Source organism: Caballeronia zhejiangensis (assembly GCF_000698575.1).
Taxonomy (GTDB): Bacteria; Pseudomonadota; Gammaproteobacteria; order Burkholderiales; family Burkholderiaceae; genus Caballeronia; species Caballeronia zhejiangensis.
In genome coordinates, this window is sequence record NZ_JFHD01000044.1 from 1 (window position 1) to 50,685 (window position 50,685).

Genomic DNA, 50,685 nt, shown 5'->3' on the forward strand with positions numbered 1-50,685 from the left:
TTCGCGACGGCTCGACGCCGCCTTGCGCGCGCTGGCGCAACGTCCTCGCGCGTGGCTCGCCGCGCTCGCGTGGCAACTCGCGGGGCAGGCCGCGGGCGCCATCGAGAACTTCTTCGCGCTCTGGGTGATGGGCGTGCCCGTGACGTTCTCCGATGCCGTCGCCATCGAAGCCGTCGCGCAAATTGCGCGGCATGTGGCCTTTTTCGTGCCGCTCGGCGTCGGCGTGCAGGATGCCGCCATCGTGCTGACGAGCCAGCTCGCCGGCATCGGCACGGAGGCGGCGCTGTCGCTCGCGCTCGTCAAGCGCATGCGCGAAGTGCTGTCGGGCGGCCTGGCGCTTGCATCGTGGCTCGTCGCCGAGCGCGTGCGCCGCGCGGGAGGACCGCGCGAACTTGTCGACGTAACGCCGAGTCGCTCCAAGAATACTGCAACACTTGAAACCGAAACGTATCCTAATGAAAGGTGAATCCAGAGTTCTGGACATACGCTGTTCTTCTGGATCGTCGAGATTGCCGCGACGACGCTCGGCGAAACGGGCGGCGATCGGGGTCCATGTCGCTGAATCTGGGGTATCTGATCGGCTCGGCGACCTTCGCGCTGTTGTTCCGTAGACCGTAATAATCTGTCACTTTTGCGCAATAAACCTGTCAACTCGCCGTAGAACGCAGGCCCGTGCCCGCTGAGCCTTGCAAGGCAACGGCTTCCCGGAGCGAATCAATTGTGTCACCGGCGAAGGCAAGTTCGGCAGGGCTGGGCGGCGAGCTGCAGAGCAACGTCTGAGTCCGGCCAGTATCTGCCGTTCCGCGAGGACGAAGCTCTGCCGCTCGAATGGCTGAGATAAGTTCAAACGAGCCATTCGAGTCACGTGTTGAAGTTTGGATGGGTGAGGGGCAGAGGTCACACCCAATTCAATGCAGAGGCACCCTGGTAAGCCATGTAGAAGCCGACGATCAGTATCAGAGCGCTCGAGAAATGCGGCGCCTTCCTCGCGAAATCGCCGAACCCGCTCCACTTCTTCGATACCTGTTTCACGCTCAGCGCCGCAATCGTTCCAGACGCGACCATCGTGAGCGCCAGCCCGATGCTAAAACACACGACGAGACCTGCTCCGAGCACGAATTGTTTCAACTGAAGACAAAGCAAGAGGACAGTGATCGACGCCGGACATGGTACGAGTCCGCCGGTCAGGCCGAACATGATGATCTGTCCCGTGGTGACATCCTTGTTCGCAAAGCGCCGCTTGATGTCATTCGCGTGCGCGAATTCATGCGTGTTGCCGGCGATGTGAGCTTGTTTCTGCCGATTGAGCATGCCTGTTTGGCTGAATCCTCATCGGGGCATGTCCGAACCGCGCTCTTCGCACGCTACAGCTTCATGGGCGCCGTCTCGGGCGCACTCGGCGCGCTGCTCGCGGGCACGCCAGACTGGATCAATTCGCGTTTCGGCATCCCCGCACTCACTGCCATGCGAGGGATGTTCGTGATCTACGCGTTGGCCGGCGTGGCGATTGCTTTGTTGTATCTACAGATGTCGGCTCAACGATCCGTTTCCACGGCACAGCACGCTCCGTTGGGCCCATCACGTAGCGTGGTGACGCGCCTTGCGTTGCTCTTTAGCGTCGACGCCTTCGCCGGAGGGCTGGTCGTGAATGCGCTTCTTACTCTGTGGCTGATTACGCGCTTCGATCTGTCCATTACCACAGCTGGACAGTTCTTCTTCTGCACGGGCTTACTCAGCGCAGCCTCGCAACTCGCAGCAGCGCCACTAGCGCGCAGGATCGGCTTGCTCAACACAATGGTCTTCACGCACATGCCGTCAAGCCTATGCCTGATCGCAGCAGCGTTTGCCTCGTCCTTGCCGGTTGCGTTGCTCATGTTGCTGATGCGAAGCGCGTTGTCGCAACTCGATGTGCCCACTCGCAGCGCATACGTGATGGCGGTCGTCACGCCCGCTGAGCGCGCCGCAGCTGCGAGCTTCACAGCCGTGCCGCGCAGTCTGGCCGCGGCAGTGGCCCCAACCCTCGCGGGCGGCCTGATCGGATTCGGCTGGTTGGGCGCGCCTTTGGTCGCGTGCGGCGTGCTCAAGATCGCGTACGACCTGGCGTTGCTCGGTGCGTTTCGTCGCGTGCCGCCCCGTGGAGAAAGCGCATGAGCATGTCGATGAACGTCCACAGATGGGCACGGTTGGTTCGAGTGATCACGATTCTTGCCGTTGTGTCGGTATCGCTTTATGCGCCAGTCGCGCCGATTGCGATTGCGGCGTCGAGCAATTCCGTGCCGACTAAGCTGCCGCTCCGTCATATTGCGGACGTGCCGCTGTCCGGTCGTGCGACTCGCTTCGACTATGAAAGCGCGGACCCCGCGCGCCATCTACTGTTCATCGCCCATCTTGGTGACGGGGAAGTGGTCGTCTTCGACACCGATGCCAACCGTGTCGTCGCGACGATTCCCGATGTTGCACAGGTGCATGGCGTGCTCGTCGTCCCGGAGCTGGGTCGAGTGTTCGCATCGGCGACCGGGACCAATGAGATCGTGGCCATCGATGAGAAGACACTGAAAGTCGTGGCGCGAATGCCGGGCGGCAGCTATCCGGACGGGATGGCTTACGCCCCCGAGGTTCACAAGCTCTACGTCTCTGATGAGACAGGAAAGACCGAGACGGTCATCGACACAACAACGACCCGACGCGTCGCCACCATTGCGCTGGGTGGTGAGGTCGGTAACACGCAATACGATTCCGTCTCGCACCACGTCTTCGTGAACGTCCAGACGCGGCAGCAACTCATTGAAATCGATCCCACAAAGGATGCCATCGTCGCGCGCATTGACTTGCCAGGTGCCAAGGGCAATCACGGCCTGTTGATCGTGCCAAACCTTCGCCTCGGATTCATTGCGTGCGAAGGTAACGACCGGATGCTGGTGCTGGATCTGCAGACGAAGCGCGTTTCGCAATCCTTCGACGTTGGTGCTGATCCGGACGTTCTCGCATTCGATTCATCGAGTCACACGGTGTACGTTGCGGGCGAACAAGGCATGACCTCGATATTCGAGGCGGATGCGAAAGGCGTTCGGCATCTGGCTGATGGACAGGTAGGGCCGAACGCTCACGTGGTTTACGTCGACGCCAAAACGCATTACTCGTACTTCCCGCTAAAGAGTGTCGAAGGACGACCGATGCTGCGGATCTTGGCGCCGCAGTAACAAAGGTTCAATTTAACCAACCGGAGAATCGACATGAAAGCCCTAGTCGGATTGGTTACGCTGGCTGCCGCCGTCTCGGCGAGCGCGGCATCACCTCGAGTGAACAACGGCCGAATCGTCGATGAACACGGCATGACGCTCTATTCGTTTAGCGGGCAAGGTGCGCCGGATGCCAATGCCTGCGAGGGCGACTGCGCGAGAAACTTCCCGCCCGCACTGGCGAGCCCGGGTGACTCGCCAAATGGAAAACTTGGGCTGGTCGATACTGCCACCGGCGAGCGCCAGTGGACGTATGACGGCAAACCGCTCTATCGCGGGTTGATGGACAAGAAGCCCGGCGATCGCGCCGGCGACGGTCTCAACACCGTCTGGCATAGTGTGCAGCCGCGTTAATTGGGCTCGTTAGACTGAGACCTTGATTCACATTGACGCCGAAAAGTTTGTCCGAGCGAACAGCCAGCAGATTTTTTCTGAGAAGTCAGGCGGAGGCCGGCGGATGACTGCGCCACTCCAATCAGGCGTCTTTCGACTCGAACGACTGCTCCGACGGCGTTTGACCACCACGTAAGCCGCGTTCGAGGTGCCGCGAACGGTTCATTGATGCGGTTCAGCTGTACAAGGAAATCCAGCCGACTCACCATCCGCCATTTCCACAGTCGTTCCGGCCGAATTTCGGCTTCGCATTGCTAAGTTTACTCCCAGGAGCCGACGTCGGAATCGTTGCCTTCGCCACCTGCTTTGGTGTCCGCTCCATAGCTGAACACGTCGATTTCGCCGTGCACGCCCGGATTCAGATACTGATACTGGCCGCCCCACGGATCGTTTGGCAGGTGCGCCAGATAGCCGCCGTCCCTCCAGTTGTTCGGCACCGGATCGGTTGATGGCTTTTTGATCAGCGAGCGCAACCCCTGCTCCTGCGTCGGATACCGGCCGTTATCCAGGCGATACAGCTTGAGCGCCTGCATGATGGTACCGATCTCTTGGTGCGCGGCGACGCGGCGCGCCTCGTCCGGACGGCTCATGACCTTCGGCACGATCAGTGCGGCGAGAATGCCAAGAATCGCGATCACGACCATGATTTCGACCAGCGTGAAGCCGCCATGACTGCGCACTTTGAACAGCTGCTTCTTGTTTTGCAGCGTTGCTTCCACATCTGCTTGGCCAAGTTTCTATTTAAATTAAGAGGATGTGTAGGGAGCGATATCTGTATTGGCGCGTCCGCTTACTTACCACCGAGAACCTTTAGCTGCTCGAGTGGGCATTCGGGAACCGCCCAGTCTAGCAATTCTCTGTCGCGGATGGCAGGAACGCGGTCGAGCGGGGTTGGCGCGCAACAGGGGTGCCCCGTGCGGAAACAGACCGGGCAGAATGTTGACGGAGAGAACGGGCCCTCCAGGGAGAAGGGGCCGACGCGATGTTCGCCGGAACATACAGGCGCGCTCGTGTGATCGAAGTGCAGCCGAGACCTGGGCGCATTCCTCGGCAACGTGAACGAATGGATGGCCATCTCTTATTCCGCGGTTTGCCGGCCGCGTATAGGCAATCGGATCACGTCAACATGACCAGGCAGGTCCCCTGCGAGTTCACTTTCCGTGTAACTGAAATACAGCACCGTTAGCCTGCTCGGATCGAGAATCCGGAATACGTGAACGACCCTGAAGATTGGATCCACGGACTCGTCGAACACCTGCGCCTGTTTGGGGACCTGGCTTGGCATCGTCAGCTTGCCTACTTGATGACATGAAGCCTGCACGTCAGGCGTACGCGTCGGCGGAGAGTTTCCACCCAGGGCATTTGCGTCGTGTGATCTTGAAACGTAGCAGGCGACGCCCTTCAAAAGGGGATCGTTATAAGCGGAGATGTCGATTTGACCACCGTAGCGCTGTGAATGCGTCGAGATTCTCGCCAATTGCTCGCCATGAGCGAGCGAGGACAGGAAAATGGCAAGTGCGGTTGCCACATTCGAAACAAGGACAAGGCTGCGTGCCATGACACATCTCCTGAAATTGTTCTGGTGGCGAAGACGAAGTCCCGTGGACGGTCGTACTTGGTGTTTCAGCCAGCCTATGACCGCGCGCATGTCGAGCTCTGATGCACGTCAACGTATGGCCGACTAAACGGCATCGAGTTGCAATCAATTGGAGCCCCATCGAGCGACTTACGCCGACACTCAGTTTCGCGTCGCATGATCTCGCAGCCGCTCGTTGCATCTTTGAGTATTCTTGATCTTGTCCGCCACCGAAGAATGCTCGGTTTGAACAGAGTGTTAGGTGCGATCCATCTCGGTGGTTCGAGAGGTAGCGCTATGAACAATCGACGCCTTGTATCGATGTGCTCAATCTTTCGTGGTCCGGCCGTGCTCTGCGACAGGCGGACCGCTGACAGGGCGTCGCCACCTTAGCTTGCGTTGCTCAATCAGCATCTTCCAGTCAAACTTCATAAGCAAGTACACGAGAGTGAGCAGGGTCAACTGGGTAATGATGAAGTAGCCACTCAGATATCCGCCTTCGAACTCGGACTCTGGATCGACGAACGCGGAAGCGAACCGTCCAAGATGAGCCCAGACTGAATAGCTGATCGCACGGCCGACAAAGAAACCGACGCCGATGACTCGGAGTGGCAACCCCGACAGGCCATACGCGATGAACAGGTAGTTGAAAGGAAGCGGACCCAGGGCATATAAGAAGAAGGCGCCAACTGTCAGCTTTCTGCGCTTCTTCAGCCACACTTCAACCGCATCAATGTTTTCCCGGTCGGATTCGCGCATCAGCCGTCCTCGCACCAGGGAGCGCGAAGACCTGGGCAGCACCAGCCGTCCAATGGTTGCTGCGCTCGCGGCAACGATGGCAAATACGAATGGATTGCCCTTGGAATAATTGAACCCGACCCAGGACATGGCTATCCATGTGGGCGGCGCGAACGCAGGCACGAGCTTGAGCAGCAGTACGACAACGAACAGCGTTGCCAGCGTCGACATGGCACCCCCGCCGATTGACGTTCTTTCGAGCTTGCTCGTGCGACGGGACGCCAGGGTTGACACGGATCAATCAGGTCGCAGCAAGGATCCCATCCGGTGGAGAGGGATAGTTGATGCTGATCAAGCAAATTTAAGGGATGCGTCCATACACTTTGACTCTGCTCGCGGTTCAAATTGACCCGCAGAGACTCGTCCCGCGTCGGATCTCGACTCATTTCTATCAACCCGTCATGTCACGCCTGTTAGACTCAGCCGATTTTGCACTGCTGCTGATCTCGGCGGTAAGCCTTATTGCAGGCTTACCCTTCGTCATGTCCGGCAACGGCGCAGTCGCGCACGCCCTCTGGACAGCTGGAACCTTGCCCGTCCTGCTCGCGCTATTGGTATCCGTTGTGAAGGCGCTGCGGCGGCAAGAAGCGGGCGTCGATGTGCTGGCCCTGCTTGCGATCGGGTTCGCTCTGTGTCTCAGCGAATTTCTGACGGCCGCGGTGATTGCTTTGATGGTCGCGAGTGGACGGGCGCTCGAACAATATGCAGAGCAGCGGGCGCGTCGGGAAATGACCGCGCTCTTGAGTCGCGCTCCGCGTCAGGCCAATCGATTCGAAGCCGGTGAGTGGCGCCGCGTTGAATTGGACACCGTGCGTCCAGGCGATCCTCTGCTCGTTCGAAATGGCGAGTTCGTTCCCGTCGACGGCTCGCTCGCAGGCCACGCGCAACTCGACGAATCCACGCTCACCGGCGAGTCCGTCATCCGACAGCGATCGCCGGGGGAATCGGTGAGTAGTGGTGTCGTCAACGTGGGAGCCGCGTTCGAGATGATCGCTGCTGCGAGCGCCGGAGACAGCACGTTTGCCGGGATCGTCCGCATGGTGGAGTCCGCTCAGCATGAACGGAGTCCAGCAACGCGTCTTGCCGACCGTTTTGCGCTGCTTTTCGTGCTCGCTGCACTGGTGCTTGCGGGACGAAGCTGGCTCGCAACCGGCGACGTGGTTCGGGCTCTCGCAGTACTTGTCGTCGCCACGCCTTGCCCGCTGATTCTTGCGGTCCCTGTGGCCGTCGTCTCCGGCATGTCGCGCTGCGCCAGACGTGGGGTGCTGGTCAAAGGCGGTGGGGCACTGGAAAGGCTGGCGCGGGCCAGCGTACTTTTCTTCGACAAAACAGGAACGCTGACAGGCGGATACGCACGCCTCGTTTCAATAGAAACTGCCCCAGGCGCTTCACCCGAGACTGTGTTGCGCTTCGCTGCGTCTCTCGGTCAGGCCTCTGCCCACGTCATCTCGGAATCAGTGACAACGGCCGCGCGCGAGCGCGATCTGGTCCTTGCAGCACCTCGCCAGGTCGTTGAGCAGCCCGGTGCCGGCGTGCAGGGCGAAGTAGAAGGCCATACCGTCGCCATCGGTTCGTTTGCTTTTGTGTCGTCGCTGGCAACGCCAGCCCCGTGGAGCGCAGCGTTCCTTCAGCGCGTGGCGTATGAGGGCGCTTCCGCCGTATTTGTCGGCGTGGACGGCGCCATGATGGGCGCCCTCCAGATGGCCGATCAGATCCGCCTGGAGACACCCCGCGCCCTGCGGCTGTTGCGACGGGAAGGCATCGGACGCTTCGTCATGCTCACGGGGGACCGTCGCGACGTGGCCGAGACCGTCGGCGCCATGCTCGGCGTGACCGAAGTGATGCCAGAGCAGACACCGTCAGACAAGCTTGAGGCGATTCGGGCAGCGCGTCGGGGAGGGACGGTCATCATGATCGGCGATGGCATCAACGACGCCCCCGCGCTCGCGGCCGCCGATGTTGGCGTTGCGATGGGGGCACGAGGAGCCGCGGCATCGTCAGAAGCAGCCGACGTCGTCTTGCTGGTCGATCGGCTGGACAGGCTTGTCGAGGGGGTGCGAGTGGCGCGCCAGACGAGGCGAATCGCTTTGCAGAGCGTGATGGCGGGGATGGCGCTTTCGTTTGCAGCAATGGCTGTCGCCGCCTTCGGATTTTTGCCGCCTCTGCTGGGCGCGATACTCCAGGAGATCATCGATATCGCCGTCATTGCAAACGCGCTGCGAGTCTTGCGAATACGATCGACGGAAACTGTCGGCTCGCTTTCCCATCGTGATGCGGACCACCTCAAAACCGAGCACCTCGAGCTCGGTCCGGTGATGGACCGAATCAGGGAACTCGCGGACAAGTTGCCGCGTATGCCAGTTACATCGGTTGCGGGGGCGCTCGCGCTCGTGAACGAGATGCTAGAAGGTCAGCTTGTGCCGCATGAGCGGCGCGACGATCTGGAGGTGTATCCAGGCGTGGCACGTCTTGTCGGCGGAGAGGATCCGTTGGCGGCAATGAGCGCCACTCACCGCGAGATTTTTCGGGTTACCCGGTTGCTCCGGCAAATGACGGAGAACGTGCCACCTCAGGGTCCCGATGCCGCTGGCCTGAGCGAGTTCCAGCGTCTACTGTATGGACTTGATGCAATCGTGCGCCTGCATTGCGCACAAGAAGACGAATTGTTTCACTCGTTAGAGGAAGGACGTTAAAGAAAATCGCCCAACTAATCGTATCAAGCCGCGTTCGCCTGAAGCAGCACGGAAGGGGGGCAGTACGCACGACCAGCTCGGGCAACGCTGCCGGGTATGCTCCGCGCTATCTCACGCTTTCGAAGCGTGCTCCGGACGAACAGTTGAGCGTCGAGGAGCCGCGCGGCGTCATCGAGACGTAGCGGCTCGGTTGCGTGATGAAGGCGAAGTCCTGCGTCGGTCCGGGTGAGGATCGACCGTGATCGCTCGAAGTAGGTGTAATCGGCGTGCAGGCTTCGGATCAGATGCCGACCGCGTCCCACCTGACCTCGACTTCGAGCCCCCCGAGATCGCTGGACCGACGCACGTTGATCGCTGCTGCGTGAAGGTCCGCGATTCGCTGCACGATCGACCAGCCCAGGCCGCTGCCGCTTTCGGCCGTGCCCGACACGCGGAAGAAGCGGTCGCCCAGTCTCGACCGATCCGCATCTGCGAGCCCCGGGCCGCTGTCCTCGACCGACAGCACGGCTCCGTCTTGGTTCGTGTCAGTCTTGATTCGCACCGATGCGCCGGGCGGGCCGTAGCGGATGGCATTGTCCACGAGATTTCGCACCAGAGCGGCGAGCAACGTTTCGTCGCCTGAGACATGGCAATACTTCGCACCGTCGAATTCCAATGACTGCCGCTTGGCGAGCGACCTCGGCGCCAGTTCTGCGACCACCCGTTGCGCGAGCGCGCTGAGATCGACGGTCGTCAGCTCGAGTGTCGCTCCAGACTCGAGTCGCGATAGGACCAACAACTGGTCCACGAGACGTGTGGCACGGTCACACCCTTCTAAGGTAGCGCGCAACGCGTGTTGGCGGAGCGTGTCATCCGTTTCGGCCAGCGCGACCTGGGCCTGCGTTCGAACCGCCGCGATCGGCGTGCGCAACTCGTGGGCTGCATCCGCAGTAAAACGGCGCTCGGCCTCCCATACAGTCTGAATGCGGACGAAGAGCTGATTGAGCGCATCGAGTACTGGGGACATTTCGGCGGGCGTTTGCGGCATTACGACAGGCGCAAGATCATCGGGGCCACGCAGGGCGAGCGTACGACCCAGTCGTTTGAGGGGTGCGACGCCTTGCCGCACTGCCCACCCAGTTGCGATTCCGAAAAGCGGCAGGGCAAGGGCCATCGGCCAGAGCGTGCCGCGCAATACGGCGAGCAGTATCGCGGTGCGGGAATCGACACGCTCACCGACGTACACGCGGGTGTCTTCTCTGAGCGTGCGCATTGAAAACACGCGCCAAGCTTCCCCATTAATCTGCACAGTCGCGAAACCTTTATCAATGTGACGATCCACAGGGATCATGGGCTCGGTCGGTGCGTTGGCAGACCGTACCACCGCTTGCCCGTCATGAAATATCTGAAAAACAACCTTGGGAGCATAGGGGTGGGGCACGCGCGAATCGATGGTGTCATCGTCGTCAATCGACTGAGTTTGCCGGATGACTAGTAGCGCTGCGGCCTGAGCGAGATGACTGTCGAGCAGTTCATCAAGTTCCTTACGTGCGTCGCGCCAGATGAACAGCGCGGTAATCAGCCAGACGCCGACCACGACGCCGATCAGCAGGACCAGCAGACGGCCTTGTAGTGAGCGCGGCAGAATCATCGAGTGGCGGAGTTCTCGAGCATGAAAACATAGCCGACGCCACGAACTGTCTTGATCAGGTCGCTGCCGAGCTTGGTACGAAGGCGATGAATGTGCACTTCCACTGCGTTGCTTTCCACCTCCTGTCCCCAACCATAAATGGCTTGCTCGAGTTGCTCACGGGACAGCACACGGCCCGCGTTCAGCATGAGGGCCTGCAACAGATCGAATTCGCGCGATGAAAGCGTTACCGGCTCCTCATTCCTGTAGACGCATCGCGTCGCGGGTTCGAGGGCGACGTTTTGAATGCGCAGGGCTTCCTGCGACACCCCGTGCGCGCGACGTACTAGTGCCCGTAGCCGAGCCGCGAGTTCGTGCAAGTCAATGGGCTTGACGACGTAATCGTCGGCGCCGATGTCCAGTCCACGGACACGGTCAGGAACGGTGTCGCGTGCGGTCAGCACAAGTACCGGCAAGGTCACGCCAGCGCGACGCACCGACGATAGTACTTCAATCCCATCCTTGCGCGGCAGCCCGAGATCAAGGACGGCCGCCGCGTACACACCGTTACGCAACTCGGTCTCGGCGGCGGCGCCGTCACGTACCCAGTCGACCTGGAATCCTGCCTGTCGAAGGCCGGCACGAACGCCATCGCCTAGCAAGGGATCGTCTTCAATAAGCAGTATCCTCATTTTACAAAACCGTTTTGTCAGTCACCGCTGTCATTCGGACAACCTTTGATGCCCGGCAGCGACATCATGTCCGAACAAGGCAACATGGATGCACCGTGCCATTGCCACCACCAGAACGCGAGCACTGCTAGCAGCATCAGCGCGGCAACACTTCGCCATGCGTGTCGAACGCCTTCATCGGGTTGTCCGGATTTGTGTCCGCTGACCATCGCGCCGATAAGGTTTTCCCGATGGAGCCAGCTACTCACGACGACACCCGCTATGTGTACCCCAACCAGCGCTAGCATCAGATTGGCCACGCCCTCGTGCACTTCACCCAGCCACGTTCCGCCCGCATCGTTATAGGTCGCCCAACCGGTGATGGTCAATACGCACGCCAAAGCTAGCATGGCGACGATGACTACGGCGCCTGCCGGGTTGTGGCCGACATGACGTTGTGGGCGGCCACGCAAGAGATCAAGGACGTACTGCCACGCGCGGGCGGGTCCGCGAACGAAGCTCGAGAAACGGGCGTACTTCGTTCCGATCAGTCCCCACCCTAGCCGAAAGATCACGAGACCGCCCGCCGTATAACCTAGCGTGACGTGGACGAGCCGCCAATGCTCGCTTTCCGCCGTCAGCCATGCACCGGCAAGGCAGGCTGCGAACAGCCAGTGAAACAGGCGTACGGGCGCATCCCAGACCAGGATACGGCTGTCGTCGGCGTCCCCCGCGGCGTTGTTATCGCGGAATCTGGATGAAGTGTTCATTGAAATTTCCTTGATCTGCATGGGTATGGCACGCGGCGCAGTTCGATGCGCTCCTGACTGCTGGACGTTTCCATACAGCCGCGGATACCTCTGCGTGTTCCTGTCGAAACCACGTCGACCGGGTAATGCGATCTTCGGGCGGTGACGCGTGCGCGCCTCCGTCTCCCGATGAATTCGCAGGAAGCCACGTGAAGATCTGTTTGAGGGAGTCAGCGTCAAGCGAGGCATCGGTGCCGAAATGGTGGGACATATTGCTCAGAATGCGTTGCCACGATCCTGCGGACAACATACCCGGCGGGTAGGCGATATGGCACGACGCGCATTCCTGCCGATACTTCGGCAGGAGGTTGACCTGGTTACGCGTCTCATCAACATCGGCCGTCACGCTGGAAGCCGCCAGTGACGTGAGCAAAGCGCCAACCCAAACTCCTATAGAACGGGGCACGAGATTGAATGGCATCGGAAACGGTCCTGTCGGGAAGAGGTTCGTTCGAGGAGTGAAGTCGCTTACGGTTTCAGCGTCAGGAGCCACGCCAACAGATCTGCCTTTTCGGCTGAGGTGCACTCCCGTCCGACCACGTCGTTGCAATTGCGACGAAACCATTTCTCGGTTTTCGCTGCGTCGGTGAATCGCTCCGGGTTGAACGCAGGAGCGAGGGGAGTGATTGCCTTGCCCGTGGCCGCATGCTTGCCCGTCCGTGTGGGGATTGCGCCGTGGCACGTGGCGCAAGTCCACTCATGACCATGCGAAGAATTAAAGAAGAGCTGCCCCCGCGAAGGGAGTGGCGCTGCACCGTCCGACTGCGCCTGGTAGGAACCAAGAAGTTCAGAAGGGGCAGCAGCGTTGGCTGTGGCCATTGCAGTAGCGGTCGAAATCAGCAAGAGAGCTGCGCGCAAACGCCGCAACGAAAGAAGCGATCTGCTCATGAGATCCCCCAGTGGATATTGACCATGTTGTGCGGCCTTCCTTACCGGAGTCTTAAGCGCCGTTTCCTCGATGATGCCCCTGCCGGTCCGTTGTCACGGCGGATGTTCTATGCCCTGTCCGGTAACCGGCTACTTCGGGCAGTAGAGGAGGAGTGGGCGTCGCGGTGCGAAGCTCGCGCCGCTGGACCGTAAAGTTGCCCGTCGATACGTCGGTGGATTTGACGTCGCTTGGAGGGACGTACTGGCAGCTCATGGCAGCGGCAATCGGCGATTCACCGGGCGCGCTCGCTTCTCGTCACCACTGATTCGCGCAGCGGCTACTGGCACTGGGGTCGGCCCCAGAGCCCGAAATCCGGCTACTGTCACACTGAGAAGCCGCTTGGATGACCGCTCCACTTTGATACCTGCCTTTGGATCCGTGACAACGCCGCGTCGGCTATGGGTCGAAGTTTGACCGTTCCGCAAAGCGCACAATCGATCTCCCTTCGTTGAAGAGGAGCTTGTCATGGAAACGCTTGATTCTTCCGGCACTCGTCGGGTGCCGTGGAATAAGGGAAGGCTAACCGGCCAAAAGCCTCCGCTGAAGCTGCGGGAAATCTGGGCGATTCGAACAAGGCTGCAGATGTCGCCCAACGCTCGCGAGTTGGCGATGTTCAACCTTGCGATCGACAGTAAGCTTCGAGCGTGCGATTTGACGCGCTTGCAAGTGCAGGACGTCTACATGGGAGGTCATGTCGTAGCTCGCGCGACTTTCATGCAGCAGAAAACGCATCGACCCGTGCAGTTCGAAATCACGGAGCAGACTCGTCAAAGTGTCTCTGCCTGGATTTCGGCGCGGGGATTGAAGCCTGCCGACTATTTGTTTCCAAGTCGACTGCATGCCTCAGCGCACGTGTCGACGCGCCAGTATGCGCGCATCGTTCATCGTTGGGTCGCGTCAATCGGGCTCGATGACACCGCGTACGGGACGCACACCATGCGACGAACGAAAGCGTCGTTGATCTATCGACGCACCAAGAACTTGCGCGCGGTTCAATTGCTCTTGGGCCATACAAAAATCGAAAGCACCGTGCGATACCTCGGGATCGAGGTAGACGATGCTCTCGAAATGGCTGAACAAACCGAAGTGTGATCGCCGGTGGCCGGCGAGCGTGCGCTTGTCGGCCACAAGGAGCCGTTCCCCTATCGAAAACGGCTGCCATTCAAACGGCAGCAATGGCTTTGAAGCCGACGGACGACATACTTGTTCAAAACTGGAGCGGCAACGGCCTTGTCATCGGTCCCAGCTCCGGCCGATGGAACATTTGTGCAGGGTGGTCGGTAGGTCAATGGCGTGTCGGCGTTGAACAGGGCGCTGCAGCAGCGTCAGCCAGCGTCGGGGGCTGGTTCTAGCCGTTATGCAAGCAATAAGTACTAGGCCTTGCTGGAGCGGCATCATGTGGTTTCAAGCATGAGTCGCAAGGGAAATTGCTGGGCCGCGCACCCGGCGCGCACGAGCTAAAAATCGACATCGCCTTCTGTGGCGTCTTCCATTCCGACATCCCATCGGGTACGCCGCAAATGGGCCGGTACGCTGTTTCCTCGCGTGCCGGGCCGGAAATCGTCGGGCGCGTGTCGGCGGTCACCGCCCATGTCTCGGGCTTCAAGGCGGGCGTCTTGCCGGAGTGGGATGCATCGACCTGGCGAGCGGCACAGGCCTGGGCCTGTCGATATTAGCCCGTATTGCCAGTTTTTTGGAGGCGGCGCTAACCTTCTCTCACGGCTTGGACGGCAGGGGCTTGTCTGTGCCGATGACGTTTCCGAGATAAGCCCTGTGAGCCGAACCTGTGAGACGCCGAGTTCCAGTCTTGATTCGGCCGTTGCCTTATATCCACCCACACGTGAGCAAGGCCTTGATCAGATATGCCGCTGCATCATTCATTCTCGTTCTTTCCATCTGGCTGGTCGGAGCATCGGCCGCGCCGCTGAGCGAGCAGCCGAACTCACGGACGATTGCTTTTGTTGTTGCGGTGGCAACGAGTGATTTGCGCAGTGCCAGGGAAGGAGGCGAACATGTGTTTGCTTATGCTCCGGACGAGAGTGAGGGGACACTGTCTTCCGCCATAAAGGATTGGTTGTCGCAGGGGGACAAGGCGAGATTGAGGCTCGCGCCTGCTGACCAGGCAACCATCTTCGCATTCTACTGGGCGGCGACGCGGATGCCTCCGCAGTCGCGGTGCTTCATGGACATCGATAGTGAGGAATGCCAGCAGGATCTTGGTTACTGGCTAGCTCGGGTGCGAAATGGCGATCCGGAATTCGTCTCAGCGTATCGGCAGGCGCAGATGCGGTTGAGTCTACCCCCGCTAGCTACCCAAAGGCACGAGTGACCGTCGAGCGCATTCACGGCAAACACTGCACGTACGCGAGCGAGCTCGGTGGGCGAGCGGTTGGGGCGGCGGACTGCGGCGCTGACCAAGAAAATCAGGCGTCGGTGAATCAGACCCGGCTGCCATCGTATGGTTCGCGAGGCTAGCGCCAAGCTAATGGTCGATCATGATCTATTAACGGCCGTTAGCCTAACCGCCGCCCGACCGTCGGCCAGGGGTCGCCTAGGGAAGTTGGGCGACCAGTCCGTTCCGGGTTCGGCCAGTTGTTAGACAGTCAACGATACGCGGCAATTGACGCATCAACGGCCGGTATGCTTCAGACATCCGACACCTGTCCGGCTTTCTTTGTGCGGCCGACTACCGCAACCGCGAGTTCGACGATCATCTTCTTGTGGCCCACGGGGAGTTGCGCATGAGAGCGCTGAAGTCTCGACGGACGAAGTGAGGATCTTCATAGGCCATTACATCCGCCAAACCGGTTCCCTGGGTGGTCTCGGGTCGATGCTTAAGGCTGTCATAGAGAGCACGCATGAATGCTTCAGCGAAGCCAGGCGGGTGAGGATAGGCCGTCTCGACGGCGTCCTGCTGGTCGGAGCTGAAACCGTCGTAGCCGGCGCCCACTAGGTCCATGTTGGCTCCCTGAGCAACGAGTGCGGCCAGCGGCGATACCTGCGCCGGGATACCGTTCGTTGTATGTAGCGCAATGGCAAGCCAAACTTGCTCGATGAGGGCTTCTGAAATTCCGTGGCTTCGCAGGAATTCCCGCGCGGCGTTGGCACCGTCGACTTCGTATCGCATATGGCTCTGGGAATACCGCTCCGTCAAGCCGAAATCATGAAACATGGCCGCGACGTACAGGAGCTGCGGGTCGTAAGGTATGCCGCTTCGTCGCGCTGCTAAGGCAGCCCAGTAATAGACCCGTGTTGAATGCTGGAAAAGAAAGTCTCCCTCGGAATCGCGGATGTACCGCGCTGCGTCGCGCGTCAACTTGCTGTCGGGGATTGCGACGTCCGAAAGCCTGCCGGCCGCTTCGGGGACTGGAAGGTCGGGCGCAGGGGCCCGGTCAGCGGCGCGCACTTCAGCCGCTCGAACGATCAATAAGATGGAAATAAGAAGCACGGCGCAAGCCGTGCTTGAAAAGCTACCGATTTTCATGATCCAAGTCCTTCTCAAGAGGAGATTCACACGGCATTCCCGTCGGCGAGTGATAGCTACAACATCGCCCCACGGTTGTCATACGATGCCACCTAAGACGGCGCGGACGATGGTCGACCGGCAACTACACATGTTGATGCGTGGGATCTTGACAAATGCAAGCGTAGTGCGAGTCGTTCCAAGCGTTGCCAAGGATGATGCTGCAGAAGTTCATCCGGCGGAAACTCGGGTCCTTGAGCGCGAGGACGTCGTCGTTCACCGTACCGAAGGTCGAATCGGGTCGATGCTTCATTCCCTCGTTGAACGCATCGATGAGTTGCTCCTTGAAGTCTTCTCCGCGAGGGTGAGCGTTGACCACCAGCAAGCGCTGCTCTTCGGTGAATTCGTCGTAGGCAAAGCCGAGGACGTCCGTTTCAACGCCTGCCGTCACCAGTTGAACCACAGGCTTTTTGAATTGCGGAATACCGGGGGTTGTGTGCAACGCTATGGCGTCCCATACCAGATCGATTTTGTCTTCGGGAACGCGATGATTGTGAAGGAAGCGCCGAGCGGCGTTCGCGCTATCAACCTCGAACCGGTTCTGGGACGTGCGAAATTGCGCTGTGAGCCCGATGTCATGGAACATCGCACCGATGTAAAGAAGTTCAGGATCGTATTTCAGCTGCTTGCGCTCCCCTGTCAGAGCGCCAAAAAGAAAGACGCGAGTCGAGTGATGGAAAAGCAGTTCTGACTCTGTGTCGCGGATGAGCTCGGTGGCCTCACGTGCCATCGCGCTGTCGGGAATCTTGATGCCTGCGATGATCGTCATGCTGATGACTCCAAGGATACTTACTCGCGCCGTCGAATTCGCTAGCGGAGAACCGCATCAAAAACTGCATTTGAAATCGCGCGGTGTGCCGAATTCGAGGCGCTTTTCTGCTGTGCAAACGCGTGGCGGTTACTGTTCCAGCACAGCCTGGGGCGTGTTCCGGAAGCTGATTGCCATACGGTTATAGGTATTCATGAGGCTGATCGCGATGGTCAGGTCAACGAGTTCGCGCTCGTTGAACGCAGTACGGGCAGCTTCGTACGACTCCTCCGGGACACCGGTCTGCGCCACCAGCGTGACCGTTTCCGCCCATGCGAGTGCTGCGCGTTCGCGGTTGTCGAACAGATGGCCCGCTTCCCTCCATGCCTGCACGAGCGCCAGCTTTTCGACCTTCACGCCTTTTCGCAGCAGGTCGCGTGTATGCATGTCGAGGCAATAGGCGCAGTTGTTGATCTGCGAGACGCGCAGGTAGACGAGATCCACGAGAACCGGCGATAGGTTGCTCTGCATGACGTAGCCGTAGACGCCGCCGAGTGCTTTTACGCCGGCGGGCGCAATCTGGGTGTAGTCGAGACGCTTGCTCATGATGTGACTCCTTGAAGCGATGATTTACTTGATGGGGGTAGTCAGGGCCTGGTCGTTGCTGTCCGTAACGAAGACGGCGAGCAGCTTCGCAGGCTTTGTTTCGCTCGCGTTACGGCTTATGCGGTGAACTGCGCCTGGCTCTTCGAAGAAGCTCTCGCCAGCGTGATAGACGCGCTTCTGACCGTCATCTACCTGCGACTCGACCTCGCCCGACACGACATAGGCATAGATGAAAGCTGAGCCCGCATGCCTGTGGACGGATGACGCCGCCCCCGGCGCGTAATCGACGACGACAGCGGTCAACGACTTCCCCACAACGTTGGGAATGGCGTGCTGAAAGTTCGGTGTGACCGTTTCGGTCCCCCCGTGCGCCGACGCCGGCACGGCGATGGCGAAGGCGATGGCTGCGCCGGTAGCTCTCGCGATAGATTGGATGGTCATGATGTCTGCTCCTTTGTGTTGCTCCATTGTCATGCGACGTTGGGGCACGCAAAAGCACCAGGAACGAACAATTACGATGCACCAAGAAGCGAGCTCGGGCCGGATTCGCTAGTCCGTCAGTGATGCCCGCGGACGATTTCCAGGAGCCGAGAACAGTTAGCCGCCACCGTTCTTTCATCCAAATTCGTGACGCCGAGCAGCAGGCCCTGTTGCGCGGGCTTGCGGGTGTACCAAGGCGAGAGAGGAACCGGCGCCAGCCCGAATAGTCGCGCCCGGGCAGCGATATCCGTATCCGATACGGATTGAGGCAGCGCAGCTACCACAGTCATGCCCGCCGCGGCATGGACTCTGATTGATTCCGAAGCCAGTTCATTCAGACAGCGAACCAGTGCGGTCTGTCGGGCCGCATAGAGGCGCTTCATACGCCGCAGATGGCGGAGATAGTGCCCGTCATGCATGAACTCCGTGACGGCATGCTGCACGGATGCAGTCGGGGCAGGCGCGAGGCTCGCCGCGATTTCGCCGAGCCGGCGCGCCATGGAGAGCGGAACAACAAGAAATCCCAGACGCAGTGCCGGGCTGATCGTCTTGCTGAAGGTGCCGATGTGAAGTACCCGACCGTCCGGATCGAGCGAGGCGAGTGCCGGTGCGGCCCGTCCTTTCAGCTGCAGCTCACCGAGATAATCGTCTTCGATGATCCAGGCGTCCCGCTGCTTTGCCCAGTCGAGCAGTGCGATACGTCGACGGAGCGACATCGTCATTCCGAGTGGCGCTTGCTGGCCCGGTGTCACCACTGCAAGGGAAGCTTCAGGAGCGATTCGGATGCCTGTGTCGATATCGAGCCCGTCTGCGTCCACGGGCACCCCTGCCACGGTCATCCCCGCCAGCCCCAGCGCCGTACGGGTTAGAGGAAAGCCAGGATCTTCTATCCAGGCTTGCCGGCCTTCCATTTGCAGCCCACGAATCGCTAGGTTGAGCGCGCCGGCAAATCCTGCTGTGACGAATACTTGCGAAGGACTGCATCGAAGCCCGCGTGAGACGGCAAGATACGACGCGATCTCCTGTCGCAACTCCGGCTCGCCTCTCGGATCAGGATAGCCGACGGGAGCCGCTGCAGCCCGGCGCGCCGCACGTGACTGAATACGCGACCACAGCTTGAACGGAAAGGCGTCCTGGGAGGGCACGCCCATCTGAAACGCCAAAGGCGCCGTGCTGAAGTCGTAAAAGAGATCCGGGAGCGGTGGTGCGTCCGGCGACCATTTGGTTGTCGCCGGCAAAGGCCGCGCGGCTACCCGAGTGCCCGCCGCGCCCAAACCGATCGCGAACTGCTCGTCGATCAGACGCTCATAGGCGGTCCGCACGGTGCCGCGGGACACCCCCAGTTGGGCAGCCAGATCGGACCAGGAGGGCAGCCGCGCGCCGGCGGCGAGCTGGCCTGACTCGATCGCACTTCGAATTGAGCCGTATATCTGCGCAGACAGCGGGATGCGTCCGGCGCGATCGAGGCTTACAGAAAGCGTTGTCATTGGCTTGATAGTACATTGGAATTCATCAAACTTAGGCCTTTTCCATGACCTATGGGTAGCGTACCTTCCTCGGTGTAGCGCCTCCAGTCACTTCCGGTGCCAGACCAGCCGCCCGCTTCGGGCGGTGCGGAAATCAAGTTTGCGGCAGTAATCGCACGTTCCTCACAGATCGAGTACCTCGAGATGAAGCAAGATAAAGCAACGACGGCGAACGAAATGCTCGGCATCGTCATTCCCGACAGTCAGCTAGTTAGGGAGGTAGCTCAGCTCATTCGCGACACCGAAAGCGAGCTGCTGTTTAACCACTCGACACGGGTGTACCTATGGGGCGCGCTACTAGGAAAACGAACGAGCGTCGCCTTCGACCCAGAACTGCTGTATGTGGCGGCCATGTTCCACGACATCGGTTTGACGCCGGCCTATCGCGAAAGCGAACTTCGTTTTGAAGTCGACGGCGCTAACGCTGCCCGCGACTTCCTACGCAGCCATCATGTCGACGAGGCGGACGTAGCCAAGGTGTGGACCGCTGTAGCCCTCCATACAACGCCGGGCATACCCGAGCACATGCACGGCGAGATCGCTCTGGTGCAAGCCGGAGCCGGGATGGACGTGGCGGGACGGGGCTTTGATGACTTCACCGAGGAACAGCGCGCGGCGGTAGTCGCACGCTTTCCGCGTGGTGCTAATTTTGCCGACAAGATGATCGATGCCTTCCACGACGGCATGAAGCATCGCCCGGGCACTACGTTCGGCACGTTCAATGACGATTTCCTGGCGTACAAGGACCCCGGCTTCGAGCGGGTGAACTTGTGCAGCATCATCTTGAATTCCCGTTGGGGCTAACGTCCTTTCGGACCACCGAGTCAACTCTCTTATGCTTTACAGGATTTTCCGATGTTCAAACGTACATTCTTGGTAACGGGCGCCAGCAAGGGCATCGGGCGCGCGTTGTCGAACCGGCTCGCTGCTGGCGGGCACCAGGTCGTCGGTCTCGCACGCGGCGCCGACGATTCAAGTTTCCCCGGCACACTGGTCTCCGTCGATCTGACGGACCGAAATGCGACCGCGCATGCACTTGAGCGGTTGGCCCAGCGCTATGCCTTCGATGGCGTCGTTAATAACGCAGGGTTCGTCCGGCTGGCCGGTGTTGAAGCGATCGATCTCGACGACCTCGAAGCGTCCTTCCGTCATAACCTGACTTCTGCCGTGCAGACCGTACAAGCCCTGCTGCCCGGCATGCGGAATCGAGGCTGGGGGCGAATCGTGAACCTCTCCAGCCTTGTCGTCCTTGGCGTGGCCAACCGCACGGCCTACGCTGCGGCGAAAGCCGCGATGATGAGCTTTACGCGCACGTGGGCGCTTGAGCTTGCTCAGACGGGCATTACTGTCAACGCCGTCGCGCCCGGGCCCACTGAAACCGAATTGTTTCGGCAGAACACGCCCGTTGGCAGCGAAGCGGAGCAGCGTTTCCTGTCGCTCGTGCCGATGAAGCGATTTGGCAAGCCTGAGGAATTAGCCGCGGCTCTAGCATTTCTTCTGTCCGAGGATGCGGGCTTCATTACTGGACAGACGTTATTCGTTGACGGTGGCGCATCGGTGGGGAAGGCGGCCTTCTAATCGCGCACCGACCATCGTACTCGCGATATCCAAGGGCGCAACAACCGTGCTTCGCTAGCGCGCCCGAAACGACTGTGCGACGGTCACTAGCGCGGCAGTGGCTAGACTCATAACTTTCTCCGGTTCGTCGAGTGCTCTTCGCACAACGACGAACTTTACGCCGCTCCCCTGTGGGGCGGCTTTTCTACCCATACCCTGCAACGAACGACTGTTGCACCCCGTCAAGAGACGCCCATGGCAGCAAGCGTTGACTGGCTGAAGTGGGTCGATGAGCGACAGTGACGGATGGCCGAGCTCACGCAGATTAGCGTTGGCCGCTGGTACAGTTTTCACTTTCCGTGGCACGCGACAGGCTGCCAATGACGTGCAGGCGAAATTGAACGGTCACAGCATCGTTTCAGAGCCGAATTCCGGGTCAACGACGTAGCAACCAGCTCGGCCGGCAACGGCGATTGGGCGCACGCGAAGCGAGTACTTGAATGTCTGCCACGTGATCCTTCGTCGTAACAGAAGCCGTCCAACGTTGAATGCGTAGAGCATCATCCTTCCCATCTAACAATGATGGCCGACGCGAAGCTCTTGCCCCTCGGCGGCCTTAAGACATTGGTCAGGCGCGGCTAGCGAGCGCGCGCTCGATCTTGCGGTCGGTCTTGTACTGGCCCAGTGCGAAAACGGACCAGATCGCTGCGGGAATCCAGCCGATCAGCGTCAACTGCAGCAGAAGGCAAATGATTCCGGCGATGGGGCGGCCGATCGTAAAGAACTGGAGCCACGGAATGATGATGGCGAGGAAAAGACGCATGTTGGGTTCCTTGATGGTTCGATGAGACCGCTATAACGGCTCACTTAAGCGAATCCTTAACGGGGCGGATAGGCCTCCGGCCTCCCGCCCTAGCTCGACTAGTTGACGACGAGAGCGCCGCCGTTTCCGAGGCCGCCCTTGACGTTCTGTGCGCGGTACTGGCGAACTGCGCCAACGAGGTTGTTGAGCGAGTCGGTGAAGGCAGCGACGACGACCTTGCCTTGCGCCGTGCGTGCGTACGCGCTGCCGCCCGCAGCGCCTGCGCCGCCGAAGCCACCGGCCAACACGCCTGAGAGCATGCCGTAGTCGACGTTGCGCGCCGAACCTTCGGCCGCCGCCAGTTGGACGCTGGAGCGGTTATCGACGAGCGTCAGCATGGTCGAGGCTTCCTGCGCCTTCATCGTGCCCGCGACACCCGCCAGTGCGCCACCAACGACAGGCACGAAGGCGAGCAGGCCGGCAGCACCGCCCCCCGCGTCGCGGTTACTGAAGGTCACGCTGGGGCTGATCGTGTAATCGGCCGCGACCATCTGGCCTTTGTGCATCTTGGAGGTCTTGCGCAGTTCGCCCGATGCGTTCAGCGAGCGCTCACCCATAGCGGTGCCGAGCGCGCGGCCGCGATCGACGATCACGAAGCAGTTGCTTTGCTGCACAAGCAGCTTGAGGACTGGCACCGTCGAGCCGAGCTGGTATTGACCTGTGAGAAGGCCGTACCACGGCGCTTCCGTATCCTCGACGATCGCGACCGTGCCAAGCGGCGCCGCGCAGTGCTGCAGGCCTGCATTGGCGTTCTGCGATGCTTCGCCAGCAGCGGAACCGGTCGCCGCCGTCTTTGCGGATTGCGCGCCCGGCTGCATCTGGGAGCAGGCGGACAGCGCGAGAACGGACAGGGCGGCGATGCCAATCATTTTGAGCTTCATGGTTCCTCGTTGTTGTCGTGAATTCTTGATTTATGGCGCAACGGCCGATTGAGCCAGCAGCGGTTGCGCGGTCACCGCGCAGACGCTTTCATAAGCGAAGACAAGGCTACCGGCCCTGGGCGCGTCTCGGATTTGGAAAGACGCGCGTTTTTGAGCGTCTTTCCGTTATCTGCGGTGTCTAACGCCAGCGGCGCTCGAGCGGGGTCACTCGCCACCACACGCCGTCAAGGCTCGATGCTTGCGCGCGAACCCGACGCATCGCCCCGCGCTTCACCATCAGTCCGCCGTCCTTGACGAACCCCATGCCTTTCAATGCCTCAGTGGTGTATCGCTTTCTCAGCGTCGCGTAGATGCGAGTCACGACGACTTACCGACCGGAGCAGCGCCCACCTTCGCAGGGCAGTCGAAGCCCGTTCGGTCCCCGCGGATCACTTCCACATCCGCGCGGTTCGCCCGGACGAGAACATCGCGCGACCCGTTTGTTTCGTCGAAGAGCCGTATGTACGAGCTTCCGCCGACCCCATGCCACACGGCGCGGGCGTCGCGCGTACCCCACTTATCGGTGGTCGGAAGCTTGCAGAACTGCACCTTCACTCCGCTCGCCGTCGCGATTGCAGCCAGCTGCGTATGCTCAGCATCGGAAAAGATCACAACTTGGCCGGGCGCTGAGCGCACGCCGAGGTTCACCATCGACAAATTCAGGAGAGCGGGGCGGGTGGCGACGAGCGCGCCAAAAATGGCCACCGCCAAGAAGACCACCGTGAGACGAATATCGCGCTGCTGCACTTTGGACGGAACGATCAGCACGATGATCGCGGTGATTGCGCCCACAGCAGCAAAGAACATAAGGGTCGCGTGCATGCGGGCGTCGGGGGACTGGTCTCTGACAAAAACAAGCAGATAGGCTAGGGGGAGCGCCACGAGAAACGACATAAAAACCATCGATCCGCTATCGACTGCGCGATGCAGCGAAGCCGCCGGCGGCTCCCCGCGCCGCTTGAGGCGGAAGTTGTTGGCGACAACGAGAAGCTTGAGCGCCCACAACGTCGAGAAGGCCCCGAAGCCGACGCCGATCAATGCTATGCAGGTGAATGAGAACGCGGCGGACGCCAAGAAGAACGCATCGCCCAGCGACAAACCCTCGGGCACGATGCTTTCGAAGTAGCAGTAGGCGACCAGTATCAGACCGCCGAGGAGGAGGACCGCTTTCCATGCGGCCGCAAATGCAGCTTGAATGACGTCGATGAGCGACTTAATCGCGTCGACGGGCTCTTTGTTTTTAGGTTCCATGTGATGCCTCGCTAGGTGATGATGCGACGCGAAACAGTCGCGTCATGAACAAGGCTAGCGAGCCAAGCGCAAAGTCAAGGAAGTGACTTGCTAATCCTCAGGGGAGCCGCGGAAACGTATAAAGGAGCACTTCCTTCTGGCCCAAAAGAAAAGAGCGGAGGTGGTGCCTTCGCTCTTTTCTGGGATCGACTTCCATCCGTTGCGCTTGCGGCGTGCTTTTGCGCGTTACTCAGGCACAACGTGGAACTGCTTCTCGCCGCCCAAGACTTTGGCCGACGCATCGGCTTCCGTCGTGAATGACCAGGTGACGTCGATAGGATGCGTGTCGCCATGCAGCGCTTTAAGCACGCCGGTCACATGAACCGAATACGCTGTGTTTCCTTTGAGGGCGGTGTACGGGATGCACATGGCGCCGTTCGTTATCTCTGCGTTGCCGTCCGGCGTAGGTTGAAAACACGGGACGTCGTTGCCGCCGCTATCAGTGATTTTGATGCTGACTGAGCTCAGGTGCCCCGTTAGCTTCGCCTGAATCGTCACGGGGTAGCCGACGTAGGTGTTCTGATACTGCGGCTGACTGGCGAACGGGTTCGGATTCTCGGCTGCGAACCACCTAGCCGGCACACCCGTTTGACCGGAGTATGGATACGCGACGAGCTGTGTATCCGCAACGACCGATGAATATCCGCCGAAGTCAATGTTGACCGCCTCCCACGTCGCACTGGTCGATGCGCCAACACCGAGCGATGCATAGCCCTCAAGCATCAAAAAGCGGTGGAATGGTGCATCGAATAGCGATGTGACGCCGGTCAACGACGTCGGAAAAGCCCGAATGTCTCCGGCAATCGTAACTTCACCGAACACGGCATCCGAGCGAGTAAAGGGCGACTGTCCCGTGTAGCCGGGAAGTCCCTGCGTTTCGTTATGCCCGGTTGCCTGGTTCAGTACCAGGTAATTGGCGTGGTTCAGGGCCGACGTAACCAGCGTCTGGTCAACGGTGAGTTGATTAATACCAACGTTGTGTCGTACCGCGCTCATAAACGCGATGCTATCCGCTGTCGGATCCCCCGTGGGCGAGACACTCTGCGGCGTAGATGCGGGCGGGAGCAGCGTCACCTTCTGCGACGCGGCCGGTAACCCCGTCTGATCGCCAGCATTTGTGGAGCTGCTTGTGCTGTTCGAATCGGAGGAACCAGAGCCGCCGCACGCGGCAAGTACGGCGACGGTCCAGACCGCCAAAGCGGAGAGCCGTTCACGCAGCAAGGCAAGAGGGTGCCGGTTCAACGTCAGGCCCGTCGAGCGATAGTCGCTACGCCTGCGCCACATGGGTCGGCCCGGCTACCCGCGTACACACGCGTATTTACATTTACTCTTCAATCGCTTATAGTACATCCATTGTACATACGCAACGAGGAGCGAGATGCAGACCACGCGAGTTTTCAGGAACGGCAATTCCCAGGCCGTCCGCATTCCTGCTGACCTCGCCTATGAGCGCAGCGACCTTGAACTTGAGATCGAACGCGTGGGCGATGAAATCCGCATCCGACCGGCGCGCCGACCGCTCGCCGGTGTGTTGAAGAAATTCGCCAAATTCAGCCCCGACTTTATGGCCGAGGGACGAGGCGAGCAGGAACAAGCAGAACGCGAGGGCTTGTAATGCCGCGCTTCATGCTCGATACCAATATGTGCATCTACCTGATGAAGAACCAGCCCGAGCAGGTGGCGAAACGCTTCGCGGAGTGCTTTGTCGGTGACGTGGTCATGTCAGCTATCACGTATGCAGAGTTGGAATACGGTGTCGCCGTTTGTGCGAATCCGGCGAAAGAGCGGCGCACCCTCGCCGCGTTGATTGAGGACATTCCGGTGGCTCCGTTCGATGCTGCGGCGGCGGTGGCCTACGGCCCGATTCGTGAGGCTACTCGGGAGCGCAAGAAGGACCACCTAGATAAGCTGATCGCCGCACATGCGGTTGCGCTCGACGTTGTCCTTGTCACGAACAACACAAAAGACTTTGTCAGTTATCCGGGCGTCAAGCTCGAGAACTGGCTGAGCGATTAAACACGGAAAACGAACCATGTCCAATTTGACTCCAGCGCTTGCTCTGCGGGCAGCGATCAACGTTTTGCGCGATTCTGCTGAGTCACGCAAGATGCCCAACGGTGAGCCGCTAACCGATGCCTCAGTGCAGCTCCATTTCGACGCGGCGGACTTGCTCGATGAGTCCTTGTCGGACCTTCGCGACCACGAGTAAAAGGAAGCGACGCAGCCCATTAGGGAGATGACACGATGCCGACTATCGAACTCCGAATCAACGATCGTGAACTGGAAGCCGAGCTTACTGCTGGACTTAGGGTAATCATTCGTGAGGGCGATGTGGCCGAGGTTGCTTACTCGCTGAGTGAAGCATTTGCCGCGCTGCTTCCGCACGGTCCTGAGTATGTGCTCCGGTCAACCGTCGACGATGCAATCAGGGCACTGTTACGAAAGCACGCACTGCCCAACTAAAGGGAGAAAGAATGGATGCGCTGTATGCCGCGGATGCGGCTCTAAAAGACGCCGTGCCTGCAGCCGTGCAACGCCATCGGCAGGCCGCGACGCTGACTTGGGCGCTAATTCATAAAATCGAGTCAGAGATTCTCAGTGAAGTTGCATCCACTGGCGAACACAGCGCGCGGATGCTCGGCATGTTGCGGGCCTCTCCGGCAATGGGCTATCCAAACGACGACCGGCCGGTTTCTTTCGAAGGCCACGACGTGGTGCCCACGGTCTTCGGCGCGATCTACGCCGAATGGAATCGGCATGTCGCATTAGGAGATTGATTCTTGACTTTAGAAATTGTTCAATCGCGTCTTGACAGGCTTCTCGCTAGGGAAACGCCAAAAGTCGCAATGCTCACCGGCGACTGGGGTTCCGGTAAGACATATCAGTGGAAGCAAGCCCTCGAGAGATCGACGAGGAAGGGCGCCCCCCCTCGCTATGCCTACGTATCTCTGTTCGGCCTCACGTCGCTCGCGGAGGTGCGAAAGCGCATCACGGAAGAGGTGATGTCAGCAATAAGACTGCCGGGCCGTAGTGATACAGTGGGAGATGCAATCGAAGGTGGAGCTATAGGCTTGAAGCCGATGCAGATCCTGAAAATTCTGCCTGTAATTCCATACCTCGGGAAGCTCGAGTCCCTCGCGCAAGAGCTTTCGTTTGCGACTGTGCGAAACGCTGTCATTTGTTTCGATGACCTGGAACGCGCACCTTCTACCCTGCGCTTAGCTGACGTTTTCGGACTTGCCTCGTTTTTGAAGGAGGAACGGAATTGCCGTGTTCTCCTTATTTCCAATCAAAAAAAGTTGGGTAACGACGCCAAGGACGAGTTTTCTACCTACCTCGAGAAGGTCGTCGAGGAGACGGTCGATTTCGCACCGACTCCGGAGGAGGCGTGTGTCGTCGCGCTCGGCGCGGAACCTACCGCGGCCGGGAAGCTGCTGGCGGAAAGATTCGTTCGTCTAGGAGTCTCGAACATTCGCGTGATCAGCCGACTCGGCGCGCTTGCCGATGACTTGGCGACGATCGTGACGGATCTTCACCCCAACGTGCTTGCCGACTTGGTCAACACATTGGCGCTCTTCGGGGTTGCACATTTCATTCCTCGAAAAGACTTTCCCACGGTCGAATACCTGCTCGAATACGGCGGCGAGGAGTGGACAAAATATTTCCACAACGAGAAGAAGAGGGAAGAGCAGACCGAACAAGAAAAGCGGGAGTCGGACTGGGATGAGCTTATCGAAGGATATGGCTACAGCGAAACAAGCCCACTCGACAAAGAAATCTATGTCGGCATTGCCTCGGGATTTTTCCGCGAGGAGGCGGTTCGAACCCTGTCGGAGGATTTGTCGCAGCGCATTGACGCAGGCAGCCGGAAAGCGTCATTTGATGCTGCGCTTCATCGGTTTTGGTGGGGCGTCGGTGACAGTAAGAAAGCCTTCGAGCACTTAATGAAAACGACCATGGCCGCGCTCGACCAGATTGCCACTTCCGAACTTTACTCTGTTTATGAAGTGCTGCTTAATCTGCAGGGAAAGGACGCGGCGACGCGATTGCTGGATCAGTTTATCGCCGCGAATCAAAATCGCCTAGCGGCCTTGGCACCTAGCGAGCATTTTGGCGAGAAGTACGACGCTACCTTCAAGGCCGTGCTTGAGGCCGAGGTCGCGCGTCTCAATGCCCCGGTGGACCTAGCTAAGACGCTCGATGCAATTCAGTTCAACCGTGGGTGGAATCCAGAGGACCTCACGACCATTGCGGAAGCGAAGTTCGAGGACATCCTGCCCCTGCTCACCTGTGCCAATGACGACAAGCTGTTCGCGCGCCGGTTGATCACGCTCCTCAAGTTTGGTGAAAGGGGGCAGACGGCGGCGGAGAGGAATGTGCGCGAACAGACGATTGAGTGGCTGAAAACATTCGCCGAGACCGATCCTATCTCTGCTCTGCGCGTGAGGCGCTTCCTTCCAGAAGACGAGATCATACCGACAGATCGTCGGCCACGCGGCTCTCCCTGAGTAATAACGCGCTTCACGGTGCATAAGGAGCGCACTCTGGGTACGGGAGTGCCAAGTCCGACAAGGGCTCAACGCCGACGCGGTACTAATGCTCAGTGGAAATTTCGGCTCGACGTAGCCAAATTGCCAAGGAGCGGCGTCATGTCGACAAGTCGATTCGCGACGAGGTGCTTTACCTCGCCTTCCTTCTGCCAGACTCCGTAGACCCCGAGCAGCGAGGCACCGAGCGCTTCCTTTCTGAACTTCTCGACCAACGACGGCCAGACGATCACGTTGATCTGGCCGGTCTCGTCTTCCAACGTAATGAAAAGAACACCGTTCGCTGTGCCGGGCCGCTGGCGCACGGTGACGATCCCGCATGCCTTTGCGAGACGGCCGTTCGGATAGGTGGCGAGCTTCGACGCCGCGAAGATCCTCTTTTCATTGAGCCGTTCACGCAGCAAAGCAAGAGGGTGCCGGTTCAATGTCAGGCCCGTCGAGCGATAGTCGCTGACGATCTCCTGCGCCTCGTTGGGCGCAGCAAGCACCGGCAGTTCTTCCTCACGCGTCGTTGCGCGCAACAAGTCCTTGTCCGGCACGGCTACCACCGCCTGCCAAAGCGCTTCTCGCCTATTCCCAGATAAGGCCGAAAGGGCGTTCGCGTCCGCAAGCAATTGAAGGTCGCGTCGATCGAGGTATGCACGATTGGCAAGATCGTTGACCGACTCGAAAGGACGCACGGCTCGCGCGGCCTCGATGCGGGCAGCAGACTCGTCCCGCATGCCCCGAATCAGCGACATGCCGAGGCGCACCGGCGCCATCGAACCGTCGCCTTCTAAAAACGAATCCCAGTTGCTGACCGTGACGTCGATCGGCAGCACCCGGACCTTGTGGCGCTTGGCATCCTGAACCAGTTGCGAAGGCGAGTAGAAGCCCATTGGCTGGCTGTTGAGCATCGCGCAAAGGAACGCGGCCGGTTCGTGGCACTTGAGCCAGCAGCTTGCATAGACGAGCAGGGCGAAGCTCGCGGCGTGGCTCTCCGGAAAGCCATATTCGCCGAAGCCCTGGATCTGCGCGAAGATCGATTCAGCAAATTCGCGGTCGTAGCCACGATCGAGCATGCCGTTCACGATGCGATCGTAGTAGTGCTGCAGTCCGCCTTTGCGCTTCCACGCGGCCATAGCACGGCGGAGCTGATCGGCCTCTCCGGCGCTAAACCCTGCTGCTAGCATTGCGACTTGCATCACCTGCTCCTGGAAGATCGGCACCCCGAGCGTGCGAGCGAGCGCGGTCTCCATCTCAGGCGAGGGGAACGACACGGCCTCCAATCCTTGCCGCCGGCGCAGGTACGGATGCACCATGCCGCCTTGAACCGGACCCGGCCGCACGATCGCCACCTCGATCACGAGGTCATAGAACTGGCGTGGCTGCAGGCGCGGCAACATGCTCATCTGTGCACGCGATTCGATCTGGAAGACGCCGACGGTATCGGCGCGGCAAATCATCTCGTAGGTGGCTGAATCTTCGGCCGGGATGTCTTGCAACTCGAACGGCTCGCCGCGCTGCTTGGAGATGATGTCGAGTGTGCGCCGGATTGCCGACAACATGCCGAGCGCCAGCACATCGATCTTCAGCAACCCAAGCGCTTCGAGGTCGTCCTTATCCCATTGGATCACGCTGCGATCGACCATCGCGGCGTTCTCGATCGGCACGAGACGAGAGAGCTTGCCGCGCGCAATGACGAAGCCGCCGGTGTGCTGCGACAGATGGCGCGGGAAGTTGAGCAACTGCGACGCGAGGCTGGCCCACTGCTGGATCATCGGCGTCGAGGTATCGAGGCCTGATTCAACGAAGCGATTGAGCAAATCCGCGCTCGAGTCGAACCAGTGATGCGACTTGGCCACCTTGTCGACGATGATCGGATCGACGCCCAGTGCCTTGCCTGAGTCACGCAGCGCACTCTTGGGCCGATATGTCGTCACGGCGGCCGCGAGGGCCGCGCGCGTGCGCGTGTACTTGCGATAGATGTACTGGATGACTTCTTCGCGCCGCTGGTGCTCGAAGTCCACGTCGATGTCGGGCGGCTCGCCGCGTTCCTTAGAGATGAATCGCTCGAACAGCATGGAGCTGCGCGCTGGATCAACCTCGGTCACGCCGAGGCAGTAGCAGACCGCGGAGTTCGCCGCTGATCCGCGTCCCTGGCAGAGGATTCCCTCGTTGCGGGCGAAGCGCACAAGGTCGTACACGGTCAGGAAGTACGGCTCATATCGAAGCTCTGCGATGAGCGCGAGCTCGTGCTCGATCTGCGTCTGAACCTTGTGCGGGATGCCTGCCGGGAAGCGGCGGTGTGCGCCAATGTACGTTTCCTGTCGCAGGTAGGCGGTCGGTGTCGTGCCTTCCGGGATCAGTTCGTCGGGGTATTCGTAGCGCAGTTCATCCAACGAGAACGTGCAGCGATTTGCAATCGTCAGCGTCTCGGCCAATGCTCGCTCGGGATAGAGGTTCGCGAGCCGCAATCGCGCGCGAAGGTGCTGCTCGGCGTTCTGTGCCAATTCGAACCCGCACTCGGCAATCGACCGGTTTAGGCGCACGGCAGTCAACGAATCCTGCAGCGGCTTGCGAGAACGCACGTGCATGGTGACAGCGCCGGTGGCCACGACCGGTACACCGTGCTGGTCAGCGACGTACTCGACGATGCCGCGGTGAATGTCATCCATCGCGCGAGCGTGGAGCGTCAGCGCCGCCCAGCAGCGGCCCTCGAAGATGCGGGTAAGCCATTCCATCTGCGCATCCAGTCGTTCCTCCTTTGCCGGATATTCGGGCGAGAGGATGATGAGGCAGTCGGGCAGGCCCTTCAGATGTTCGTGCGGCGCTTCGGGCCGCGCGAGATCGTTCGGCGTCAGCAGGTAGGTACCCTTCGATGTGCGCGTGCGCGCGAGGGTGATGAGTTCCGACAGATTCCCATAGCCATTGCGGTTCATGGCAAGCGCCGTGAAGGCGAGGGCAGGCGTGCCGTCGGCGTTGGCCAACTGGAAATGCGCGCCGACGATGAGCCGGATATTGGCTTCCTTCGCGGCGACGTGCGCGCGGACGATGCCGGCGAGCGAGCATTCGTCGGTGATGGCGATCGCGAGATAGCCAAGCTGCTCAGCGCGCAGAATCAGTTCTTCCGCGTGCGAGGCGCCGCGCAGGAACGTGAAGTTGGAGAAGCACTGCAACTCGGCGTAGCCGGGCAGCATCGAGGTGTACACGTCCATCGCTTCACCCGAACAGGCCGTGCAGAAACCATCGAGGATCTTCTTCGGCGCGGCTGCCGACGCGCTCCCGGTAGATCCAATAGCAGGTGTGGTCGTCGGCTTCCGCGACAAAGTAATCGCGCGTGACGAGCTCGCCGCCCCACCATCCCGCTTCGACGCGCTCACCGGGCGATACCGTTCGCAACGGACTGCCGTAAAACGGCCGGTGCTGGCGCGTCATCAACTGGATGGGCGTCTCCAGCAGCCATGAAGGCCGCGGCTGATTGCCGGGCAGCGGACAGCCTTTGACGTCGCTTGCGACCGGCACCCAGTTCGAAACGATCTCGGGTCGATGGTCGGCCACGGGTGCCGCGCGCAAGACGTTCTCGTGGCCAAGACGCGCGACGAGCAGTTCCATCAACCGGTTATGGTCGGCGGCGCTGCCGCCTGGCTCAGGAAATAGCGTGTCTGACGGCGGCTCGGCCGCTTCGACGTCGTTCACTTCGAGGCGCACGGCGATGACCGCGGCCGCCAGCTCGACGCGCCCAAGCCGCTCTTTCAGCAAGCGCGTGAGGTGTTCCTCGTGCCACGTGGGTTCCGCGAGCGCGACCTCGATCGTCGTTGGCGGCAACGCCGCGCGCCCGCGTTCATGTTCGAGTTCGATTGAAAATCGCGTGAGCGCCAGTTGCTTGCTGGCGAGCCAACCCGTCAACTGCACGATGAGCCGCCGCGCTACGAAGAGCACGGCTTCCGCATGCTCGACGCGATCGGGCAACTCGATCCGTGCGTTGAACGACGGCGGCGTCTGGACCCATTCATAGAGCTCGGGCGCTCCGCCGACGGCGCGATCGAGCGTATCAAGCAGCGCGGTACCGCAGCGCTTCTTGAGACCGGCGCGCGGCAAGCGCCGCAGGTCCGCCACGCTCGTGCATCCGAGACCCTCGAACCAGTCTGCATAGCGTCGAGCTTCCAACACCAGCAAGGCGGGCAAGCGCGGCAATTGCCGCATCAGCGAGCGGATGGAGAGACGGCGGCCGCCGCGATAGCGGGCCATAAGCCATGCGCTCTGGCCGGTGGGTGCGACGCTCATCCGCACCGTGAAGCCGAAGGCGGAGAGCGAGGCCCGGATCGCGCGTCTGAGCGCGCGCACCCCGCCGAAGAGGCGCAAGCTCGCTGAGACGTCGACCAGCACCGTCTGCTCCTCAGCGATCGCCACTTGAGGACTGAACTGCATGAGTGAGGTCGCCACGTCGGCGACGGCCTGCTGCTCCTTCAACTCGTCTTTGTCGTGAATGCGCGCATCGGGCGCGAGCGTGAGAACCCCGCCTTTGCGCATGCCTACGCGAACGCCAGCGTCGTGCGCTGCACGATCGAGCGCGACGACACGCTCGTGATCGAGCACCACCAGGCCGGAAGTCGTATCACTCGTGGACGACCAGCTCGGCTGGAAGACTTCTCGGCTGAGGTGCGGCAGATACACGCCGATCCACACTTGCATGGCGATTCAACAGGATAGGCGAATGGGTCAGTCCAACGACAAGCGGTTCGTCACGCGCTGGACCGCGGCGCTTCACGAACTCCAATGAAACGCTGTCGCGCGCAGGGCGCACAGCAATGCGAAGCGGGGCAGGCGACGTATCGCTCGCAGCGGCGAGCGGCCGGACCATGAAGAACAACGACTCGCTCGTCTGTGCGGCAAGGTGCAGGCGGCGTAGCGCTTCCGGTCGCACATGCGTTTGCCAGAAGATCAGTGCGCCGAACGTCCCCGCACGAAGGATCTGCTCGCCCGCCCAAAGCGCATCGGCGGTCTTCTGAGCGCGCACGACGTTGATCGACGTCTCAGGCAGACCCCAGTACGCCGCTGCTTCCGGCTGAAAGCGGTGCGGCGGCTGCAGGAAAGCAATGCGCCGTTGGGCGACAGCCCTCAGCGCCGGCAGCAGCAATCGCATTTCGCCAACGCCCGGCTGCTGCACCAGCAGGTCGGTCAGCGCGCCCTTGGGCCAGCCGCCCCCCGGCAGTTCTGCGGCAAGCGTCTCAGATCCACACGGCACGACGTTCACGCGAGCAGAGGCCAGCTGCGAACCCCGCCACAAACTTATTCCCCCCGACTCCGAATACATAGTTTTGTCGAGGGCACCATCAATGGAGCGCGCCCGTTCTTCGGGGGTGCGTAACTGCTGTCCGGCTGTGGCAGTCCGAGTCACGATCAGGCTCCAATAGTACTGTATAAATATACAGGTATTTTAGCCCAAAATCCCAACTTTTAGATAGGCGACGCCCGGCTGCCAAGAAATCGCATTTGTTGGACTAGCACGCGGTTAGCCAGACGCAAAAGTACGGAATTGACGGGACTGCCCGGATAAGCGGATATTCAACAGACCACCGGGGGCGCAGTTACTGGACTTGCCCCTGCATGACCGGACACGCGGTCACGCTTAGGTTGGAGAATTTGTTTGCTGGCGAAACTCGCGCGGCGAGCGGTATTTCAGGGCGCTGTGTGGATGTGACTCGTTGTAGTGGTCGAACGCAATGGCCAGGTTTTGCAACGCCGTTCTCGCGTCACGTTTGGGCATCCACGAAACGTAATCGCGCTTCATCGTCTTAACGAAGCTCTCGGCCATCCCATTGCTCTGCGGACTTCTCACTGGTGTCGTAACAGGCTTCAGACCAATTTTTCGCGAGAACGTCAGCGTCTCATCGGCAATGTAGCAGGAACCGTTGTCGCTCAGCCACTCAATTTCGCTCTCAGTCGCCACGGCACCGGCGAAGCGGCTTTCGACCGCCTGGAGCATCACATCCCGCACCATGTCACCGGTGTAACCGCCCGTGGTTGCAGCCCAGCTCATTGCTTCCCGGTCGCAGCAGTCCAAGGCAAAGACCACGCGCAGCGGCGCACCATCATCGCAGCGGAATTCGAAACCATCCGAGCACCAACGCACGTTGCTTCTGTCTACGGCGACCTTGCCGTCGTGCCGACGCGCAGACACAGCGTAACGAGGCTGACGTTTGAGCAGCAAGCCGTGGCAGCGCATGACGCGGTACACCCGCTTTGCATTGACACGCGGTTGGCACAGCGCGTCCCGGCTTCGCCGCAGCAGCGCCCATGCACGCCGGTAGCCATACGTCGGCAGGTCGGCAACGAGTTCTCGAAGTTCAGCGACGAGCGGCGCATCATCCTGAGCTGGCATCTTGCGTCGGTCGACCCATTCAGTGGGGCGCTTCAACTTGACCGCGAGATTCGAGCGCGACACACCCAGGACTTCACAAACCGTCTTCAACGGTCGTCCCCCGGCAGCAATGGTGAGCGCGCAATCAATTTTTTTGCTCGACCATACTCCACTGCTTCACGGAGGATTTCCACCTCCATTGTTTTCTTTCCCAGCAATCGCTGGAGTTCGCGAATCTGCTTCATCGCTTCAGCCAGGTCCGATGCCGGTACCACCTGTTCGCCGGCACTGACCGCCGACAGGCTTCCATCCTGATAGAGCTTTCGCCAGCCAAAGACCTGGTTGGCATTCACCTGATGGCGACGCGCAACGCCCGAAACAGTCGCGCCAGGCTCGAACGTCTCGCGCACTATTGCGAGCTTTTCTTCGACAGAACGCCGGCGGCGCTGCTCCGGCTGGGTTAGAACTTCGACGGGTTCCACGTTGTGACTGGGCTTAAACATAGGCGGAAGACTACCTCATAATTTAAGCGTTACCCAGTGTCCGGTTTTCGCGGGGGCCGGCCCAGTTACGTCCCAGCAACTTGCCGACGCCGCTTCGCTCAAGGAGGGTGAGAGGCGCTTGACGACCCCTAGGCGCCGCTCGCCCTTTGTATCGCCGAGCGGCAGATGACTGGACATACGAGCCATTCGGCTTTGCCTCATGGTCGGCATCAGCTTTTATTCGCGAGTTCGTCGCCTGCGGCAGAGACCACCTCAAGCAACGCGGGCGGGGTCACCGGTTTCACAAGATGCAGGTCGAAGCCCGCCTGTTCTGAACGTTCGCGGTCGCTCTCCGTTCCGTAGCCAGTGACCGCGACTATCGTGGCCTTTGCGTTCGCGGGCAATGCGCGCAGCCGGCGCGCCAACTCGTAGCCATCCATGCGCGGCATGCCTATGTCCGCGAACACCACCTGAGGCGCGAAGGTCTTGGCGATCTCCAGCGCGGTTTCGCCGTCAAAAGCTGTACGGACCTCGTGCCCTTCCATCTGGAAAAGCGTTAGCAACGCAGATACGATGTCCGGTTCGTCATCCACGATCAGGATGCGGCGGCTGAGGGTTGTCGGCCGGGCGAGCTTGTGATCGGCCGCAGGCTGCGCCGGCACAGGGTGCGGCGTGCACGGCAGCGTCACAACGAAGCGGGACCAGCGGCCGCTGCGGGCCCGCTCGAGCGTCAACGAGCCGCCATGCCTCTCGACAATCTGCCGCGATACCGCAAGCCCGATGCCGCACCCACCCTGCGAGCGGTCGAGCTCGCGCGGCCCCTGCACGAATAACGAAAACACCCGATCGCGCAGCGGCTCCGCCACCCCTGGGCCATCGTCGCTCAGGCAGACCCTTACCTCACCGTCGCCCACGACCATCGAAACATCGGTGTGGCCGTGCGGCGGCGCATAAGTCGTCGCATTGTTCAGCAAGTTGACGAACACCTGGTTGAGGCGCACGTGGTCCCCCGCAATCGTCGCCGAACGGTCGAGTCCATCGATTGTCACGGTCTGTCCGTTCTGCGCGGCCGCAGGACGCATTGCATCGACAGCCTCATCGATGATTGCCGACAGTTCGACCGGCACTGGGTCGATTGAAAACATTCCACGCACCGTTCGGTCCGCCTCGAGCAGATCGTTGAGAATGACCAAAAGATTGCGCACCTGGCGCTTGACGATATTGCTCGCCGCCGCGGCCGGACTTTGTTCGGGTACTGAACGGCGAATCACCTCGATCGCGCTCTCAATCGGCGCGAGTGGATTGCGCAGTTCGTGGCTCAGCATCGATAGGAACTCATCCCGCTCTTTCAGCAAGACTTCCAGGTCGCGCGTGCGGGCGTCGACGCGAGCTTTGCACGAGCTGCCAGACGCCCTTTCGCCGTGTAAGTGCGAACTGATGCGTGTTGCATACAGTACGTCCGACGCGGTGCACCGGTCCATGCAGTAAGAACAAACGCAGATAATGCGGTACTGCCCCAGCGTTCGGTTAAGGTGGGCCTCGTAATCGGCGAATTTGTGCCAACGGGTGCGCTCCAACCAAAACGTGTCACCGGTTACCCGCAGCCCCTCGAAGCCATGCGCGCGCGACTCACGCTCGTGCCGCACCCATTCAGCGAGGACATGGTCGGCGCGAAACGTGCCGCTCGGGTAATACCAGTCGGATGCTGGCTTGAATGTGATCTGTCCGCGCGTCAGGTAATCTTTGAAATCGGGTAATGCCTCGACCAGTGCCGTCTCCGCCTCCTCGACGCCGATCGGGCCGGACGCAACCCACAGACAGCTTTCGTTGTCGCGCAGCCCTGCCTCAAAGTACGGGACGAGCATGTCGATCAGATCCTGCCGCGTTTCGTAAAAGTGGCAGAAGTGCGTTTCCCAGCCGGCATGGCCTATCGCATCAATGCCGCTTTTTCTAAGGGTCTGTTGCAGCGCGTTGCTAAGCGATTGATCATCGTGCATGAAAAAGTCGTCGTCTGTTGACGATCGTAGGTCGGGTGAGGCAGAAAGCGGCGGAGTAATCTGCGAGCGGCTGGCCGCTGTCCGCTGAGGAGGCGGGGCGAAGACACGCGGCCGGGCAGGCGTACTTCATGTATTCACGGCGTGCGTGTGCAGGACAGTCATCATAGACGATCTAGACGCCGCTCGAGGGATGCTCCGAAAGTCGACCCGATGCGACACCCCGAGGCACGAAGGCCGGATCGCACCAGCCAAGGATTGAACGCGAAACGGACATAGTCGATATGACCGCCGGGGCGACCGCCCAACTTTTCAGCGTTACCGTATTCGCGGACGGCCGATGACCAAACGCGCCAACTTATAGCCCTATTTCCATGCTGAACGAGCGTCGCCTCATGGGCCGGCAGCGCCGCTCATCGGCCAACAGTTGTCAGACTTCAGTTTGCTCCGCCATCTCAAGCGCATCGTCCACTTCGATACCGAGGGACCGCTGGCTGTCATGTCGCCGTTGCATTGCCAGCTACTTCCTACTTACTGATATCTTCAATGTCGAGCCATCTCCAAGTGTGATGGTCTTGTTTGCTCCAGTTGCGGTCGACATCGAAAATCTCCTGATCTCCTCGTGAGACGTGCCGGCCGGACACTGCAGGGTCTGACCAGCAACCGTTACGGCCTTAGTCCCTCTGGGGACGTAGCCGCGAAACAATAGCTGGACGTTCGCATTACCGCTGGGCCCAACGACTGGTGTCAAACGAACCTGCACTTGCCGCACAGGCGAGCCGTCGCCGCTGCGCGGAATATTGGATGCGCCTGGGCACGCATCCGGGACTGACTGTAGCACCCTCGGCGCCGCCTCCTGCCACGTGAAGTCGTCCGATTGGCCTGAGCGAATCGTGCGCGTTGCCCGTTCGCGTCCAAACATCTTCGAGTCGATAGCGACGGTGTATTTGATCGGGCCATCGTTCTGTGCTTCAGATCCTGCCTTGATGCTCGGCGCCGCATAGACGCCCCGAACTCCCGCACCGCCCAGCACCGCAAGGCTTATCCATGCCAGTGCACGAACTGCCCGAAGGATCTTAGGCGTAGCGACTCGCATAGAGCCGCGAATTGGCAAGGTCATACAATGCTCCGTCATATGGATGCACTCGCGTTTGCCCGGCAATGGAAAAATGCAGGACAAAAGTCCGGTTGTGCATCGTCGAGTGGACGCGCGCCTTTGCGTCGTTACTTCAATATGAGCCCCTTCGCATAATAGGCAGCCGCCGTGTCCATTTCTTCGGGCGTCATGTTGCGCGCGACGTTGCGCATGACTTCGTTGATGTCGTTCGTGCGCGTGCCGTTGGCGAACGCGATCAGTTGCGACTTCGTGTAGGCCGCCGGCAGGCCGTCGATCCAAGGACTGCCCGCCTTGTTGTCGATGCCGCCGTGACACGCCGCGCACGGCGCGATATTGCGCATGGGCGCACCGTGGGACACGATCGTCGGCGCGAGCGCATCGCTCACCTTGCGCTGCGCGGGCGGCCTCGGGAGATTCGCGTAGTACGCGGCGAGATCGCGCATGTCCTGATCGCTCAGGTTGACGGCCATCGGCGACATCACCGCGTTGTTGCGCGCGCCCGTCTGAAAATCGATCAGCTGCTTGTAGATGACCGACGCATACTGCCCCGCGAGATTCGGCGAATTCGCCTCGCTCATGCCGCGTTCGCCGTGGCACATCGTGCATCGCAGGGCGAGCGTCGCGCCGCGTCCGATGGAGTTCGCGCTTGCGTTGGCGAGCAGTTGCGGCGTCACTTCGACAGTGCTGAGCTTCATCTTCGGCTCGACGTTCGTATCGCCCGAATACCAGTTACGCGGCACGCCCGCCGCGCTGCAGATCGCGTTCCAGATGCCGGTGAACGACGCATCGCGCTGAACGGACGGCAACCATATGAAGCCGATCACCGCCGATACCGCCGCGATGCCGATCGTCCCTAATACGCTGGTCGCGAACCAGCGATTGCGGAAAGTGAAGAGGCGCTCGTCGCTCATCGCTGCGCTCCGATGGGAACGGCGGGCACCGATGTATCCGAGCGCGCGAGAAGCTGCGCGATCGGATAGCCGTAATTGACGAGCGTGAGGCCGATCATCAGCGCGAGCCACAGCGCGAAGCTGTTGAGCGCGACCGGAATCGTGCGCGGCTCATGCACCGCGCGGCTGAACGTGTATTGCTCGACGCTCGTTCGCTGCGCGCGATGCCCGCGTATCAGCACGACGAAGAACAGCACCGCCGACACGACCAGAATGAAGCCGCCGATCACCGACATGATGACGGACGCGGCCTGATGCGCGATCTGCGGATCGCCGTAGTCGTAGAACGCCATGCGCCGCGGCATACCGAGAATGCCGGTGTAATGCCACGGGAACGTCAGCACGATCATGCCGATGAACCACAACCACAGTTGCCAGCGCATGAGCCTGATGCTTTGCAGCGCGCGGCCCGTGAGATGCGGCCACAAGTCATAGGCGATCGCGAAGTACATGATGACGATCGCGCCCGCGAAAATCAGATGGAAATGGCCCGTGACCCATTGTGTGTTGTGCACGGTGGAATCCAGCTGATAGCTCATGTTGATGAGGCCGCCCGCGCCGCCGAAGCCGAGCATCACGAACGAGAACGCGACGGCCAGCATCATCGGATTGCTCCACGGCAGCGCCTTGACCCAGCCGAACGCGCCCTTGCCGCCGCGCAGCCGCGCCGCGATTTCCACCGATGCGCAGATGGTGAACACGGTCAGCAACGTGGGCACGGCGACGAGCGCGGTGAACACCGAATGCATGAACTTGAAGCCCGAGCCCACTTGCGGATCGGCGAACAGGTGGTGGATGCCGATGGGCATCGAGACCACGAGGAACAGGATGAACGAGATGCGCGCCATCGCATCGCTATAGAGGCGTCCGCCGATGGCGCGCGGAATGATCGTGTAATACGCGATATACGCGGGCATCAGCCAGAAGTAGACGATCGCGTGCAGCGTCCACGAGAAGAACACGCGCGCGAGGCCGGCATCGATCGTGGACTTCCAGCCGAGCGCCACCGGCAGGATCATGAACAGCACTTCGATGGCCGCGCCTACCGCCGTCCAGCCCCACAGGTACGCGCCCGCGACGGTGGCGAACATCGGCAGCGGCACGGTCCTGCCGCGATTGTCGCGCTTCCACGCGTGCAGGTTCACCGACATCAGCGCGACCCAGATCCACGATCCCACCACGACGAGCACCACGCCGAGGTAATAGAACGCGCTGCCGATCATCGGCGGATAGAAGGTGTAGAGCACGGAGGCGAGGCCCATCGCGACCGGGATCATCGCCATGACGGAGCCGACCGCGACCAGCCAGAAGCCGATCCACGCCCACCGCAAGCCCACGAGCGCGCGCTCGAGCGAGAGTTCGGTCACCGCGTAGCCGAAGCCCATCGCGATGAGCGTCGGGAACACGTAGCCCATCGCGGAGCCGTGAGCCGTCACCGAGCGATAGTAGATCTCGGGATTCTGCAGCCCGGCGAAGAGCGGGCTGCGCGCGAACATCTGCCACGCGCCGAGCACGAGCGCGACGCCGAACGCGATGAACGCAAGCCAGAAATGCGCGAGGATGAGGCGCTTGCTATTTAACACAGGACAGTCTCCGCGAATCGGCCGGCAGCTTGCCGGCCATCTGCATGAACTCGTTGCGATCGATCACCTTCACGTGCGCCCACATGCCGTGATGCCCGACGCCGCAGAACTCGTGGCACGGCATCAGATGGTCGCCGGGTTCATCGAACGTGGTTTTGAAGGTCGAGACATAACCCGGCTCCAGCATCGAGTTGATGTTCGTCTTGGTGATGAGAAAGCCGTGCACGACATCCGAACTGGTCGCGCGGAACGTGACCGGCACGCCTACGGGCACGACGATGCACTGCGGCGTGAACGAGTACTGCTGCGCGACGACGCGCACCGTCACCGAGCCGTCGCTTTCGGGCGCGGTGCCGAGATTGCTTTCGATGAATTCGCCCGACACGTGCAGCGTTTCGGGGCGCACGGTCTCGACGCGCGAGGGCGGCATCATCGCCCAGTGCAGGCCGGTGTAGACGACCATCGCCACCAGCACGACGACGATCGCGATGACGAGCATCGCCCAGCGTTTCTCGACGCGTTCGGCGACTTCGTGTGAATGCGGATTGATGGCCATAGGTTCACTGAATGACGCCGCGCGGCAAGAACACGGCGAAGTAGAAGACGAACCAGCTTCCGATGACGATGGCCGTCGCGACGCCCGCGACCGCGAGCGCCCCGCCGGGGCCGCTTCTCACGATTTCATCGACGGTGGCGTCTTCGTTGGGATCTTCGTTCATGGTGTCGGCGATACTCAATAAAGTGGCGCGGAGCGCAGTTCGTTCACTTCCTTCACCGATACCGGCGCGCCGCGATTGCCCCACGCCGTGCGGATATACGTCACGACCGCCGCGACCTCCACATCCGACAGCGACTGCGCGAACGGCGGCATGCCGTAAGGCTTCGGGTTCTTGAACGTGCCGGGCGGATAGCCGCCGTTCAGCACCATGCGGATCGGGTTCACGGCGGAACTCATCACGATCGACTGGTTGCTCGCGAGCGGCGGGAAATCGGGCGGCTTGCCCTGCCCCTGCGCGGCGTGGCATTCGGCGCATTGCGCGTCGTAGATCTTCTTGCCGAGCGGCGAGAGACTCGTGCGCTGCTCGGTGACGGCCTGACTCGGCGGCTCGGACTTGTCGCCGGCGCGCGCGGGCAGCGCCTTCAGATAGACGGACATCGCGCGCACGTCCTCTTCGCTCAGATATTGCAGGCTGTCGTAGACGACTTCGGCCATCGGTCCATAGACCGCGCCGCGATTGCTTACGCCCGCATGCAGCAGCCCGACGATATCCTCGATGCTCCAGTCGCCCAGTCCCGCCTCCCGGTTCGACGTGAGCGACGGCGCGTACCAGTTCTGGATCGGGATCAGCCCGCCCTCGAACGCCTTCGACGACACGTTGCCGCCGAGCGCGTTGATCGCGGTATGGCACATCGAGCAGTGGCCGAGTCCTTCGACGAGATACGCGCCGCGATTCCATTCGACGGACTGCTTCGGGTCCGGCTCATACTCGCCCTGCTTGAAGAACAGCGACCGCCAGCCGAGCAGCAGTTCACGCCGGTTGAACGGAAAGCGCAGTTCGTGCTGACGGTTCGGCTGATGCACGGGCGGCGTGGACATCAGGAACGCGTAGATGGCGTCGGAGTCGGCGCGCGTGACCTTCGTATAGGACGTGAACGGCATGGCCGGATACAGCAGCGAGCCGTCGCGCGAGCGGCCCGTGTGCATCATCTTGTAGAACTCGTCGGCGGTCCATTGACCGAGTCCCGTCTCCTTGTCCGACGAGATGTTCGGCGTGAAGAGCGTGCCGAACGGCGTCTCCATCGGGCGGCCGCCGCCGAAGGTCTTGCCTGCGGGCAACGTATGGCACGCGATGCAATCGCCCGCGCGCGCCAGATACTCGCCGCGCTTGACGGTGGCGGCGTCATAAGTCTTGGCTTGCGCGGCCGCGTCCTCGACAGGCCCAATCCACGCAGCGATCAGGACCGCGATCAGGACCGTTATAGCAAGCGCCCCAAGTTGTCGGAAACGAAGCACGTCGGGTCCTCTTCAGTTGTGAACGCTGCCGCACGCGAGCGGCATCTTCAATGAACCGGCCGCGACCGGCACCGGACTGGCCGGCGCGGGCAGCGAAGCGAGATAGGCGGAAATCGCGGTGATGTCGCGCTCGCTCAGAAGCTGCGAGACCTGCCGCATGCAGTCGGGCGCGAAGGTCGTGCGCGTGCCGTAGCGCCACGCGCCCAGTTGCGCGCTGATGTAGTCCGCATGAAGCCCGAGCAAGCCGGGAATCGCGGGCTCCATGCCGGTCATCGACGCGCCGTGACAGCTCACGCACGCCGGCACCTTGCGCGACGGATCGCCCTTCATGACGAGCGTCTTGCCGAGATCGAGCGTCTTGGCGTCGACGGTAACTGGGCCGGGGGGCGGGAACGGCGGACGCTCGGCGGCGAAATAATCGGCCATCTGCTTGAGATACGCGTCGGGCAGATACGCGAGCAGGTAGTTCATCGGCGGGTACTTGCGGCGCCCGTCGCGGAAAGCGAGCAACTGGTTGTAGAGATAGCCGGCGGGTTTGCCGGACAGGCGCGGGAAGTAGTCGTTGTCGGTGCCCTCGCCGTGCGCGCCGTGACAGGCGGCGCATCCCATCACGCGGGCCTGCATGGTGTCCGGCGCGCGTTCGAGCGGCGCGGCCTTGACTGACTCGCCTACCAGCACTACCGCCGCACAAACCGCAGCAAGAAAAGGCAATTGACCTTCTTTGACTCGTATCATCTCCAGCCTTTGCTTTTAGAAATTATCCTGCCGAAGTCACTATCTGACCCGAGTATATCCAGAGCCGATTCCTATCCTTGTATTGTCGAATATTACAGTGGGGTATTTAGCAGCGTTATTGGGACTTCACAATGGGGTGAGAAAGCAATCGACGGACCCGCTACGATCAAATTTTCAGCCGATCGTTTGCAACGAACATGAGCAATGCTGAGGACGTAGCTGGCAAGCATCCACTGCATCAACATAGAGTTGTCGAACTTTGTCACTCATTCGCTAGCGAATATTTGATGACAATAGTGCTACCGTGGGCCCGCTCGACGCCTTGCTTTACTTCGCTACTAGCGAATTATCAGTAACGGACCTAGCGCAGCGGTTTAATCGATCGTCGCGGCGATGAACATTCCGACGGTTCGCTGGCTCTCACCGCCTCAGATGGTTGCAACGAGCCCCTTCGTTGAAGCCGAAAGCGGGACAACGAAATCGACATATTTGTGCTTTCACCGTCATTCGTACAGGTACATCGATCAGGGCAATTTGACGCAGCTTGCACAAACACTCAGAACTTCAGTTTCCGCCTCAGACGCCGTTAAGAAACCAGCAAGCGAGGTAGCGAAACGAGGTCAAATAGTCGCCCTCTCGTCCTCCCGCGCCCTTTTTCATTTAGAAGCTCGGAAATATCATGCAGTTCACGAATCTTAAAATAGGTACGAAAATAACAACGGGCTTTGCAGTTGTCCTGTTGCTTGCTGCGATCACTATTGGTGTCGGTATCGCCATGCTCGGACGTCTCAACGAACAAGCGTTGACCGTGGAGCAAGCCAATCTACCCCGCCTTTTGAATGCCAATCTGATCAGACAGCGGCTGGACACTATGGCGGTCGCCGTACGAAACCTGCTTCTGAACGACGATCCAGAGGTGGTCAACACTTCCCTCGCGCGAATCAGCTCCTCGCGAGACAGCACGCGCGAAACGATTCAACGCTTGGCGCCGACGCTGGCGCGTCCGGACGTGCGTGAGCGGCTTCTGAAGCATAGCGCGGACTATGACCGCGAAATTGCCAACGTATTGCAGTTGCAGTCCCATGGGCAGCGCGTCGAGGCGATACAGCGCCTGAACAACGACTTGTTGCCGATCTACAAGGGCTACACCGCCACCCTCGACGACATCAACGAGTTCCAGGTGGCCGAGACGCGGAAGGCGACGGCCTCCATCGGCGCGATCGCGAGCGACAGTCGGGTCATCCTCATCGGCCTGGGCGCAGCCGCTTTGCTGATCAGCATCGGCGCTGGCTGGGTTATCACAAGAAGCATCACTGCTCCGATCGCCGAGGCGGTCGGGATTGCCACTACGGTCGCGAAGGGAGATCTCACGCGTGAGATTGCTGTGACGCGCGAAGACGAAACGGGCCACCTCCTGGCTGCGCTGCGGGGTATGAATGACAGTCTGCGCAAGGTGGTCGTCGATGTTCGAAAAGGATCGGACGAGATCGCGACTGCCTCCAGGGAGATTGCGACCGGCAACGTCGACCTGAGTTCCCGAACGGAGGAACAGGCTGCATCACTGGAGGAAACCGCTTCGAGCATGGAAGAGTTGACCGCCACTGTGCGCCGAAACGCCGATAGTGCCCGAGAGGGGACCCTGCTCGCTCAACGAGCATCGGAAGTTGCGACTCGCAGTGGGGCGGTGGTCGAGCGTGTCGTCGAAACGATGCACCAGATCTCGGCACGGTCGACGAAAGTGGCGGACATTATAGCCACGATCGACGGCATTGCATTTCAGACGAACATTCTCGCGCTCAACGCAGCGGTCGAAGCCGCACGTGCTGGCGAGCAAGGCAAGGGGTTCGCGGTCGTGGCGAGCGAGGTGCGAGCTTTAGCACAGCGCTCGGCAGCCGCTGCGAAAGAGATAAAGGAGCTAATCGACGAATCGGTCGCGAGCGTCAAAGCGGGTCAGGCGCAAGTTGACGAATCGGGCCGCACAATCAGCGAGGTCGTGTCATCGGTGCGGCATCTCACCGATCTGATGGGTGAAATCGCCTCGGCATCCGACGAGCAGCATCAAGGCATTGAACAGGTAAACCAGGCGATCGCGCAGATAGATCAAGTGACGCAGCAGAATGCCGCGCTGGTCGAACAAGCGGCCGCTGCTGCCTCGGCGCTCCAGGAACAAGCGACTCATCTGGTCCGGCAGGTCGCCGCGTTCGAGGTCGGCGACTCGCCCACCGCCAGCATTCGCGTCGCCTGAAGTCCTTGCGAGCTTGGCAAACGCGCCACCGCGGACCACCGAATGCGCGTCTTAACGTCAAATTCGATTCGCAGCCAATTCGATGCGCAAGTGCCCTTCCCGACGCATTGCTGCACCGGTCAGTCTCGCGATCGGATTGCAGCCAGCTCATCGGCGCTCGGTGCGGCCAGGATCGGCGATGTGATGCTCGTGGGCTTGACGGCTATTCGGCGCGCAGGCCGGTTGGGAGGGTCAAACGGCCAGCCGAATGACCGCTGCGTGCTCGAGCGAGCGACCGTAAATGGCCCAGAGCGTGTCAAAACGCGTAGGTACCGGGAATTGGACGACAGGCTGGCGCAACGACAGATCGTGATTCGTTGATTGCGGCACCACAAACCTAAGTCGGCGCCGAACGTATTCTAGGGCCCGTCCGCCGCGCGGTCCTTCACGCCCGCATCGCCTTCATAACCGTGTCTGAACCTAGCACCTTGATAACCCGCTTCAAGTTGTAGGCAAGCACGTGCAAGCTCATCTCCGTGCTCACACGCTCGATAGTTCGCGTCAGGAAATGAGTCGCTCCCATCCAGGCCTTGATTGTGCCGAAGGGATGCTCGACGGTCTGTCGCCGGATACGCATCATGTCCGGGGCGAGATCAAGCCGGACCTGCATCGCTTCGAGCAACCCTTCGTGCTCCCAGCGCGTTACACGGCGTTCGGTGCTTGGGGTGCATTTATCTTTCAATGAGCACTGTTGGCACTGCGAGCTCCAGTAGCGATCCAACTTCAGGCCACGCTCAGTTGTCCTATAGCGCCATACGAGACGCTCGCCCGCTGGACAGCGATACTCGTTCTTCTCAGCGTCGTAGATAAAATCTTCTTTGCCGAAGCGGCCGTCGAACGTTGCGCCCGAGGTCTTCGTCTTGGGAACAAACGCCGTAATGCCGGCCTCGTGGCAGGCGAGTATTTCCTCGCTCTTGTAATAGCCTCTGTCTGCAACCGCCGTGAGTTTATCGACGCCCATTTCCGTACGTGCCAACTTGGCCATCGACGTGAGTTGGTCACGATCAATGCCGTTGTTGGTGACCTCGTGCGCGACAATCAGATGGTGCTTCGCATCGACCGCTACTTGAACGTTGTAGCCGACGACGCCTGTCCCCCGCGTCTTCATCGAGCGTGCGTCCGGGTCCGTGAGAGACACTTGCTTGTCCGGCGCTGCGTCGAGTTGAACTTCGACTTGCTTAAGGACTTGCATCTGCTCCTTGAGAGCCGCAATCTTATCTTGCAGCCGTTCTGTCTTTGCTTTCGCGATCGTCGGCTCTTGGCGATCGGCGGTGTCCATTTGCAGAAGATAACGGCTGATGCTTGCCTCGATGTCCCGCATTCGCCGTTCTAGTTTTGCGCTGGTGAAGTTGCGGTCGCGATGGTTCACTGCCTTAAACTTGCTCCCGTCTATCGCAACGAGCGCTTCGGAGAACAAGTCCAGGCGTTGGCATAGCATGACGAACTGACGGCAGACGCTGCGGATCGCTTTGCCATTGTCTTTGCGGAATCGCGCAATGGTCTTGAAGTCCGGTGCCAGGCGGCCGGTTAGCCACATCAATTCGATGTTACGCTGGGCCTCGCGCTCAAGGCGACGACTGGATTGAATACGGTTCAGGTAACCGTAGATGTAAATCTTAAGCATCACCTCAGGGTGATATGAAGGCCGGCCGGTAAGTGCTGGCTCGACGCCGTCAAACCCGAGCTTCTGAAGATCAAGCTCACTTACAAAGACATCGACTACGCGCACGGAATTCGTATCCGTCACATAGTCGTCGAGCGCTTCGGGAAGAAGAAAGCTTTGCGTACGATTGTCGCCTTGAACGAACCGCTTCATTTCGCTCCCTCCGCCATCGGCTGAGCTATTTTAGCAATTCAAAAAGGTGTTTTGACACGGTCTGGGCCGAACCCGGTCCAATGCTGATTGCATACGGCTCTCGTCAGAGATCGATTCGTTTCGGACCGTGTTGACCCGAAGCGGTCTGTCGCCACCCTACAAAGCCGTTAGGGGGCGTAACGTTCAACGTGGTGACTTAATTCTTGCGTAGGGTGTTTGTTTTTTTCTGTCGAGCGATGTTCGTCAGCATAAGAGCAAAGGTCCTCACGGACGAAACCGGCGTCTACACCGAGATCCCAGCGTTACTTGCTGCCACGGGAGTTCTCGAACCGCTGATTGATTATTTCCTGCATAGAAGCCACGATCGCAGTCTGGAATGGATGCGAAAGGTGACGCGATCCGTGCGGCTCTTTCTTGAGTATATTCAGATCAACCCCGCGGAGCGCGATCCCCATCATCTGTTTCAGAATTTCGCGAAGCGGCTGTACACAGGAACATTCAATCGCGAAACCGGAATTGACGCCACCAGCCTTTGCTGGCCAGCTCGCTCCCCGCACGATGCGGCGCGCATCATCATCCATTTGAGCGACTTCTTCGACTGGTTGGGCGAAGTCCGTCCCGAAGCCGCTACCGTCAATCCTCGGTACGTCGGCAGCACCTTTGATCGACAGACCGACGAAGCCGCTTACCAGTACCGTAGAAGCAAGGCGTTTCTCGGGCATATGTGGGCGTCGAATGCGAGCGCGCGGGCGACAGGATATCGGCTTCGCTACCGGAGCGTCCCGAGGGTCGCCCGAGGCGAGCCGCCAGGCTTTCCTGAACATCACTTTGAAGCGTTGCTGTTCAAAGGATTTCGCAACGGTGACCGTTATGATTATCGCGGCATCCTGATCACGTTGCTCCTCCACGGAGCGGGATTCCGAGAGTCAGAGCCCTTCCACCTTTACGTTCAGGACGTATTTCCGGATCCACAGGATCCACGTCAAGCCAAGGTGCTCATTCACCATCCGCACTATGGAGCCGCACCTGCCGACTGGTTTGATGAGCGGGGCCGGGCGCGCAAGTCGAACCGTGCCGAATACCTTGCCCAGCGCTTTGGCATTGTGCCGCGGACCGACTTGATGGACCGTCGCCATGCCGGCTGGAAGGGCGGTATGCATGACGGCCCTTACTACAAGCAGGCGTACTGGTTTGTGCCGGAGTATGGCGAGTGGTTTCTCGAATTATGGCACTGCTATCTCAAGCAGCTCGCGCACTTTGACCGGGATCACCCGTTCGCCTTCGTGAACCTTCGACGCGCACCGTACGGTGCGATGTACACCCTGACTCAATACAACAAGGCTCACGCTGCCGCGTGCAGGCGCATAGGCCTCGAAGTCGGCAAAGTGCTCGGCACAACCCCTCACGGGCACCGGCATGCTTACGGCCAGCGCCTGAAGCGCGCCGGCGTCGAGAAGCCGATGATCCGCCGCTTCATGCATCACGCGTCCATTGAAAGCCAGGACGTCTATACCCAGGCGAGCTTCAGCGAAGCCCGAAAGGCGCTTGAGGAAGCTGCGCGCCAGCTGGACGGAGAGCGAGCCACGCTCGTCACCAGTTTGGGTCCCTTTATCTGACGAGTCTTATCTTCTTGCGACTAACCCCAACATATGAATAGAAAATTTCTTGCCGGACCCTTCGGTCGTCGCAAGGCCTCGAGGCTTGAACGCAGTGTGCGGCGTGACTCGGATGCAACGCTGGCGTGGGTGGATGAACTGTATCCAGAGCTTGCCGCGTGGCGGGTCCTCGCTTTGGAGTGGTTAAGCGGAGAGACCCATGGTCTCGGACAGCGACTCCAGGCGCTATCAATGTTTTTCGAGCGCTACCTCATTCTTCAGGGACTGCCGCTGGACCCGGGCGTGTTCATGGCGCAAACGACTCAACTCCCCAATTTTCATCGGACTGCGTGCCCCGACTCTCCATGGGGTATCAGCGCGAACAACCTCATCCAGAGCTTCCTGCAGTTTGTTTTGCGGCGGCACTTCACTGAGATTGGTAAAGATGGAAGAGCGATGGCGTTGCATGGCTATCACAACCCCGTACTTCGCATGACGAAGGCAGGACTACCGCACCGCGGCGAGAGCGTCTATTCACCGCTTCCGTATGGCTACATCGATCAACTTCGGCAGATGCTGGCAACTGGACACCATTTTCGTGACTGGCAATGGGCTCAGGGTGCGCTGGGCAGCAAGATCGGTCATATGGGTGCGAGCGCGCCTGACTGGTTTGAGGTGACCGAAGACCAGATTGATCGTAATGATCCGGATTGCGTCTGGCGCGTACGCAAACTGAGCCGCAACTACCGCGGTGGTCAGGTGTTGCAGATGTGGAGCCCCGTCCGATGGGTTGCATTGCTTGTGAAGCTTATCTTGCCCCTGCGCACCAGCCAGGTCCGCGTGCTCGACTCCGGAGAGGCCGATACCTGGCGCTATACGGCAGGCAGTTGGGAATTGAACAGGAACGGGATGGCAGAGGGTAGCGAATCTCGACCGCTGCAGCAGGGCGTGTTCCGGCGCGACCATGACCGCGTCACCCATGAGAGCGCGCTGACGG

General features: G+C 60.4%; 48 protein-coding genes and 2 pseudogenes. 19 read left to right on the plus strand and 31 right to left on the minus strand.

All coding sequences use genetic code 11. From position 1 onward, the window contains the following. The coding region (locus tag BG60_RS31510; RefSeq protein WP_034473955.1) for a lysylphosphatidylglycerol synthase transmembrane domain-containing protein at positions 1–466 on the plus strand (466 nt) is incomplete at its 5' end. A gap of 431 nt (positions 467–897) precedes the next feature. Here the strand turns inward: BG60_RS31510 and BG60_RS31515 are convergent. Beyond that, positions 898–1,275, minus strand: a pseudogene (locus BG60_RS31515) (nickel/cobalt efflux transporter); the annotation flags it as partial. Between BG60_RS31515 and BG60_RS31520 the strand changes: the two are divergent. The 3 genes and pseudogenes from BG60_RS31520 to BG60_RS31530 all read left to right on the plus strand — a co-directional run. Beyond that, positions 1,276–2,151 (plus strand): annotated as a pseudogene (locus BG60_RS31520) (MFS transporter); the annotation flags it as partial. Further along, the gene (locus tag BG60_RS31525; RefSeq protein ID WP_008344513.1) at positions 2,148–3,200 is read left to right on the plus strand and encodes a YncE family protein; all 1,053 of its coding nucleotides are present in this window, start codon (positions 2,148–2,150) and stop codon (positions 3,198–3,200) included. The pseudogene BG60_RS31520 and the gene BG60_RS31525, both read left to right, overlap by 4 nt. Before the next feature lie 33 nt (positions 3,201–3,233). Next, positions 3,234–3,593 carry a COG4315 family predicted lipoprotein gene (locus BG60_RS31530; RefSeq protein ID WP_008344511.1) on the plus strand — a complete coding sequence of 120 codons (360 nt, stop codon included), beginning with the start codon at positions 3,234–3,236 and terminating at the stop codon, positions 3,591–3,593. Positions 3,594–3,892: 299 nt separating this feature from the next. Here the strand turns inward: BG60_RS31530 and gspG are convergent, their stop codons facing one another. The 3 genes from gspG to BG60_RS31545 form a co-directional block, all read right to left on the minus strand. Continuing rightward, positions 3,893–4,312, minus strand: coding sequence for a type II secretion system major pseudopilin GspG (gene gspG, locus BG60_RS31535; RefSeq protein ID WP_033536999.1), 420 nt, complete (start codon positions 4,310–4,312; stop codon positions 3,893–3,895). 398 nt (positions 4,313–4,710) lie between these two features. Beyond that, on the minus strand, positions 4,711–5,190 hold the full coding sequence (locus BG60_RS31540) for a CreA family protein (protein WP_008344506.1): 480 nt from the start codon (positions 5,188–5,190) through the stop codon (positions 4,711–4,713). Between the two features lie 345 nt (positions 5,191–5,535). After that, a complete protein-coding gene (locus BG60_RS31545) occupies positions 5,536–6,177 on the minus strand; it encodes an SNARE-associated domain-containing protein (RefSeq protein WP_008344504.1) in 642 nt (213 codons plus the stop codon). 230 nt (positions 6,178–6,407) lie between these two features. Here BG60_RS31545 and BG60_RS31550 point away from each other — a divergent pair, with 230 nt between their 5' ends. Then, positions 6,408–8,699 carry a heavy metal translocating P-type ATPase gene (locus tag BG60_RS31550; RefSeq protein ID WP_033537000.1) on the plus strand — a complete coding sequence of 764 codons (2,292 nt, stop codon included), beginning with the start codon at positions 6,408–6,410 and terminating at the stop codon, positions 8,697–8,699. A gap of 280 nt (positions 8,700–8,979) precedes the next feature. Here BG60_RS31550 and BG60_RS31555 read toward each other — a convergent pair whose 3' ends face one another. Genes BG60_RS31555 through BG60_RS31570 form a run of 5 tightly spaced genes read right to left on the minus strand, consistent with a single transcriptional unit; the run spans position 8,980 to position 12,676 of the window. Next, a complete protein-coding gene (locus tag BG60_RS31555; RefSeq protein ID WP_008344493.1) occupies positions 8,980–10,329 on the minus strand; it encodes an ATP-binding protein in 1,350 nt (449 codons plus the stop codon). Next, positions 10,326–11,000, minus strand: a complete 675-nt coding sequence (locus BG60_RS31560) for a winged helix-turn-helix domain-containing protein (protein WP_008344491.1) — start codon at positions 10,998–11,000, stop codon at positions 10,326–10,328. Before BG60_RS31560 ends, BG60_RS31555 begins: the two co-directional genes overlap by 4 nt. Before the next feature lie 17 nt (positions 11,001–11,017). Further along, positions 11,018–11,749, minus strand: a complete 732-nt coding sequence (locus BG60_RS31565; protein ID WP_051078920.1) for a cytochrome b/b6 domain-containing protein — start codon at positions 11,747–11,749, stop codon at positions 11,018–11,020. Then, positions 11,721–12,209: a diheme cytochrome c gene (locus tag BG60_RS37415; protein ID WP_008344487.1), complete on the minus strand. Its 489-nt coding sequence runs from the start codon at positions 12,207–12,209 to the stop codon at positions 11,721–11,723. Before BG60_RS37415 ends, BG60_RS31565 begins: the two co-directional genes overlap by 29 nt. A gap of 47 nt (positions 12,210–12,256) precedes the next feature. Continuing rightward, positions 12,257–12,676, minus strand: coding sequence for a DUF1924 domain-containing protein (locus BG60_RS31570; RefSeq protein WP_008344485.1), 420 nt, complete (start codon positions 12,674–12,676; stop codon positions 12,257–12,259). A 505-nt stretch (positions 12,677–13,181) separates the two neighbouring features. Between BG60_RS31570 and BG60_RS31575 the strand changes: the two genes are divergently transcribed. From BG60_RS31575 to BG60_RS31580, 3 genes are all read left to right on the plus strand, one after another. Beyond that, the gene (locus BG60_RS31575; protein ID WP_008344483.1) at positions 13,182–13,808 is read left to right on the plus strand and encodes a tyrosine-type recombinase/integrase; all 627 of its coding nucleotides are present in this window, start codon (positions 13,182–13,184) and stop codon (positions 13,806–13,808) included. A 335-nt stretch (positions 13,809–14,143) separates the two neighbouring features. Beyond that, on the plus strand, positions 14,144–14,392 hold the full coding sequence (locus BG60_RS37420; RefSeq protein WP_035473209.1) for an alcohol dehydrogenase catalytic domain-containing protein: 249 nt from the start codon (positions 14,144–14,146) through the stop codon (positions 14,390–14,392). A 164-nt stretch (positions 14,393–14,556) separates the two neighbouring features. Continuing rightward, the gene (locus tag BG60_RS31580; protein ID WP_051078919.1) at positions 14,557–15,045 is read left to right on the plus strand and encodes a hypothetical protein; all 489 of its coding nucleotides are present in this window, start codon (positions 14,557–14,559) and stop codon (positions 15,043–15,045) included. Positions 15,046–15,426: 381 nt separating this feature from the next. On the opposite strand, the gene BG60_RS31585 is transcribed toward BG60_RS31580, so the two are convergent. From BG60_RS31585 to pdxR, 5 genes are all read right to left on the minus strand, one after another. After that, on the minus strand, positions 15,427–16,200 hold the full coding sequence (locus BG60_RS31585; protein WP_008344480.1) for an HD domain-containing protein: 774 nt from the start codon (positions 16,198–16,200) through the stop codon (positions 15,427–15,429). Between the two features lie 124 nt (positions 16,201–16,324). Then, positions 16,325–17,008 (minus strand): HD domain-containing protein, encoded by a 684-nt coding sequence (locus BG60_RS31590; protein ID WP_008344479.1) that lies wholly within the window; start codon positions 17,006–17,008, stop codon positions 16,325–16,327. Positions 17,009–17,137: 129 nt separating this feature from the next. Further along, positions 17,138–17,593, minus strand: coding sequence for a carboxymuconolactone decarboxylase family protein (locus BG60_RS31595; RefSeq protein WP_008344477.1), 456 nt, complete (start codon positions 17,591–17,593; stop codon positions 17,138–17,140). 24 nt (positions 17,594–17,617) lie between these two features. Further along, a complete protein-coding gene (locus tag BG60_RS31600) occupies positions 17,618–18,034 on the minus strand; it encodes a cupin domain-containing protein (protein ID WP_008344475.1) in 417 nt (138 codons plus the stop codon). A 116-nt stretch (positions 18,035–18,150) separates the two neighbouring features. Further along, positions 18,151–19,560 carry a MocR-like pyridoxine biosynthesis transcription factor PdxR gene (gene pdxR / locus BG60_RS31605; protein ID WP_008344473.1) on the minus strand — a complete coding sequence of 470 codons (1,410 nt, stop codon included), beginning with the start codon at positions 19,558–19,560 and terminating at the stop codon, positions 18,151–18,153. Between the two features lie 183 nt (positions 19,561–19,743). On the opposite strand from pdxR, the gene BG60_RS31610 reads away from it, so the two are divergent. Together BG60_RS31610 and BG60_RS31615 are read left to right on the plus strand one after the other, a co-directional pair. Then, positions 19,744–20,403 carry an HD domain-containing protein gene (locus tag BG60_RS31610; RefSeq protein ID WP_008344471.1) on the plus strand — a complete coding sequence of 220 codons (660 nt, stop codon included), beginning with the start codon at positions 19,744–19,746 and terminating at the stop codon, positions 20,401–20,403. 51 nt (positions 20,404–20,454) lie between these two features. Further along, positions 20,455–21,177: an SDR family oxidoreductase gene (locus tag BG60_RS31615; protein ID WP_008344469.1), complete on the plus strand. Its 723-nt coding sequence runs from the start codon at positions 20,455–20,457 to the stop codon at positions 21,175–21,177. 607 nt (positions 21,178–21,784) lie between these two features. Here the strand turns inward: BG60_RS31615 and BG60_RS31620 are convergent. The 4 genes from BG60_RS31620 to BG60_RS31635 form a co-directional block, all read right to left on the minus strand. After that, positions 21,785–21,979 (minus strand): YqaE/Pmp3 family membrane protein, encoded by a 195-nt coding sequence (locus BG60_RS31620; RefSeq protein WP_008345064.1) that lies wholly within the window; start codon positions 21,977–21,979, stop codon positions 21,785–21,787. Between the two features lie 98 nt (positions 21,980–22,077). Beyond that, positions 22,078–22,899: a CsgG/HfaB family protein gene (locus tag BG60_RS31625; RefSeq protein ID WP_008345062.1), complete on the minus strand. Its 822-nt coding sequence runs from the start codon at positions 22,897–22,899 to the stop codon at positions 22,078–22,080. Positions 22,900–23,256: 357 nt separating this feature from the next. Continuing rightward, a complete protein-coding gene (locus tag BG60_RS31630) occupies positions 23,257–24,189 on the minus strand; it encodes a hypothetical protein (protein ID WP_008345060.1) in 933 nt (310 codons plus the stop codon). 225 nt (positions 24,190–24,414) lie between these two features. Beyond that, a complete protein-coding gene (locus BG60_RS31635; protein WP_008345058.1) occupies positions 24,415–25,512 on the minus strand; it encodes a CAP domain-containing protein in 1,098 nt (365 codons plus the stop codon). Positions 25,513–25,606: 94 nt separating this feature from the next. On the opposite strand from BG60_RS31635, the gene vapB reads away from it, so the two are divergent. From vapB to BG60_RS31660, 6 genes are read left to right on the plus strand one after another with little or no spacing between them, the layout of a single operon-like run. Further along, positions 25,607–25,843 carry a type II toxin-antitoxin system VapB family antitoxin gene (vapB, locus tag BG60_RS31640; protein WP_008345055.1) on the plus strand — a complete coding sequence of 79 codons (237 nt, stop codon included), beginning with the start codon at positions 25,607–25,609 and terminating at the stop codon, positions 25,841–25,843. After that, positions 25,843–26,244 (plus strand): type II toxin-antitoxin system VapC family toxin, encoded by a 402-nt coding sequence (locus BG60_RS31645; protein ID WP_008345053.1) that lies wholly within the window; start codon positions 25,843–25,845, stop codon positions 26,242–26,244. Before vapB ends, BG60_RS31645 begins: the two co-directional genes overlap by 1 nt. A gap of 16 nt (positions 26,245–26,260) precedes the next feature. After that, on the plus strand, positions 26,261–26,437 hold the full coding sequence (locus BG60_RS39160; protein WP_008345052.1) for a hypothetical protein: 177 nt from the start codon (positions 26,261–26,263) through the stop codon (positions 26,435–26,437). 35 nt (positions 26,438–26,472) lie between these two features. Next, complete coding sequence (locus BG60_RS31650; protein WP_008345050.1) at positions 26,473–26,691, plus strand: hypothetical protein; 219 nt, start codon at positions 26,473–26,475, stop codon at positions 26,689–26,691. Between the two features lie 11 nt (positions 26,692–26,702). Then, complete coding sequence (locus BG60_RS31655; RefSeq protein ID WP_008345048.1) at positions 26,703–27,005, plus strand: DUF2471 family protein; 303 nt, start codon at positions 26,703–26,705, stop codon at positions 27,003–27,005. Between the two features lie 3 nt (positions 27,006–27,008). After that, complete coding sequence (locus tag BG60_RS31660) at positions 27,009–28,736, plus strand: hypothetical protein (RefSeq protein ID WP_144403852.1); 1,728 nt, start codon at positions 27,009–27,011, stop codon at positions 28,734–28,736. A gap of 92 nt (positions 28,737–28,828) precedes the next feature. Here the strand turns inward: BG60_RS31660 and BG60_RS31665 are convergent, their stop codons facing one another. The 12 genes from BG60_RS31665 to BG60_RS31720 all read right to left on the minus strand — a co-directional run bounded on the left by BG60_RS31665 (position 28,829) and on the right by BG60_RS31720 (position 43,882). Beyond that, on the minus strand, positions 28,829–31,972 hold the full coding sequence (locus tag BG60_RS31665; RefSeq protein WP_008345044.1) for an error-prone DNA polymerase: 3,144 nt from the start codon (positions 31,970–31,972) through the stop codon (positions 28,829–28,831). 4 nt (positions 31,973–31,976) lie between these two features. Then, entirely contained in the window at positions 31,977–33,449 is a 1,473-nt protein-coding gene (locus BG60_RS31670; RefSeq protein WP_075583596.1) for a Y-family DNA polymerase, read from the minus strand. Beyond that, a complete protein-coding gene (gene imuA / locus BG60_RS31675; protein WP_033537231.1) occupies positions 33,373–34,071 on the minus strand; it encodes a translesion DNA synthesis-associated protein ImuA in 699 nt (232 codons plus the stop codon). Before imuA ends, BG60_RS31670 begins: the two co-directional genes overlap by 77 nt. A gap of 315 nt (positions 34,072–34,386) precedes the next feature. Next, positions 34,387–35,621, minus strand: a protein-coding gene (locus BG60_RS31680) for an IS3 family transposase (protein WP_085955281.1) whose coding sequence is annotated in 2 segments (ribosomal slippage) — positions 34,387–35,267 and positions 35,267–35,621 — 1,236 coding nt in all. Because the reading frame shifts where the segments join, the coding sequence is not laid out codon by codon here. A gap of 209 nt (positions 35,622–35,830) precedes the next feature. Continuing rightward, a complete protein-coding gene (locus BG60_RS31690) occupies positions 35,831–37,597 on the minus strand; it encodes a hybrid sensor histidine kinase/response regulator (RefSeq protein WP_008345034.1) in 1,767 nt (588 codons plus the stop codon). Positions 37,598–38,114: 517 nt separating this feature from the next. Beyond that, the gene (locus tag BG60_RS39765; protein ID WP_326929456.1) at positions 38,115–38,729 is read right to left on the minus strand and encodes a DUF6013 family protein; all 615 of its coding nucleotides are present in this window, start codon (positions 38,727–38,729) and stop codon (positions 38,115–38,117) included. Positions 38,730–38,818: 89 nt separating this feature from the next. Then, positions 38,819–39,622, minus strand: coding sequence for a c-type cytochrome (locus BG60_RS31695; protein WP_008345030.1), 804 nt, complete (start codon positions 39,620–39,622; stop codon positions 38,819–38,821). Beyond that, positions 39,619–41,244, minus strand: a complete 1,626-nt coding sequence (locus BG60_RS31700) for a b(o/a)3-type cytochrome-c oxidase subunit 1 (protein WP_008345029.1) — start codon at positions 41,242–41,244, stop codon at positions 39,619–39,621. The genes BG60_RS31695 and BG60_RS31700 overlap by 4 nt, the downstream gene beginning before the upstream one ends. Beyond that, positions 41,234–41,800, minus strand: a complete 567-nt coding sequence (locus BG60_RS31705; RefSeq protein WP_008345027.1) for a cupredoxin domain-containing protein — start codon at positions 41,798–41,800, stop codon at positions 41,234–41,236. The genes BG60_RS31700 and BG60_RS31705 overlap by 11 nt, the downstream gene beginning before the upstream one ends. Before the next feature lie 4 nt (positions 41,801–41,804). Beyond that, entirely contained in the window at positions 41,805–41,963 is a 159-nt protein-coding gene (locus BG60_RS38420) for a hypothetical protein (protein ID WP_085955280.1), read from the minus strand. 14 nt (positions 41,964–41,977) lie between these two features. Beyond that, positions 41,978–43,258, minus strand: a complete 1,281-nt coding sequence (locus BG60_RS31715; RefSeq protein ID WP_008345024.1) for a c-type cytochrome — start codon at positions 43,256–43,258, stop codon at positions 41,978–41,980. Between the two features lie 12 nt (positions 43,259–43,270). Next, complete coding sequence (locus BG60_RS31720; RefSeq protein WP_235366353.1) at positions 43,271–43,882, minus strand: c-type cytochrome; 612 nt, start codon at positions 43,880–43,882, stop codon at positions 43,271–43,273. 790 nt (positions 43,883–44,672) lie between these two features. Between BG60_RS31720 and BG60_RS31725 the strand changes: the two genes are divergently transcribed. After that, positions 44,673–46,238 carry a methyl-accepting chemotaxis protein gene (locus tag BG60_RS31725; RefSeq protein WP_008345021.1) on the plus strand — a complete coding sequence of 522 codons (1,566 nt, stop codon included), beginning with the start codon at positions 44,673–44,675 and terminating at the stop codon, positions 46,236–46,238. A 424-nt stretch (positions 46,239–46,662) separates the two neighbouring features. On the opposite strand, the gene BG60_RS31730 is transcribed toward BG60_RS31725, so the two are convergent. Then, complete coding sequence (locus BG60_RS31730) at positions 46,663–48,093, minus strand: IS1182 family transposase (protein ID WP_008345020.1); 1,431 nt, start codon at positions 48,091–48,093, stop codon at positions 46,663–46,665. Positions 48,094–48,329: 236 nt separating this feature from the next. On the opposite strand from BG60_RS31730, the gene gmtY reads away from it, so the two are divergent. Both gmtY and BG60_RS31740 read left to right on the plus strand, forming a co-directional pair. Then, positions 48,330–49,709: a gamma-mobile-trio recombinase GmtY gene (gmtY, locus tag BG60_RS31735; RefSeq protein ID WP_008345018.1), complete on the plus strand. Its 1,380-nt coding sequence runs from the start codon at positions 48,330–48,332 to the stop codon at positions 49,707–49,709. Between the two features lie 33 nt (positions 49,710–49,742). Then, positions 49,743–50,685 (plus strand): integrase family protein (locus tag BG60_RS31740; protein ID WP_034473957.1); only part of this gene is annotated, 943 nt, incomplete at its 3' end.

Bases quoted from the DNA above. Each gene is read 5' to 3' on its own strand.
- BG60_RS31525 (WP_008344513.1), top strand. From the start codon at position 2,148: ATGAGCATGTCGATGAACGTCCACAGATGGGCACGGTTGGTTCGAGTG.
- BG60_RS31530 (WP_008344511.1), top strand. From the start codon at position 3,234: ATGAAAGCCCTAGTCGGATTGGTTACGCTGGCTGCCGCCGTCTCGGCG.
- BG60_RS31540 (WP_008344506.1), bottom strand. From the start codon at position 5,190: ATGGCACGCAGCCTTGTCCTTGTTTCGAATGTGGCAACCGCACTTGCC.
- BG60_RS31545 (WP_008344504.1), bottom strand. From the start codon at position 6,177: ATGTCGACGCTGGCAACGCTGTTCGTTGTCGTACTGCTGCTCAAGCTC.
- BG60_RS31550 (WP_033537000.1), top strand. From the start codon at position 6,408: ATGTCACGCCTGTTAGACTCAGCCGATTTTGCACTGCTGCTGATCTCG.
- BG60_RS31555 (WP_008344493.1), bottom strand. From the start codon at position 10,329: ATGATTCTGCCGCGCTCACTACAAGGCCGTCTGCTGGTCCTGCTGATC.
- BG60_RS31560 (WP_008344491.1), bottom strand. From the start codon at position 11,000: ATGAGGATACTGCTTATTGAAGACGATCCCTTGCTAGGCGATGGCGTT.
- BG60_RS31565 (WP_051078920.1), bottom strand. From the start codon at position 11,749: ATGAACACTTCATCCAGATTCCGCGATAACAACGCCGCGGGGGACGCC.
- BG60_RS37415 (WP_008344487.1), bottom strand. From the start codon at position 12,209: ATGCCATTCAATCTCGTGCCCCGTTCTATAGGAGTTTGGGTTGGCGCT.
- BG60_RS31570 (WP_008344485.1), bottom strand. From the start codon at position 12,676: ATGAGCAGATCGCTTCTTTCGTTGCGGCGTTTGCGCGCAGCTCTCTTG.
- BG60_RS31575 (WP_008344483.1), top strand. From the start codon at position 13,182: ATGGAAACGCTTGATTCTTCCGGCACTCGTCGGGTGCCGTGGAATAAG.
- BG60_RS31585 (WP_008344480.1), bottom strand. From the start codon at position 16,200: ATGAAAATCGGTAGCTTTTCAAGCACGGCTTGCGCCGTGCTTCTTATT.
- BG60_RS31590 (WP_008344479.1), bottom strand. From the start codon at position 17,008: ATGACGATCATCGCAGGCATCAAGATTCCCGACAGCGCGATGGCACGT.
- BG60_RS31595 (WP_008344477.1), bottom strand. From the start codon at position 17,593: ATGAGCAAGCGTCTCGACTACACCCAGATTGCGCCCGCCGGCGTAAAA.
- BG60_RS31600 (WP_008344475.1), bottom strand. From the start codon at position 18,034: ATGACCATCCAATCTATCGCGAGAGCTACCGGCGCAGCCATCGCCTTC.
- pdxR (WP_008344473.1), bottom strand. From the start codon at position 19,560: ATGACAACGCTTTCTGTAAGCCTCGATCGCGCCGGACGCATCCCGCTG.
- BG60_RS31610 (WP_008344471.1), top strand. From the start codon at position 19,744: ATGAAGCAAGATAAAGCAACGACGGCGAACGAAATGCTCGGCATCGTC.
- BG60_RS31615 (WP_008344469.1), top strand. From the start codon at position 20,455: ATGTTCAAACGTACATTCTTGGTAACGGGCGCCAGCAAGGGCATCGGG.
- BG60_RS31620 (WP_008345064.1), bottom strand. From the start codon at position 21,979: ATGCGTCTTTTCCTCGCCATCATCATTCCGTGGCTCCAGTTCTTTACG.
- BG60_RS31625 (WP_008345062.1), bottom strand. From the start codon at position 22,899: ATGAAGCTCAAAATGATTGGCATCGCCGCCCTGTCCGTTCTCGCGCTG.
- BG60_RS31630 (WP_008345060.1), bottom strand. From the start codon at position 24,189: ATGGAACCTAAAAACAAAGAGCCCGTCGACGCGATTAAGTCGCTCATC.
- BG60_RS31635 (WP_008345058.1), bottom strand. From the start codon at position 25,512: ATGTGGCGCAGGCGTAGCGACTATCGCTCGACGGGCCTGACGTTGAAC.
- vapB (WP_008345055.1), top strand. From the start codon at position 25,607: ATGCAGACCACGCGAGTTTTCAGGAACGGCAATTCCCAGGCCGTCCGC.
- BG60_RS31645 (WP_008345053.1), top strand. From the start codon at position 25,843: ATGCCGCGCTTCATGCTCGATACCAATATGTGCATCTACCTGATGAAG.
- BG60_RS39160 (WP_008345052.1), top strand. From the start codon at position 26,261: ATGTCCAATTTGACTCCAGCGCTTGCTCTGCGGGCAGCGATCAACGTT.
- BG60_RS31650 (WP_008345050.1), top strand. From the start codon at position 26,473: ATGCCGACTATCGAACTCCGAATCAACGATCGTGAACTGGAAGCCGAG.
- BG60_RS31655 (WP_008345048.1), top strand. From the start codon at position 26,703: ATGGATGCGCTGTATGCCGCGGATGCGGCTCTAAAAGACGCCGTGCCT.
- BG60_RS31665 (WP_008345044.1), bottom strand. From the start codon at position 31,972: ATGGACGTGTACACCTCGATGCTGCCCGGCTACGCCGAGTTGCAGTGC.
- BG60_RS31670 (WP_075583596.1), bottom strand. From the start codon at position 33,449: ATGCAAGTGTGGATCGGCGTGTATCTGCCGCACCTCAGCCGAGAAGTC.
- imuA (WP_033537231.1), bottom strand. From the start codon at position 34,071: ATGTATTCGGAGTCGGGGGGAATAAGTTTGTGGCGGGGTTCGCAGCTG.
- BG60_RS31690 (WP_008345034.1), bottom strand. From the start codon at position 37,597: ATGCACGATGATCAATCGCTTAGCAACGCGCTGCAACAGACCCTTAGA.
- BG60_RS39765 (WP_326929456.1), bottom strand. From the start codon at position 38,729: ATGACGGAGCATTGTATGACCTTGCCAATTCGCGGCTCTATGCGAGTC.
- BG60_RS31695 (WP_008345030.1), bottom strand. From the start codon at position 39,622: ATGAGCGACGAGCGCCTCTTCACTTTCCGCAATCGCTGGTTCGCGACC.
- BG60_RS31705 (WP_008345027.1), bottom strand. From the start codon at position 41,800: ATGGCCATCAATCCGCATTCACACGAAGTCGCCGAACGCGTCGAGAAA.
- BG60_RS38420 (WP_085955280.1), bottom strand. From the start codon at position 41,963: ATGAACGAAGATCCCAACGAAGACGCCACCGTCGATGAAATCGTGAGA.
- BG60_RS31720 (WP_235366353.1), bottom strand. From the start codon at position 43,882: ATGCAGGCCCGCGTGATGGGATGCGCCGCCTGTCACGGCGCGCACGGC.
- BG60_RS31725 (WP_008345021.1), top strand. From the start codon at position 44,673: ATGCAGTTCACGAATCTTAAAATAGGTACGAAAATAACAACGGGCTTT.
- BG60_RS31730 (WP_008345020.1), bottom strand. From the start codon at position 48,093: ATGAAGCGGTTCGTTCAAGGCGACAATCGTACGCAAAGCTTTCTTCTT.
- gmtY (WP_008345018.1), top strand. From the start codon at position 48,330: ATGTTCGTCAGCATAAGAGCAAAGGTCCTCACGGACGAAACCGGCGTC.